Origin of the sequence: Achromobacter aloeverae (assembly GCF_004121055.1) — a bacterium.
GTDB classification, from domain to species: Bacteria; Pseudomonadota; Gammaproteobacteria; order Burkholderiales; family Burkholderiaceae_B; genus Bordetella_C; species Bordetella_C aloeverae.
On the sequence record NZ_PYAL01000001.1, the window covers coordinates 857,097 to 914,767 of the forward strand.

48 protein-coding genes, 1 tRNA gene and 3 pseudogenes (1 of these 52 only partly in view) are annotated in these 57,671 nt (G+C 66.7%); 18 read left to right on the forward strand and 34 right to left on the reverse strand.

What is annotated here, in order from left to right:
* A protein-coding gene (locus C7R54_RS03740) for a tripartite tricarboxylate transporter substrate binding protein (protein ID WP_129148817.1) crosses the window boundary here: on the reverse strand, positions 1-135 show its 5' end (the start). The gene continues 846 nt to the left of window position 1, outside the view; only the first 135 of its 981 coding nucleotides appear in the window; the start codon lies at positions 133-135; its stop codon lies beyond the left edge, outside the window.
* A gap of 102 nt (positions 136-237) precedes the next feature.
* Here C7R54_RS03740 and C7R54_RS03745 point away from each other — a divergent pair, with 102 nt between their 5' ends.
* Positions 238-1,152, forward strand: coding sequence for a LysR family transcriptional regulator (locus C7R54_RS03745; RefSeq protein WP_129148818.1), 915 nt, complete (start codon positions 238-240; stop codon positions 1,150-1,152).
* A 95-nt stretch (positions 1,153-1,247) separates the two neighbouring features.
* Positions 1,248-1,679 (forward strand): annotated as a pseudogene (locus C7R54_RS29465) (Ldh family oxidoreductase); the annotation flags it as partial.
* 34 nt (positions 1,680-1,713) lie between these two features.
* Here C7R54_RS29465 and C7R54_RS03755 read toward each other — a convergent pair.
* Genes C7R54_RS03755 through C7R54_RS03775 form a run of 5 tightly spaced genes read right to left on the reverse strand, consistent with a single transcriptional unit; the run spans position 1,714 to position 6,116 of the window.
* Positions 1,714-2,466 (reverse strand): ABC transporter ATP-binding protein, encoded by a 753-nt coding sequence (locus C7R54_RS03755; protein WP_129148819.1) that lies wholly within the window; start codon positions 2,464-2,466, stop codon positions 1,714-1,716.
* On the reverse strand, positions 2,463-3,296 hold the full coding sequence (locus C7R54_RS03760) for an ABC transporter permease (RefSeq protein ID WP_129148820.1): 834 nt from the start codon (positions 3,294-3,296) through the stop codon (positions 2,463-2,465). The genes C7R54_RS03755 and C7R54_RS03760 overlap by 4 nt, the downstream gene beginning before the upstream one ends.
* Positions 3,297-4,268, reverse strand: a complete 972-nt coding sequence (locus C7R54_RS03765; protein WP_192903578.1) for an ABC transporter substrate-binding protein — start codon at positions 4,266-4,268, stop codon at positions 3,297-3,299. It abuts the gene before it with no gap.
* A gap of 51 nt (positions 4,269-4,319) precedes the next feature.
* Entirely contained in the window at positions 4,320-5,234 is a 915-nt protein-coding gene (locus tag C7R54_RS03770; RefSeq protein ID WP_129148822.1) for a TauD/TfdA dioxygenase family protein, read from the reverse strand.
* A gap of 57 nt (positions 5,235-5,291) precedes the next feature.
* Entirely contained in the window at positions 5,292-6,116 is an 825-nt protein-coding gene (locus C7R54_RS03775) for a sulfurtransferase (RefSeq protein ID WP_129148823.1), read from the reverse strand.
* A gap of 161 nt (positions 6,117-6,277) precedes the next feature.
* On the opposite strand from C7R54_RS03775, the gene C7R54_RS03780 reads away from it, so the two are divergent.
* Both C7R54_RS03780 and C7R54_RS03785 read left to right on the forward strand, forming a co-directional pair.
* Entirely contained in the window at positions 6,278-7,777 is a 1,500-nt protein-coding gene (locus tag C7R54_RS03780) for an MFS transporter (protein WP_129148824.1), read from the forward strand.
* Between the two features lie 92 nt (positions 7,778-7,869).
* Positions 7,870-8,433: a MarR family winged helix-turn-helix transcriptional regulator gene (locus C7R54_RS03785; protein WP_158021143.1), complete on the forward strand. Its 564-nt coding sequence runs from the start codon at positions 7,870-7,872 to the stop codon at positions 8,431-8,433.
* A gap of 1 nt (position 8,434) precedes the next feature.
* On the opposite strand, the gene C7R54_RS03790 is transcribed toward C7R54_RS03785, so the two are convergent.
* Both C7R54_RS03790 and C7R54_RS03795 read right to left on the reverse strand, forming a co-directional pair.
* The gene (locus tag C7R54_RS03790; RefSeq protein WP_129148826.1) at positions 8,435-9,613 is read right to left on the reverse strand and encodes an alpha-hydroxy acid oxidase; all 1,179 of its coding nucleotides are present in this window, start codon (positions 9,611-9,613) and stop codon (positions 8,435-8,437) included.
* 107 nt (positions 9,614-9,720) lie between these two features.
* Positions 9,721-10,608 carry a LysR substrate-binding domain-containing protein gene (locus C7R54_RS03795; RefSeq protein ID WP_192903579.1) on the reverse strand — a complete coding sequence of 296 codons (888 nt, stop codon included), beginning with the start codon at positions 10,606-10,608 and terminating at the stop codon, positions 9,721-9,723.
* Between the two features lie 78 nt (positions 10,609-10,686).
* Between C7R54_RS03795 and C7R54_RS03800 the strand changes: the two genes are divergently transcribed.
* From C7R54_RS03800 to C7R54_RS03810, 3 genes are read left to right on the forward strand one after another with little or no spacing between them, the layout of a single operon-like run.
* The gene (locus tag C7R54_RS03800; protein ID WP_204524281.1) at positions 10,687-11,691 is read left to right on the forward strand and encodes a Bug family tripartite tricarboxylate transporter substrate binding protein; all 1,005 of its coding nucleotides are present in this window, start codon (positions 10,687-10,689) and stop codon (positions 11,689-11,691) included.
* Positions 11,692-11,704: 13 nt separating this feature from the next.
* Entirely contained in the window at positions 11,705-12,013 is a 309-nt protein-coding gene (locus C7R54_RS03805; RefSeq protein ID WP_129148829.1) for a YciI family protein, read from the forward strand.
* Complete coding sequence (locus C7R54_RS03810; protein WP_158021144.1) at positions 12,010-13,116, forward strand: muconate/chloromuconate family cycloisomerase; 1,107 nt, start codon at positions 12,010-12,012, stop codon at positions 13,114-13,116. Before C7R54_RS03805 ends, C7R54_RS03810 begins: the two co-directional genes overlap by 4 nt.
* A gap of 63 nt (positions 13,117-13,179) precedes the next feature.
* On the opposite strand, the gene proP is transcribed toward C7R54_RS03810, so the two are convergent.
* Positions 13,180-14,709 (reverse strand): glycine betaine/L-proline transporter ProP, encoded by a 1,530-nt coding sequence (gene proP / locus C7R54_RS03815; RefSeq protein WP_129148831.1) that lies wholly within the window; start codon positions 14,707-14,709, stop codon positions 13,180-13,182.
* 161 nt (positions 14,710-14,870) lie between these two features.
* On the opposite strand from proP, the gene aceE reads away from it, so the two are divergent.
* Positions 14,871-17,516 (forward strand): pyruvate dehydrogenase (acetyl-transferring), homodimeric type, encoded by a 2,646-nt coding sequence (gene aceE, locus C7R54_RS03820; RefSeq protein WP_129148832.1) that lies wholly within the window; start codon positions 14,871-14,873, stop codon positions 17,514-17,516.
* 59 nt (positions 17,517-17,575) lie between these two features.
* On the opposite strand, the gene C7R54_RS03825 is transcribed toward aceE, so the two are convergent.
* Complete coding sequence (locus tag C7R54_RS03825) at positions 17,576-19,318, reverse strand: ABC transporter ATP-binding protein (protein WP_129148833.1); 1,743 nt, start codon at positions 19,316-19,318, stop codon at positions 17,576-17,578.
* Positions 19,319-19,528: 210 nt separating this feature from the next.
* Positions 19,529-20,170 (reverse strand): PadR family transcriptional regulator, encoded by a 642-nt coding sequence (locus C7R54_RS03830; protein ID WP_129148834.1) that lies wholly within the window; start codon positions 20,168-20,170, stop codon positions 19,529-19,531.
* A gap of 119 nt (positions 20,171-20,289) precedes the next feature.
* Here C7R54_RS03830 and C7R54_RS03835 point away from each other — a divergent pair, with 119 nt between their 5' ends.
* The 3 genes from C7R54_RS03835 (at position 20,290) to C7R54_RS03845 (ending at position 23,161) form a co-directional block, all read left to right on the forward strand.
* On the forward strand, positions 20,290-22,092 hold the full coding sequence (locus C7R54_RS03835) for an ABC transporter ATP-binding protein (RefSeq protein ID WP_129148835.1): 1,803 nt from the start codon (positions 20,290-20,292) through the stop codon (positions 22,090-22,092).
* 169 nt (positions 22,093-22,261) lie between these two features.
* A complete protein-coding gene (locus tag C7R54_RS03840) occupies positions 22,262-22,987 on the forward strand; it encodes a phosphoribosylanthranilate isomerase (protein ID WP_129148836.1) in 726 nt (241 codons plus the stop codon).
* Positions 22,988-23,084: 97 nt separating this feature from the next.
* Positions 23,085-23,161: transfer RNA gene (locus tag C7R54_RS03845), tRNA-Val, on the forward strand.
* A gap of 124 nt (positions 23,162-23,285) precedes the next feature.
* Here the strand turns inward: C7R54_RS03845 and C7R54_RS03850 are convergent.
* From C7R54_RS03850 to aroC, 8 genes are all read right to left on the reverse strand, one after another.
* Entirely contained in the window at positions 23,286-23,789 is a 504-nt protein-coding gene (locus C7R54_RS03850) for a hypothetical protein (RefSeq protein WP_129148837.1), read from the reverse strand.
* Positions 23,790-23,916: 127 nt separating this feature from the next.
* Entirely contained in the window at positions 23,917-24,705 is a 789-nt protein-coding gene (gene truA / locus C7R54_RS03855; RefSeq protein ID WP_129148838.1) for a tRNA pseudouridine(38-40) synthase TruA, read from the reverse strand.
* A 3-nt stretch (positions 24,706-24,708) separates the two neighbouring features.
* Positions 24,709-26,853 (reverse strand): type IV pilus assembly protein FimV, encoded by a 2,145-nt coding sequence (locus tag C7R54_RS03860; protein ID WP_129148839.1) that lies wholly within the window; start codon positions 26,851-26,853, stop codon positions 24,709-24,711.
* A gap of 154 nt (positions 26,854-27,007) precedes the next feature.
* Complete coding sequence (gene asd / locus C7R54_RS03865; RefSeq protein WP_129148840.1) at positions 27,008-28,138, reverse strand: aspartate-semialdehyde dehydrogenase; 1,131 nt, start codon at positions 28,136-28,138, stop codon at positions 27,008-27,010.
* 297 nt (positions 28,139-28,435) lie between these two features.
* On the reverse strand, positions 28,436-29,515 hold the full coding sequence (gene leuB / locus C7R54_RS03870) for a 3-isopropylmalate dehydrogenase (RefSeq protein WP_129148841.1): 1,080 nt from the start codon (positions 29,513-29,515) through the stop codon (positions 28,436-28,438).
* A gap of 78 nt (positions 29,516-29,593) precedes the next feature.
* Complete coding sequence (gene leuD, locus C7R54_RS03875) at positions 29,594-30,247, reverse strand: 3-isopropylmalate dehydratase small subunit (protein ID WP_129148842.1); 654 nt, start codon at positions 30,245-30,247, stop codon at positions 29,594-29,596.
* Between the two features lie 14 nt (positions 30,248-30,261).
* A complete protein-coding gene (gene leuC, locus C7R54_RS03880) occupies positions 30,262-31,665 on the reverse strand; it encodes a 3-isopropylmalate dehydratase large subunit (protein WP_129148843.1) in 1,404 nt (467 codons plus the stop codon).
* A 170-nt stretch (positions 31,666-31,835) separates the two neighbouring features.
* Entirely contained in the window at positions 31,836-32,897 is a 1,062-nt protein-coding gene (gene aroC, locus C7R54_RS03885) for a chorismate synthase (protein ID WP_129148844.1), read from the reverse strand.
* Between the two features lie 551 nt (positions 32,898-33,448).
* On the opposite strand from aroC, the gene C7R54_RS03890 reads away from it, so the two are divergent.
* The 3 genes from C7R54_RS03890 to C7R54_RS03900 all read left to right on the forward strand — a co-directional run bounded on the left by C7R54_RS03890 (position 33,449) and on the right by C7R54_RS03900 (position 37,744).
* Entirely contained in the window at positions 33,449-34,741 is a 1,293-nt protein-coding gene (locus tag C7R54_RS03890) for a GGDEF domain-containing protein (RefSeq protein ID WP_129148845.1), read from the forward strand.
* Between the two features lie 153 nt (positions 34,742-34,894).
* Positions 34,895-36,496 carry an EAL domain-containing protein gene (locus tag C7R54_RS03895; protein ID WP_192903580.1) on the forward strand — a complete coding sequence of 534 codons (1,602 nt, stop codon included), beginning with the start codon at positions 34,895-34,897 and terminating at the stop codon, positions 36,494-36,496.
* 129 nt (positions 36,497-36,625) lie between these two features.
* Positions 36,626-37,744, forward strand: a complete 1,119-nt coding sequence (locus tag C7R54_RS03900; RefSeq protein WP_129148847.1) for a sensor histidine kinase — start codon at positions 36,626-36,628, stop codon at positions 37,742-37,744.
* Between the two features lie 57 nt (positions 37,745-37,801).
* Here the strand turns inward: C7R54_RS03900 and C7R54_RS03905 are convergent, their stop codons facing one another.
* The 3 genes from C7R54_RS03905 to C7R54_RS03915 form a co-directional block, all read right to left on the reverse strand.
* Positions 37,802-38,527, reverse strand: coding sequence for a response regulator transcription factor (locus C7R54_RS03905; RefSeq protein ID WP_129148848.1), 726 nt, complete (start codon positions 38,525-38,527; stop codon positions 37,802-37,804).
* Between the two features lie 266 nt (positions 38,528-38,793).
* Positions 38,794-40,269, reverse strand: a complete 1,476-nt coding sequence (locus C7R54_RS03910) for a protein adenylyltransferase SelO (RefSeq protein ID WP_129148849.1) — start codon at positions 40,267-40,269, stop codon at positions 38,794-38,796.
* Between the two features lie 66 nt (positions 40,270-40,335).
* The gene (locus C7R54_RS03915) at positions 40,336-40,719 is read right to left on the reverse strand and encodes a DUF2069 domain-containing protein (protein ID WP_129148850.1); all 384 of its coding nucleotides are present in this window, start codon (positions 40,717-40,719) and stop codon (positions 40,336-40,338) included.
* A gap of 17 nt (positions 40,720-40,736) precedes the next feature.
* Between C7R54_RS03915 and C7R54_RS03920 the strand changes: the two genes are divergently transcribed.
* Positions 40,737-42,050 carry a YihY family inner membrane protein gene (locus C7R54_RS03920; RefSeq protein WP_129148851.1) on the forward strand — a complete coding sequence of 438 codons (1,314 nt, stop codon included), beginning with the start codon at positions 40,737-40,739 and terminating at the stop codon, positions 42,048-42,050.
* A 27-nt stretch (positions 42,051-42,077) separates the two neighbouring features.
* A complete protein-coding gene (locus C7R54_RS03925) occupies positions 42,078-42,545 on the forward strand; it encodes a CBS domain-containing protein (RefSeq protein ID WP_129148852.1) in 468 nt (155 codons plus the stop codon).
* A 10-nt stretch (positions 42,546-42,555) separates the two neighbouring features.
* Here the strand turns inward: C7R54_RS03925 and dusA are convergent, their stop codons facing one another.
* Positions 42,556-43,632 (reverse strand): tRNA dihydrouridine(20/20a) synthase DusA, encoded by a 1,077-nt coding sequence (gene dusA / locus C7R54_RS03930; RefSeq protein ID WP_129148853.1) that lies wholly within the window; start codon positions 43,630-43,632, stop codon positions 42,556-42,558.
* 125 nt (positions 43,633-43,757) lie between these two features.
* Here dusA and C7R54_RS03935 point away from each other — a divergent pair, with 125 nt between their 5' ends.
* Together C7R54_RS03935 and C7R54_RS29135 are read left to right on the forward strand one after the other, a co-directional pair.
* Positions 43,758-44,744, forward strand: a complete 987-nt coding sequence (locus C7R54_RS03935; protein WP_129148854.1) for a homoserine kinase — start codon at positions 43,758-43,760, stop codon at positions 44,742-44,744.
* A gap of 42 nt (positions 44,745-44,786) precedes the next feature.
* Complete coding sequence (locus C7R54_RS29135) at positions 44,787-45,590, forward strand: BPSS1780 family membrane protein (RefSeq protein ID WP_240039360.1); 804 nt, start codon at positions 44,787-44,789, stop codon at positions 45,588-45,590.
* 9 nt (positions 45,591-45,599) lie between these two features.
* Here C7R54_RS29135 and C7R54_RS29470 read toward each other — a convergent pair.
* From C7R54_RS29470 to C7R54_RS03990, 11 genes and pseudogenes are all read right to left on the reverse strand, one after another.
* A pseudogene (locus tag C7R54_RS29470) lies at positions 45,600-45,806 on the reverse strand (DUF192 domain-containing protein); the annotation flags it as partial.
* Positions 45,807-45,844: 38 nt separating this feature from the next.
* Entirely contained in the window at positions 45,845-46,747 is a 903-nt protein-coding gene (locus tag C7R54_RS29030) for a type II secretion system F family protein (protein ID WP_129148855.1), read from the reverse strand.
* Positions 46,748-46,799: 52 nt separating this feature from the next.
* The gene (locus C7R54_RS03950) at positions 46,800-47,648 is read right to left on the reverse strand and encodes a type II secretion system F family protein (RefSeq protein WP_240039361.1); all 849 of its coding nucleotides are present in this window, start codon (positions 47,646-47,648) and stop codon (positions 46,800-46,802) included.
* Positions 47,645-49,395 (reverse strand): annotated as a pseudogene (locus tag C7R54_RS03955) (ATPase, T2SS/T4P/T4SS family). Before C7R54_RS03955 ends, C7R54_RS03950 begins: the two are co-directional and overlap by 4 nt.
* 7 nt (positions 49,396-49,402) lie before the next feature.
* Positions 49,403-50,905: a type II and III secretion system protein family protein gene (locus C7R54_RS03960; protein ID WP_240039362.1), complete on the reverse strand. Its 1,503-nt coding sequence runs from the start codon at positions 50,903-50,905 to the stop codon at positions 49,403-49,405.
* Entirely contained in the window at positions 50,902-51,831 is a 930-nt protein-coding gene (gene cpaB, locus C7R54_RS03965; RefSeq protein ID WP_129148857.1) for a Flp pilus assembly protein CpaB, read from the reverse strand. The genes C7R54_RS03960 and cpaB overlap by 4 nt, the downstream gene beginning before the upstream one ends.
* A 6-nt stretch (positions 51,832-51,837) precedes the next feature.
* On the reverse strand, positions 51,838-52,563 hold the full coding sequence (locus tag C7R54_RS03970) for a hypothetical protein (protein ID WP_129148858.1): 726 nt from the start codon (positions 52,561-52,563) through the stop codon (positions 51,838-51,840).
* A 14-nt stretch (positions 52,564-52,577) separates the two neighbouring features.
* Positions 52,578-53,249, reverse strand: a complete 672-nt coding sequence (locus C7R54_RS03975; protein WP_129148859.1) for a hypothetical protein — start codon at positions 53,247-53,249, stop codon at positions 52,578-52,580.
* Positions 53,239-54,660: a hypothetical protein gene (locus C7R54_RS03980; protein ID WP_240039363.1), complete on the reverse strand. Its 1,422-nt coding sequence runs from the start codon at positions 54,658-54,660 to the stop codon at positions 53,239-53,241. The genes C7R54_RS03975 and C7R54_RS03980 overlap by 11 nt, the downstream gene beginning before the upstream one ends.
* Positions 54,657-54,893, reverse strand: coding sequence for a hypothetical protein (locus C7R54_RS03985; protein ID WP_192903581.1), 237 nt, complete (start codon positions 54,891-54,893; stop codon positions 54,657-54,659). The genes C7R54_RS03980 and C7R54_RS03985 overlap by 4 nt, the downstream gene beginning before the upstream one ends.
* A gap of 343 nt (positions 54,894-55,236) precedes the next feature.
* Positions 55,237-57,561 (reverse strand): FdhF/YdeP family oxidoreductase, encoded by a 2,325-nt coding sequence (locus C7R54_RS03990; protein ID WP_129148860.1) that lies wholly within the window; start codon positions 57,559-57,561, stop codon positions 55,237-55,239.
* Positions 57,562-57,671 lie beyond the last annotated feature (110 nt).

Sequence of the window (57,671 nt, forward strand, 5' to 3'; positions counted from 1 at the left end):
GCCTCCCGGGGCATACGGCACGATGAGCTTGATGGGGCGCTCCGGGTAGTCGGCCGCCGCCGTAGCGGCCCAGGCAGAGGCCGAGATACACCCGGCGAAAGTGGCGAGGATGGCAAGAAGCCCGCGACGCAGCATGAATGTCTCCTTTTAATAGTCTTTGTGTGGTCGAATATTAATAGTGAATTGCTGATCGATAATGTCATCTGAATTTAGTTCTTTATTTCTTTAAAGTTCACAATGAGCCCCATTTCCGACCTGGAGTTCTTCGCCATCCTCGCGAAGCATCCGAGCCTGCGCGTCGCGGCGCGGCAACTGGGCATTACGCCGCCCGCCGTCAGCAAGCGCCTGAACGCCGTCGAGCGGCGCCTGGGGGTGCGTTTGCTGAACCGGACGACGCGGCGGGCCAGCCTGACCCCGGAGGGCGAAACGTATCTGCTCGAAGGCGCCCGCGTGCTGGAGGAACTGGAAGCGCTGGAGCGCAAGGTGGCGGGTGCGCGAGCAATGCCCCGGGGCACCTTGCGCGTGGTGGCGACGCTGGGATTTGGACGGCGCTACATTTCTCCCGCACTGTCCGCGTTCGCGCGGCAATATCCGGAAGTCGAAGTCCAGCTCACGCTCACCGACCGCCCGGTCAACCTGATAGAACAGGGATTCGATCTGCAGATACGGCTGGGCGAAATGCCGGACTCAACGCTGACCGCGCGCCTGCTCGCGCGCAACCGCCGCGTCCTGGGCGCGGCCAGGTCCTATCTGGCCAGGCACGGCCACCCGGCGGCACCGCGCGAGCTCGCCCAGCATGCCTGCCTGTTCATTCAGGAAAACGACGAAACCTTCGGCACGTGGCACCTGAAGTCCGGCGGCCATGCGGAGACCGTCAAGGTGCGCGGTCCATTGGCGTCCAACGACGGCGAATGCGTGGTGAACTGGGCGCTGGACGGGCACGGCATCCTGATGCGGTCGCTATGGGAAATCGCGCCGCTGTTCCGGAGCGGGCGGCTGGCGCCCGTCCTGCCGAAATGGGACCTGCCGCCGGCGGACATTTACGCGGTGTTTCCCACCAGGAGCTATCTATCGGCGAAGACGCGCGCGCTGGTGGATTTCCTGCTGGATACTTTCGAGCCACACAGGCACGAAAGGGATGGGCAGTGGTAGCCGCGACGCGGCTCAATCCGCGTCGCCGATCTTGGTGATCCGCGCGGTATTGGGGCGGCGCGAAGCAAAAGATCATCGGCCCCCACCCCTGGTCTATCGCGGCGCCGCCGGAGACCGCGCGCCAGCGGCGCGAGCAGATCCCCCTGGGCTGGGCGCTGGACGCCGACGGCGCGCCCACCACCGACCCCGAGGCGGCGATCAACGGCATCATCCTGCCCATGGCCCATCACAAAGGCTATGCCATCGCCACGCTGGTGGACGTCCTGTCCGGCGTGCTGTCCGGGTCGCAATTCCTCAGCGGCGTGAGCGGCCCCTACCACTACGACAAGCGCAGCGGAGCCGGCCATTTCCTGACGGTCTACGATGTCGACGCCTTCATGGACCGCACGGAATTCGACCAGCGCATGGAACGGTTCATCACCGAGATAAAGTCCCAACCCCTGGCACAGGGCTTCGACGAGATTTTCTACCGCGGGGAGATGGAGGCCAGGGCGGCCGAACGCCATCTGCGTGACGGCCTGCCAATACGCGACCGGATGATGATCTCATCCGGCCGCGCGCTCATTCCTGCAACGCGTGCATCACCTGCCTGTGTACTTCGAACAAGGCGGGATCATCGGGATCGCGCGGCCGGGGCACATCCACCTCGACGATACGTACGATGCCGGCCGGAGACCCGCCCATGACGGCGATACGGTCGGCCAGGAAGGCAGCCTCCAGCATGTTGTGCGTCACCAGCACGCCCGTCGGGCGCGGTCCGTCGCCGGACATCCACATGGCCTGCAGAAGCTGGCGCAAGCGCCGCGCGGTCAGTTCGTCCAGCGCGCTGAAGGGTTCGTCCAGCAGCAGCACATCGGGCTGCACGGCAAAGGCGCGCGCGATGGAAACGCGCTGGCGCTGCCCGCCGGACAGGAATTGCGGATAAGCGTGGGCATGTTCGGGCAACTCGACGCGCTGGAGCAACTGCTGCACGGTACGCGCCACATCGTCCTTTCCTTTTCTCCGGCCGGCAAGGACGATGCCGATATTCTCCGCGACGCTCAGCCAGTCCAGCAGGCGAGGCTGCTGGAACACGACACCCAGGTTGATGCTCGGGAAAGGACGGTCGAACCGAAGATCGCCCTGCGTGGGCAGGTCCAGTCCGGCAATGAGATTGAGCAGCGTCGATTTTCCGCAGCCCGAAGGCCCCACCAGCGCAAGCAGCTCGCCCGCGCGGATGTCCAGGTCCAGCTGGGCGAGGACGGTACGGGCGGCGGTATTCCCGGACGGCGGATAGTGCTTGGAGATGCCGCGGAGCTGTATGTTGCTGCTCATCGCGCGACGCCCCTTTTCCAACGATTGGCGTGGACTTCCAACGGTCGGAAGATGCCATGCTCGATGACCAGCATCGCGACCCAGAAAGCGAGCGTCCATGCGATGACGCCCTCGACATCCTGGGTGCTGAACTTCGAATTCAGCTGATAGCCCACGCCATCCGACATGCCGAAGATCTCCACCAGCACGATGACCTTCCAGGCGATGGAAAAGCCGATGCGGCAACCAGAAACGATGAAACTGTAAAGCAGCGGCAGCCACACCTTGCGCAGCACCAAGGCGGGCGGCAGCCGGAAGACCCGCAGCATCTCCACGCGCTCGTGCTCCAGGGAACGGACGCCTTGATGCACCGAGATGACCATGGCGGGCAGCACGCCCAGGGCCACCGCCACCACGGGCGACGCCAGGGACACGCCGAACCAGATCACGCAAAGCAGGGCCCAGACCAGGCCCGGCACGGTCAGGCCGAGGATGACGCCAGGTTCGAAGAAGCGTTCGGCACTGCGCGATACGGCGGTGAGAATACCGACAGGCAGGGCGAAAAGCAGCGCCAGCAGGAAGCCCAGCGACATGCGCAGGAAGGTGACGCCGATTTCGGTAAAGGCAAACCCGCTGGCCACGATCTCCACCAGCTCGCGCAGTATGGCGCCGCAGCCTGGTACCAAGGGGGAATGCAGCCAGACCGCCATGGCTTCCCAGCAGGCGATCAACAGCGCGAAGAAAGCCGCCGGAGGCCAGGCACGGGCCACGAAGGCCCGCAAGCGCCACGACAAGGCGGGGCGCGGGGGCGACGCATCGCCGCCGCGCAGGATTGCATTGTCGGAGCGCATTCAGGCCTTCACATAGAGTTTTCGGGCCGGCACCGCATCCAGCAGGCCCAGCTTCACCGCCACTTCGACCTGCTTGTCCATGGTGGCGAAAACGCTGGCGTCCCACTTCGTTGCGTAGGTGGGTGCCAGGCGCCGCGGCAGCAGATCGATGGCCTGGGTCTCGTCAGCCTTCAGCCCCAGCTCAGCGGCGATGGGCTTCAGGCTGTCGGGATGCTGGGCGACCGTCGTCCCGATCCGTTCGAACAGCGTTGCCAGCTTGGCCGCCGTCGCCCGGTTCTGCTCGAACCAGCTCTTGCTTGCCGCCAGGCCGACCAGGAAGGGATCGTCGGCCTGGCCTGTCGCCTCCTTCCAGATATCGGCCACGCGGGCGATCTCACGCGCACCGCGCCCCACCAGGCGCGTGGCCGTCGGCTCCAGCGTAATGATGCCGTCCACGTCGCCGCGCTCGAACAGCGCCAGGTTGGCGGTGGGCGATCCGAAGATCACCTTGACGTCCTTTTTCAGGTCCAGCCCGGTCAAGGACGCGGCGATGCGTGCCTGCTGGTATGTTTCGCTGGTCTCGGCCGTCGTGGCGATCCGCTTGCCGACCAGGTCCTTGGGCGACTTGTAGGGGCTGTCGCCCCGCACGATCCACCGGCCATGATTGTTCAGCGCGGGGCCGAACAGGACGATGTCGCTGCCCCGGTTGGCCAGCGTCGCCAATCCCACCGACCCGAACACCCCCACGTCCAGGGAGCCGGCGCTCAACTGCACTTGCATCTTGCCCGGATCCGCTGTCAGCCAATCCAGCGTAATGCCCAGATCGCTGTCCAGCTTGTACTGGCCGACCAGCGGCCGCCAGGCCGAGCCCGCGCTGCCGGCCGAGGGCAGCGTAATGCGCACCGTCTTGTTGTCCTGCGCCCAGGCGCCGCCGGGCAGCATGCCGGCGGCCGTCGCGCCCGCCGCCAGTTGTAGAAAGTCTCTGCGATTCATGTCTTGTTCACGTCGAGGAAGGGACAGGCGGACGCCGTCCGCCATGATGATTCAAAGCACCAGCGCGCGGTGCATGACGCGCTGCTGCGGTCCGAAATCCGGAACGCCCCGATGCTGCACGGTACGGTTATCCCAGATCAGGGCGGTCCCGCTCTCCCAGCGATGGCGAGCCTGCACTTCCGGCGCACTGAGCGCGTCGAACAGGATATCCAGCAGGGCCTGGCTGGTGCGCCGGCTGACGCCGAGGATCCGGTGCGTATAAAGCTCGTTGACGAAGATCTGCTTGCGTCCTGTCTCCGGGTGCGTACGTATGAGCGGCACTTCGATGGGCGGATACTTGCGCCGCTGCTCCGCGCGCGCCTCGAAGTCGTGATACGCCAGCGTCAGGTAGCCCATCGTGTCGGCATCGTGGACGGCGGTCAGCGTCTCCAGGTAAGCCACCAGCAGGGGATCGAGCAGGTCGTAGGCGGCCGTCGCATTGGCGAACAGCGTATCGCCGCCCAGCGCGGGCATCGTTTCTCCCAGCAGGGCCGTGTACGGCGGCGACGTCGGCTGGAACACCTGGTCCATATGCCAGATGTAGTTCATGCGCGTTTTCTTGGTGGACGCATCGATGGTATTGAGCTGGCCGCTCTTGCCCGTCTCCGGCGTATAGGGCGTATTCATCAGCTTGGCCTTGCCGAACAAGGACACCAGCCGCTCGAAGTGCTCGACCCCTACCGTGCCCGGCTCGAAGCTGAGGAAGCCGTAGCGCAGCAGCGTCCCGCGCAGCAGCTTCCGTATCTCGGGAGCGACCTCGCCGTTTCCATCGATGCGCAAGCCGCTGACGCGCGCGCCCACGGTGGGGGAATAAGGCGTAACTGTCACACCGCCGGTTTCGACGGGACTGCCGAGATAGCGGGTCATATCCAGGATCTTCGGCTGGATCCGGTCGAGCTTATCGTTGTCGACGACTATGCCGTACATGTTTTTCTTGCATCCTTGCTGTTGTCTGATGACGGATACCAAACGTCCACATCGCGGCTAGATGACGGCCGCGTCCACCGGATAGCGTTCCGAAGTGCCCCACTCGTTCCAGGACGCCGGATAGACCGCCGCGCCGGTATGTCCCGCGAGCTGCAGGGCGATGAAGGTCCGGGCCGCACGGCCGCCACCGCCGCAATAGACGACAGCGCGCTCCTCGGCGGCGACGATGTCCTTGGCCGCGGCCGCCAGTTGGCCGGCGGCGGCAAAGCGCCCGTCGGCGCCAAGCTCGACGGCCGCATCCCAGAAACGCGCACCCGGCACGCGGCCGGTGCGGCCGGCATTGCTGCGTCGACCCGCGTACTCCTCCCTGGAGCGGGCGTCGATGATGCGAACGCCGGCCTGAGCGGACGGCGCCTCGGCTTGCTTTTCCACGGCGGCCAGCACCTCGTCGGCCGTAGCCAGATAGCCGGCCTGCGGAACCACGGTGTAGGCGGTCGCGGTCACGGCGGGCGCGACGGTCGTGCGCTCGCCCGTCCATGCTTCGATGCCGCCATCCAGCAGCGCGATGCGTTCGACGCCGGCATAGGCCAAGGCCCACGCCACCCTGGACGCGTTCACCTCATTCTGCGCGCCGCCGACGACGACGCGGGAATCGCGGGAAATTCCCAGCGCGCTCAGGCTCCATCCCAGGATGGCATGCAGACGCGCCAGCGAGGAGGCGTCGGTCGAGGCGATCGCGAACAGCGATGGCTCAATATGCCGCGCGCCGGGGATATGACCGGCCCAGTAATCGGCCGCCGGACGCGTGTCGATGAGGATGAGGTCACGCTGCCCGGCATGCTGCGCCAGCCACTCCGGCGTCGCCAGTTCAAAAATTGCCATTGCCCTGCTCCATTGCGATCGATATGCCTGGCATCGTATCGTCAGCGGGCTAACTATCAAACGCACATTAATTTGTTAGCTTATTTACTATTGTCATTTTTGACTGCGCGCCCGAACGCGCAGAATGATGGGCGCTTTCCTTCCTACGGATACGGAGATACATGCCTTCCTCCCCTCGCGACGAATCTTCCATCGCGCCTCCGGCCGGTGCAGCCGCCGGGACCGGTACCGCCGGCGCCGCCGCCCCGCTTCCCGCGGCCACCAGCTTCCGGCCCCTGTCCATCCTGGTCGGCTCCGCCTACTTCATGGAGCAGCTGGACGCCACCATCATCAGTCCCGTCATCCCGGACATCGCCCGCGACTTCGGCGTCGATCCGTTGAGCCTGAACCTGACGATGACCATCTACCTGCTCTGCTCGCTGGTTTTCGTGCCCTTGAGCGGCCTGGTGGCGGCGCGGCATGGCACGCGCACGGTGTTCTGCTGGGCAGTGGCCTTGTTCACGGCCAGCTCCGTATTGTGCGCCATGGCGCCCAGCCTGGCCATGTTGGCGGTATGCCGCGCCTTGCAGGGAATGGCCGCGGCCATGATGGTGCCGGTGGGCCGCACCGCCATCGTGCATACGACCAGCAAGGCACAGTTGGTCGAGGCATTGGCCTGGTTCATCACACCGGCCATGGCGGGTCCGATGCTCGGGCCGCCCCTGGGAGGATTGTTTTCAACCTACCTGTCCTGGCATTGGGTATTCCTGATCAATGTGCCGGTGGGCCTGGCCGGCCTATGGGCCGCCCGCAACATCATGCCGCAGCTGCATCACCGCGCCGACCTGGCTTTCGACGCAAAGGAATGGTTGCTGGCAGGCGCCGCGCTGGCCTTGCTGATCCTGCTGATCGAACAGGCGCGCCACGGCGGCGCGCTGCCGCTGCTGGGCGGCCTGGCCTTGGCCCTGGCGTTGTGCGTCTGGCTGTATGTGCGCCGCTTCCGTGGCCTGACGGCGCCCATGCTGGATTTTCGCCTGCTGCGCCTGCCCACCTTCGCGGCCGGCTTCTGGGGAGGATCCCTGGTCCGCGTGGGTTATGGCGCCCTGCCTTTCCTGCTGCCGCTCATGTTGCAGCTGGGCCTGGGCTACACCGCCCTGCAAAGCGGCATCGTGCTGCTGGTCAGCGGCTCGATTGCGTTCTTCACCAAGACGCAGACCACCCGCGTGCTGCGCCGCTGGGGTTTTCGGCGCGTGCTTTGCTACAACGGCGTGGCGTGCGCCGCGGCGCTGGCCGGCTGCGCCCTCTTCTCCCTGCCGCATTGGGGCCTGGCCGGCATTACGGCGTTCGTCTCGATGGCCAGCTTCTTCAGGGCGGTCCAGTTCAATGCGCTGACCGCCGTGTCCTATTCCGACCTTCCCCCCGGCAAGGTGGCATCGGCGACCACATTGAACACCATGGCCTGGCAACTGGCGATCATGCTGGGAATCTCCCTGTCGGCGCTGGCCGTCCAGTGGTCTGCTAACCTAGGCGCCCGCGGTACGCCGGCCGGCATGGATTTTTCGGTGGCGTTCGTCATCCTCGCGCTGTTCGCCTGCGCCGCGATGCCCTGCTACCGGGCCCTGTCCACGCAAGCCGGCGCCGAGCTCAGCGGCCATCGCGCCGACCGGCAGCCGGCGTCATGAGCGCGGCGACGGTCCACGCGGGGGGAGAACCCGACACCGGGCATCCGCACCATCCGCTGTTTCGCGCCATGGCGCCTCAACCATCCATATACATGTCCGCTCAGCACGTCGAACGACTCTCCCAGCTTTACTCGCGACCAGGTTTCCTGCTGCGGCGCGCCCACCAGATCTACGTCGCCATCTTCGAAGCGAACTTCGAGCGGCTGTCGCTATCGCCCGCCCAATATTCCGTCATGGTCGCGCTGCACGATCTGCACGGCGTGAACCAGGGCGACCTGGCAAAGGCGATCGGCATGAACAAGGTGACCGTGTCGCAGATCGTCCAGGCGCTGGAAACCCGCGGCTGGATCACACGCAAGAAAGCCGACGACGATCGCCGGCAGCGTCAACTCACGCTAACGGCCGACGGACTGCGCGCCGTGAACCAGACAGCCGCGATGGCCGAGGCCACGTATGCCGAACAGATGGCGCCGTTGTCCGAACCGGAGCGCCAACGCCTGTTCAAGCTGCTGCAGCGGATCGTCGATGAGCTGGAGCCCAGGGCGCGCACGCCGTTCGAACCTGTCGCGACCGGCCAGCCCGCGCCGAGGGGCCGCGCGAGCGGTACACGAAGCGACCGCGTCCTGAGAAAGCGAACGTCCCGCACCGAAGCCTGAGCTACGCGGTGCCGGCCCTCAGGCCACTATCCGCAAGATCACGCATCAAGGCCATCGACATCTCGTAGGGGTGGTTGATGCCCAGCAGCGCCATATTGCGGTGCACCTCGTCGCGCAACAGGCCGAGGGCGTGCACCACCCCCGCTTGCCCGGCGGCGGCGACGGCGTAGTTGTAGGGGCGGCCCGCGAAAACGCAGCGCGCGCCCAGCGCGATCGCCTTCAGGACATCGGATCCGCGTCGGATGCCGCTGTCCATCATGACGACCAGCTCCGGCACGGCGTCCACGATATCGCGCAGCACATGCAGGGGCGAGACCGCGCCGTCGATCTGCCGGCCGCCGTGGTTGGACACGATGATCCCGTCGACGCCGATTCCCCGGCAGATGCCAGCGTCCTGCGCCGACAGGATGCCCTTGACGACCAGGTTCCCGCGCCAGAACGACCGCGCGGCCTCCACATGTTTCCAGCTCAGGCTGTCCCGCGCCTTGATATCCTTCTGCACATTCTTCGACAAAACCGGGCTACCGCGATCGGCCCTCCAGTTCTCCAGGTGCGGCATGCCGTGCGCCAGCAGCGTGCGCAGGAACGTGCCGACCAACCAGCGCGGCCGCGTGATTCCCTGGAGCGCCAGATCGACGCTGGGGCGCAGGGGCGAGGAGAAGCCATTCCTCACATACCGGTCCGGGCTCACCGATACCGGCAGGTCCACCGTCAGCACCAACGTCCGGTAGCCGGCCGCGCCGGCGCGGTCCAGCAAACGCCTGATCTCGTCATCGGAGCCTGGCAGATAGGCCTGGAACCAGGCATGGGGCGCGGCGGCCGCAACCGTCTCCAGGCGGGTCAGCGACGCGCCGCTAAGCACATACGGCACATTGCACCGGGCGGCGGCCGTGGCGAGCGCGACATCGCCGCCGAAGGAATACATCGCGCCCAGTCCGACGGGGGAAATGCCGAAGGGACTGGCGTACTTGTGCCCGAACAGCTCGATGCCTTGGGCGCGGCCCGATACGTCGTTGAGCATGCGCGGGATGAAGCCATAGCGATCGAAGACACTCCGGTTGCGCCGCAACGTCGCCTCGTCTTCCGCGCCGTTTTGGATGTAGCTGAACATGGCGCGCGGCAGCACCTTGCGCGCCAGCGGTTCGAAGTCCAGGAGGTTGTGAACGCAGGATAGATCCATGGGTAGTACCGTAGTTGTCCGTATGCCGATAGGGGAGCGCCGATTATTGCCGGCTGGATCGTAAGGCCCATGCCGGGGCGCATCAAGCGAATCTTCACACCCCGGACTCAGCGCGCGATCGCGAGCGGCATATTGGCCTTTATGGCGGTCACGAATTCCCTGGCCGCCTCCGATCGATAGCGGTCGCGCGGCCACAACAGCGCCGCGGTGCGGGTGACATGCGGCGTGATGGGAATCGCCCGCATCGCGGGCGACGCGATAACCGCGCCCTCGAAAAGCATGCAGGCCAGGTGACTGTTGGCGACGATGTTCTGCATCGCGGGAATCGAGTCCAGTTCGATCCGGATGCGACCTCGAATATGCCGGGACAAGTGACGTTCGATCAGTTCACGCGAAAAGTACAATCGGGATTGCAGCGCGATATCCAGGACGGAGAGGTCTTTCTTCCGAACGGCCTTGCGCCCCGCCAGGGGATGGTCATTCCTCACCAGCAACATCAGCCGTTCCGAGAACAGGGGCTCATTGACCAGCTCCTCGCAATTGTCGGACGTCGTAAAACCTAGCCCCAGGTCCAGCAGCCCGTCCTGCAGCTTCCCTTCGATCTGCCTCATCGGCAAATCCTCGACGTGCAGGTGTATGCCCGGATAGCGCCTTGCGAAAGAGGCGATGGCTCCCGACAACAGCGAATTGGTGTAGGTCGTGATCACGCCCACCCGCAACTCACCACTTTGCAACGCATTCAGCGACTGCAGGGCGAGCTGACCGTCTTCCAGATCACGCAGCGCCTTCAGCGCGAAACGCGAAAAGAGCCGGCCGGCATCGGTCAGCCGCACCTGCCTGCCGACCCGGTCGAACAAGGGCGTGCCTAATTCCGCCTCGAGTTGGCGCAATTGATGCGAAAGCGTGGACTGTGTGATATGCAGCGCACGCGCGGCCTGGGTGACGTGCTCGCGGCTGGCCGCTTCAAGAAAATACCTGAGCTGGCGAATTTCCATTGCGTGTGCAATTGATCGATGAAAACGAACGTTCCTGGCGCCAGATCTCATTATACGGATCGCATTGCGGTTACTAGAATGCCGGCCGACAACGACCGAAAACAGGAGACATTCATGAAGCGATTCCTCCCCGGCGCATTGCTGACGAGCGCTGCACTGACTTTCGCGCCCGCGGCGATCGCAGCCTTCCCGGAGAAACCGATCACATTGATCGTGCATTTCCCGGCCGGATCGTCCACCGACGTCATCGCCCGCACGCTCGCCGCCGAAGCGGGTCAGACACTGGGACAATCCATCATCATCCAGAACAAGCCAGGCGCTGACGGCTCCATCGCCGCCAGCGAAGTGGCCCGCGCAAAGCCCGACGGCTATACGCTGCTGATCGCCACCAACAGCCCCATGTCGGGGGTGCCCGTCATGCGCAAGCGTCCTCCCTACGATCCGCTCAAGGATTTCACGCCCATTACCGATATCGGTCGGTACTCCTTCTTTCTCTACGCCCGCGCCGACGAGCCGGGCGACACGCTGCAGGATTTCATCCAGCACATCAGGAAGCACCCCGGAAAGCTGAGCTATGGCTACGGTAACGTGACGGGCTTGCTCTCTTTCGCCTATGTGGCCAACGCCAGCAAGGTGGATATCCTCGGCGTTCCTTACAAGGGCGAACCGCCGATGATCAACGACATGCTTGGCGGCCAGGTGGATGCGGCAGTCGCGACCTCCGGAACAGGAATGCCGCAAGTCAGGGCCGGCAAGCTCAAGGCATTGGCCACGATATTGCCCGTTCGCAGCCCGAATGCCCCGGGCGTGCCGACCATGGCGGAGGCCGGCCTCGACGGTTTCCCTATCGCACCATGGCTAGGGCTGTTCGGCCCGGCCGGCATGTCTGCGGACGTTGTCGACCGCGTCGACGCGGCTTTCAAGACGGCCATGGAGAAACCTGCCGTCAAGCAGGCCATGCTGGTGCAGGACTTCATATTCACACCGTCGACGCCGGGAGCGCTGCGCAAGCTCGTCACGGACCAGCTCGACAGCCACCGGATGCTGCTGCGCGCCACTGGGCTGGAAGGCAGCCAGGACTGAAGAGAGAAACCTCATGACCTACTTCATTGAAACGTTCGATAAACCGGGGCACCAAGGCACTCGCCAGGCGCTGCGGCCTGCTCACCTCGCCTTTCTCGAATCCAACGCGCGGCGCCTGCTGGCCTGCGGAGCGAAGCTGCATGAGGACGGCAGCGACGTCGGAGGCGGCATTTATGTCATCACCGCCGCGACGCGGGAGGAAGCCCGGGACTTCATCGAGGCCGACCCGTTCTTCCAGGGCGACCTGTTTGCCGAAATCCGTATCACCCGCTGGCGCAAAGCCTATGTCGATGGGGTGTGCCATCTGCAGGAGGCCGCGTGAAGCTGCACAGCATAGAAACCGCGATCATCGACCTGCCGGTTGCCCGGCCGCACAAGCTCGCCATGGCGGTGATCGACCGGCATAGCCAGGTAATTGTGCGCATCCGTAGCGAGTGCGGCGTCGAGGGCCTGGGCGAGATAGCCATCATCCCCCACTACGGCGAAGAGGCCCCCGGGGCGATCAAATCCATGATCGACGACTGCATCGCCCCCTACCTGATTGGGCATGACATCCGCCGGCTTGAATCTCTCGTGATGCTGATGGACCAGGTTATCAAGAACAACGCCTATGCCAAGGGCGGCATCGAGATGGCCTGTGTCGACGCGCTGGCCCGGTCCGTCGGCGTGCCCGCCTATCAATTGTTTGGCGGAAAAGTCCACGTCACTATCCCCTTGCTGTGGGTCCTTGGCAATGGCGTGATCGACAAGGATGTCGCCGAAGCCGAAGCCAAGCTGGCGGAGGGCCGCTACAAACTCTTCCTGGTCAAGATCGGCAAGGGCGACCCGCGCGAGAATGTCGAACGCGCCCTGGCCATCCGGGAGGCGCTGGGCGACAAGGCGCGGGTCAGGGTCGACATCAACCAGGGATGGGACGAGCCAACGGCAAAATGGGGCATCGCCGAGCTCGAAGCCGGCGGCATAGAGATCATCGAGCAACCGCTGCCGGCCCATGATATCGATGGAATGAAGCGTCTGACCGAGCGATTTTCGATACCCATCATGGCCGACGAAGGCGTGATGACCGCGCAGGACGCGATGCGCATCGCGCACCATCATGCCGCCGACGCCTTCTCCGTGAAGGTGACCAAGCATGGAGGCTTGCTGCGTACGAAGCAGGTCGCCAACATTGCCCACGCCGCCGGCATACGCCTGTTCGGAGGCACGATGATAGAAGGACAGATCGGGACCTCCGCCTATGCGCACATTTTCTCGACCATGCCCAACCTGACGCTCGGCGCCCAACTGTTCGGGCCGCATCTTCTGACCGACGACATCGCCCCGGCAACGATTGAGTTCAAGGACCACGCCTTGGTCGTGCCTGATGGCCCAGGCTTCGGCGTGACGCTGGACACCGACAAGCTGGCGTTCTATCGACGACGTTGAGCGATGGTGGCAGGCCGTCGCCGCGCCGTTTCCTCGGCACGACGAACGGCACGGGACGCTGGTCTATTCCAGGTGCGGATGGCGATCCGCCAGCCGCTGGCGGCGCTGCCGCAAGGACGCCAGCCGCTCTTCCAGCTCCGCGATCTCCGCGTCGACTTCCTGCACGGTTTCCTCGATATGGTCGTAGGCCTGCTGCAACAGGACCTTGGCCTCGCGCCGGTTGGCGGCATTCGGGGTGTCGCCGCGCAGCGGGCGATTGGCGGTTTCGGGCAGGAAGAAAGAGGTCGCCAGCCCGATCACGGCCGCCACGAGCAGGTAATACGCGGGCATCATCACGTTGTTGGTGCCTTCCACCAGCCAGGCCGCGACGGTCGGGGTCAGCCCCGCGACGATGATGGCGACGTTGAACGCGCTGGCCAGCGCGCTATAGCGAATGCGGGTGGGGAACAGCGCGGGCAGGGTCGACGCCATCACGCCCGTCATGCAGTTCAGCAGGATGGCGATGACCAGCAAGCCCAGGAAGATCAGGCCCAGGTTGTCGCTGCCGATGAAGTGGAAGGCGGGAATGGAGAAGATCAGCAGGCCGATGCTGCCTATCAGCAGGAAAGGCTTGCGTCCCACCTTGTCGCTGAGAAAACCCACCATGGGCTGTACGAACAACATGCCTATCATCACCACGACGATGATGAGGACGCCATGCTCCTCGGAATATCCCAGGCTGCTCGATAAATAGGTGGGCATGTAGGTCAGCAGCATGTAGTAGGTGATGTTGGTCACCAGTACCACGCCGATGCAGACCAGCAAGGCCTTGCGATACTTGGAGAAGATATCCTTGAACGACACCGTGGGCCGCTCCTGCACGGCAGCGCGGTCTTCCTTTTCCATTTTTTCCAATTGCTGGGTAAAGGCCGGCGTTTCCTCGGCGGCGTGCCGCAGATACAGGCCCAGCAGGCCCAATGGCCCCGCCACGAAGAACGGCAGGCGCCAGCCCCAGTCGAGAAAGCGCTGCTCCGCCAGCGTGGTGTGCAGCAGCACTACCAGGCCCGCGCCCAGGACGAAGCCCGCGATGGAGCCGAAGTCCAGCCAGCTGCCCAGGAAACCGCGTTGGCGATCAGGGGCATATTCCGCCACGAAAATGGCCGCGCCCGTATATTCGCCGCCGACCGAGAACCCCTGGGCCAGCTTGCACAACAGCAGCAACAGGGGCGCCCACAGGCCGATGGCCTCGTAGGACGGAATCAGCCCGATGCAGAATGTGCTGATCGCCATGATGATGATGGTAAGCGACAGTACTTTCTGCCGGCCGAAGCGGTCTCCCATCACCCCGAAGAAGACGCCGCCCAACGGCCGCACGAGAAAAGGCACGGAGAAGGTGCCCAAGGCGGCAATGGTCTGCACGGCGGGCGACGCCTCGGGGAAGAACACCTTGCCCAGGGCCGTGGCGACGAAACCGTAGACGCCGAAATCGAACCACTCCATGGCGTTGCCCAACGCGGCGGCCGTGACGGCCTTCTTGAGCTTGGCGTTGTCGATAACGGTGATGTCGTCGATCTGCAAGGGCTGGACCTGCGTTGAACTACCCGAGGCATTCATGGGATGCTCCTTGTTCTAGGCCGTCTCGACATCCTAGATCCCTGGCGGGAATGCGGCAAGGGACCATGTCGCCGGGCAGGCGGTCATGTTATTTCTAGAGCCTGCCGCCTCTTCCCCCCCCACGCCGCGACGTCGGCGGATGCCATCGGACGGAGACACGAATGGACGCTTCATATATCGACCCGGACCCACAGGAAACGGAAGAATGGCAGGAAGCCTTCGCCGCCATGGTCCGCATCCACGGCGGCGACCGCGGCGCCCGCATGCTCGCGCGCCTGCGCGCGCAACTCGCGGATGTGGCCGATGCCGGCCCGCGGGCGGTCTCCCCTGAATGCGACTACGGCAAGCACAGCGACCATGGCGGCTACGTGAACTCCATCCCGCTCGCCGGGGAGCCGCCCTTCCCCGGCGACCTGGAGATCGAGGAAAGGCTGGCATCCCTCATGCGCTGGAACGCGCTTGCCATGGTGGTGAAGGCCAACCAGGCCTACGGAGAACTGGGCGGCCACATCGCCAGCTACGCCAGCGCGGCCGATCTCTTCGAAGTGGGCTTCAACCACTTCTTCCACGCCCGCCGCGACATGGCCCCGCAAAACCGGGGCGACCTGGTGTTCTTCCAACCCCATAGCGCCCCGGGCATCTATGCGCGTGCCTACCTGGAAAACCGGCTGACGGAGCGCGACCTTGCCTACTTCCGCCGCGAAATCGCCGCGCGCAAAGCCGGCGCGCAAGGACTGTCCAGCTATCCCCATCCCTACCTGATGCCGGCCTTCTGGCAGTTCCCCACGGGGTCCATGGGCATCGGTCCCATCAATTCCATATACCAGGCCCGGTTCATGCACTACCTGACCGACCGGGGCATACTCGATTGCCGCGGCCGGCGCGTCTGGGGCGTGTTCGGCGATGGCGAGATGGACGAACCGGAGAGCATGGCCGCGCTCACGCTCGCGGCCCGCGAGAATCTCGACAACCTCACCTGGGTGGTGAACTGCAACCTGCAACGCCTGGACGGGCCCGTGCGCGGCAACGGCAAGATCATCGACGAACTGGAAAAGCTGTTCTCCGGCGCCGGTTGGCATGTGATCAAGGTGCTCTGGGGCAGCGATTGGGATCCGCTCTTCGCGCAGGACGCCACCGGCCGCCTGCGCGCCGCGCTGGCGGCGACGGTCGACGGCCAGATGCAGACGCTTGCCGCCAAGGATGCCGCCTATAACCGGCAGAACTTCTTCGGCCAGTCCCCGGAGATCGCCGCCCTCATCGCCGCGCTTTCCGACCAGCAGATCGATATGCTGACGCGCGGCGGCCACGACATCCGCAAGATATACGCGGCGTACCACGCCGCGGTGCGCAAGACGGGCGCCCCCACCGTGATCCTGGCGCACACCAAGAAGGGCTTCGGCATGGGGCCGGCGGCCCAGGGCAAGATGACCACCCATTCCAACAAGAAGCTGGAGCCCGAAGACCTGCTGTCCTTCCGCGACCGCTTCAAGCTGCCGCTGTCGGACGACATGGTCAGGAACGTCGACTTCTACAAGCCCGCCGAGTCGTCGCCGGAAATGCAATACCTGCGCGAGCGCCGCCAGGCCCTCGGCGGCGCCCTGCCCGCCCGGCATACCGCCTGCGCGCCCGTCCAGGCACCGGACCGCGCGTCCTGGAGCGGCTTCGCGACGCAGCCCGGCGGCAAGGAAATGAGCACGACGATGGCGTTCGTGCGCATGCTCGGCAATCTGCTCAAGGACCCGGTCCTGGGCCCGCGCATCGTGCCCATCGTGGCCGACGAGGCGCGCACTTTCGGCATGGCCAACCTGTTCAAGCAGGTGGGCATCTATTCCTGCCAGGGCCAGCGCTACGAGCCGGAAGATATCGGCTCCATCCTGTCCTATCGCGAAGCCACCGACGGGCAGATCCTGGAGGAAGGCATCAGCGAAGCCGGCGCCATCTCAAGCTGGACGGCCGCGGCCACCAGCTACAGCACGCACGGCGTGGCCATGCTGCCTTTCTATATCTACTACTCGATGTTCGGTTTCCAGCGCATCGGCGATCTCATCTGGGCGGCGGCCGACCAGCGGCCACGCGGCTTCCTGATCGGCGCCACGTCCGGACGCACCACCCTGGGCGGGGAAGGCCTGCAACACCAGGACGGCACCAGCCACCTCTGGGCGTCCACGATCCCCAATTGCCGGGCCTACGACCCCGCCCACGCCGGCGAGCTGGCCGTCATCATCGATGCGGGAATGCGGGAAATGATGATGGCGCAGCGCGACGTTTTCTACTACGTCACCGTGATGAACGAAAACTACGCGCAGCCCGATGTGGCCGACGCGCATGGCGACGACATCATGAAGGGCGGCTATCTGCATCGGACGCTGGAGGGCGCCGCCGGCAAACCCGCCGTCACCTTGCTGGGGTCGGGCGCCATCTTCCGCGAAGTGCTGCGCGCCGGCGAGGAACTGAACCGCGCCGGCCACACCGTCCATCTCTACAGCATTACCAGCTGGAGCGAACTGGATAGGGATGCCCGGACATACGAGGACCAGGACGACGGAGCGGGACAGGGCCGCCCCGACACCGGCGCAATGCCGCACCTGCACCGCATCCTGTCCGCCAGCGGCGGGCCCATCGTCGCGGCATCGGACTACGTACGCCTGGTGCCAGAATCGATCCGCGCGCATATTCCCGCCGGGCGGGCATACCGCACGCTGGGCACCGACGGCTTTGGGCGCAGCGACACCCGCAGCGCGCTGCGCCGCCATTTCAAGGTGGACGCGGGCAGTATCGCCGACGCCGCTCGCCGCCTCCTCGCTTGAACCCCGGCGGAACAGACGCAGACCAGTCCAGGCCACGCGCCGCGCGGCTGTCGTCCCGCTCAGGCCGCGCGGCGCGCCAACACGTCTTCGCGCGGCCCGGCGTCGACCACGCGGCCGGCCTCCAGCACGATGACCGTGTCGAAGCGGGCGAGCAGGCTGGGACGATGCACCGACGCAATAATGCAAGCCGTGGGAAACGCGGCATCCATGCGGTCGAATACCAGGCCCTCGGCCGCCGGGTCCAGCGCGCTGGTGGGTTCGTCGAGCAGCAGCAGCGAGCTGCCATGCGCGGCCAGGACGCCGCGCGACAGGGCCAGGCGTTGGCGCTGCCCTCCCGAAAGATTGCCGCCCCGCTCGTTCAACGCGCTGGCCAGCCCTTCCGGCATGCGTTGCAGCACCTCGTCGAACACGCCCGTATGCACGGCTGACTGGAGCACCGCGCTATCGGCCGGTTCGCCGAAGGTCAGGTTCTCCTCGACGCTCGCCTCGAAGACCTCGGCCTCTTGCGGGATGAGCGTGGCCAAGGTGCGCAACTGGGCCCAATCGACCGCCTTGCCGTCGCGCAGCAACTGACCCGCCTGCGGCGGGTACAGGCCGGCCAGGGTGCGCAGCAGCGTACTCTTGCCGCCCCCGCTGGGGCCGATCAGCGCGATCCGGGCGCCGCGCCGCAAGCGCAGGTCCACGCCATGCAGTCCGCCGCGCGCATCGTCGGCATAACGCCACGTGGCGCCGCGCAGTTCCAGCGTTTGCCAGGGCGCGTCGGGAACGACCGCGGGGACCGCCGCGTCGGGATCGCCGGGCGCCCGCCAGATCGGCTCGGCGCTGCCGTAGTCGGTGTGCATGCGCGCGAAGCTCTGGAAATTCGCGGCCATCGCGCCCACCACCTGGGCGGCCTGCTGCGCGTACTGGTAGATCATGAAGACGGTACCCAGCAGAATCGCCTGCCCGGGCTGGCGATTCTGCAGGACGTATTCCACCACCAGGATCCAGGTCAGGCCCATGCCCAGGATATCCACGGCGAACCATTTGCCTTCGGTGACCGTGACCGAGCGGCGCAGCGGCACCATGATGGCGTCCATGCGGCGGCCCAGCAGCTTGCGCGACGCGGCTTGCAGCCGCAGCCCGATGACCGTGCCGGCATTGCCCACGAAGTCGAGCAGCGCGGCGGCATAGCGGCGCTCCTCGTCGTTCTCGGCGCGGGCCAGCTGCATCAGCGTGCGGTCGAAGCGCAGGATGATGATGGCGATGACGATGTAGCCGCCGATCGCGATCGCGCCGCTGACATAGGACAGCAGCGCCAGCGCGACCAGCGGGCCGACGAAGCTGAAAATGCTTTGCAGATAGCCGAACTGGTTCTGCGCGAAGTCGGACAGCGCGCGGCTGGACTGCACCACGCGGTGCTGCAGCTCCCCGGAGTGCCGGCCGTCGCGCCACGCCAGGGGCGCCGACGCGATGCGCGCATACAGCTGGTCGGCCAGCCGCGTGCGCACCCGCACGCCCACGTTGCGCTCCAGGATGCGTCCCGGGCCGTGCAGGAACCACGACAGCAGGTAGATGAGGACCAGGTAGACGATCCAGCGTCCCGCGGTGGCCATGTCGCCCTGCTGCAAGGCATTGATGGCATGGGAGGCCAGCCAGGGCATCGTCAGCCGCAGCAGTTGCGCCGCCGACAGCAGGCCGGCGGCGCCCAGCAGCTGCGGACGCGCGCCCTTGGCGTGGCGCCAGAGAGCGGCATAGAGTTCGCGGGCGGCGCTGCCCAGGCCGATGGAAGGAGTATGGGGAGAGGAGGCGGACTTTGACACGTGGCGGCGGTGACTGGCGTTGATACCCTGGGGAACGGTCGGCTTACACGGTCGACTTACACTGTCGACTCACACGGTCGGCTCACGCGCGACCGTTCAAGCAAGGCCCTAGGCTACTACACCGCGCCACGCCGCGCGCTTGCCGGCCGTATCGTAGCGGTCGGCATGGGTCGGCGGCCATGCCGCTGGCCGCCGCCCACGCGCCCGCCATCAAACCGCCGGACCGCCCCGCGTGCCGGCGGCGGGCGGCACTGCCTCGATTTCCGCGGCCGCGCGCGCGAGGATGGCGGCCACGCGCCGCTGCTCCTCTTGCGGGGCATCGTTCTTCTGCAACAGGGCGCGCTTCAGGTTCCTGCGCGCCTCGATGAACTCCGGCACCCAGAGGCCACCGGCATGCTCGCCGTCCTCGGCCATGGCCCCGCGCAGGGCCTTCATTTTCCGCGCCAGCAGCGCCAGCTCGACGAACATCTCGTCCAGCCGTTGCTGGCGTTCCCGCACGTAGCGCGCGCCCTCTTCCGACAGGCGGTACGACTTCTTGTTGCCGACGACGTCGGCCTCGACCAGGCCCAGCTCGTGCACATAGGTCAGCGCCGGATAGACCACGCCGGGACTGGGCACGTAGGCGCCTTCGCTGCGCGTCTCCAGCGCCTTGATCAATTCATAGCCATGGCTGTCGCCGCCGGCCAGCAGGCCCAGCAGCATCAGTTGCAGGTCTTCCGAAGAGAACCGGCGGCCGCGCATCAACTCACCGCGCCCGCCGAAATCCCCATGGCGGCCGTGGCCGCCGCGCCCATGCTCGTCGCGCCGGGGCGAGTGCTGGGCTGAACAATGTCTGGTGTGATGATGTCCCATGATCGCTTCCTATAACGGTATATATGGCCCTCGGACATGTCTTAAGATATGTCGTATGATATGTTTTTAGATATATCTTATGATATGTCTTACGATATAAACAGTCAACAGCGAGCACCATGAAACGCATCGCCTTCTTCTATACCCAAGCCTTGCAGGCGGTCAGCCTGGTCTGGAATACCTCGCGCGGCTTGTTCCTGGGCCTGATCGTCGCCACCATCGCCGCGGGCGCCCTGCCCGCGTGGGCAGCGTGGGTCGGACAGCACATCGTCGACGCCGTGGTCGCGGCCATCCAGGCGCGGTCCCAGACCGGCAGCGCGCCGCTGTGGCCGGTGCTGCGCTATGTCCTGTTGGAGGCGGGCGTGCTTACCCTGCTGGCCGCGATGCAACGCGCGCTGTCCGTGCAGCAATCCTTGCTGCGCGTGCAATTGGGCCAGAAAGTGAACATGCTGATCCTGGAGAAAGCGCAGCAGCTCTCGCTGGTCCAGTTCGAGGATTCCGAGTTCTACGATCGCCTGGTGCGCATCCGGCGCGATGCGTCCACCCGTCCGCTGTCCTTGATCATGAAATCGCTGGGTCTGGTGCAGAACCTGATCCAGTTGGCCAGCTTCGCCGTGCTGCTGGTGCATTTCTCGCCCTGGGTATTGTTGCTGCTGGTCGCCGGCGCCTTGCCCGTGTTCGTGTCCGAAGCGCATTTTTCCGGCAATGCATTTCGCCTGTTCAGCCGGCGCGCGCCGGAAAGCCGCCAGCAGAACTACATCGAAAGCCTGCTTTCCCAGGAAGGCAACATCAAGGAAGTGAAGATATTCGGCTTCGCGCCCCTGTTGTTGCAGCGCTACCGGGACACCTACACGCGCCTGTACGCGGAAGATCGGCGTCTTACGCTGCGTCGCGACGGCTGGGGCTTCGTGCTCGGACTCTTCGGCACCGCCGCGTTCTATGGCGCGTATGCCTGGGTGGCCATCGACACCGTGCGGGGCCTGGCGTCGCTGGGCCAGATGACGATGTACCTGGCGCTGTTCCGGCAGGGTCAGTCCGCGATCAGTTCGGGACTGACGGCCATCAGCGGGCTGTACGAGGACGGGCTGTATCTCTCCAACCTGCACGACTATCTTGCCCACCCCGTCGCGCCGCGAACCGGCACCTTGACGCAGGGCGCACGGCCGGGCGACGGCTTGCGCTGCGAGAACGTGGGCTTCACGTATCCGGGCTCGACCGAACCGGCGTTGCGCAATATCGATCTGCACCTGGCGCCGGGAGCCAGCCTGGCGCTGGTGGGCGAGAACGGTTCAGGCAAGACCACCATGATCAAGCTGCTGACCCGCTTGTATCTTCCCGACCAGGGCCGCATCCTGCTGGATGGCACCGACCTGAACGATTGGGATGAAGACGCCCTGCGCCGGCGCATCGGCGTCATCTTCCAGGACTTCATCCGCTATCAGCTGCCCGTCGGCGAAAACCTGGGCGTGGGCGACGTGCAAGCCTTCAACGACGAAACCCGCTGGCGTGCAGCGGCCAGCCAGGGCGCGGCGGCGGAGTTCATCGAGCGCCTGGAACATGGCTATGCGACGCAATTGGGACGCTGGTTCGCGGGCGGCCAGGAACTGTCGGGCGGCCAGTGGCAGAAGATCGCCCTGTCGCGCGCCTATATGCGCCGCGACGCGGACATCCTGGTGCTGGACGAACCGACCGCCGCGCTGGACGCGGCGGCCGAGGCCGAGGTGTTCGAGCATTTCCGCAAGCACGCGCGGGGGCGCATGACGCTGCTGATATCGCATCGATTCTCCAGCGTGAGGAACGCGGACGAGATCCTGGTGCTCGATCATGGCCGCATCCTGGAACGCGGCAACCACCAGGCCTTGATGGACCTGGGAGGACGGTACGCACACCTGTTCGATTTGCAGGCGCGGGGATATCGGTAGGGAAATGGCGTCCTTGGCACCACCCGTCAGGCCGCTCTTTTCGCTTGTAGAGGATGACCGGGGCGCCAGGCGTGCGTCCCACGGAAACCGATAAAATGACATCGGGTGCTGCCCGGCGATACGCCGGGATATCCAGCCGCCGTCTTACCCATTTCCGATTTCCGACGCCATGCGTACCCGCATCAAATTCTGCGGCATGACCCGCACCGAAGACATCGCCGCCGCGGTAGCCGCCGGCGCCGATGCGATCGGCATGATTTTCTATCCCAAGAGCAAGCGCTATATCGATGTCGAACGGGCTGCCCGCCTGCGGCGCGCGGTGCCGGCTTTCGTCGACGTGGTGGCGCTGGTGGTCAATGCCACGGAAGAGGAAGTCCGCCGCATCATCGGCGAGGTCGGTCCGGACCTGCTGCAATTCCACGGCGACGAAACGCCCGCCGATTGCCGACGGTACGGACATCGCTACATGCGGGCCCTGCGCGTCGGCGGCCCCGGCATGGACACCGCCGCCACGCTGGCCGCGACATGCGCAACGTATGGCGATGCCGCGGGCTGGCTCTTCGACAGCTACACCGCCGGATTCGGCGGCAGCGGCCTGGCCTTCGACCATCACCTGCTCGACGACGTGCGCAAGGCCTCCGTCGCAGCCGCCTGCGGCGCAATGGGCGCTGCGCAGGCTGCGCACGCCGATGCGCCGGCGAGCGATACGATGCGCGTGTCCGTACCCTTGATCCTTTCCGGCGGACTGACGCCTGACAACGTCGAAGCCTCGGTGCGCACCATACGGCCTTATGCCGTCGACATCAGCAGCGGCGTGGAAAGCGCCCCGGGAATCAAAGTCCATGATAAGATGCGCGCCTTCGTCGATGCGGTACGCCGCGCCGACGGTGCTTGAAGAGAAAACGGTGAGTCGGTCGAAGCAAAATCTTGATCTGAAATCTGGATCCAATTTGACAGACTAAAAAAACACCCATATAATTCTTCTTCTTTGCAGGCGGTTAGCTCAGCTGGTTAGAGCGCTACGTTGACATCGTAGAGGTCGTTGGTTCGATTCCAATACCGCCTACCAAACGAATTCCAGGCAGCGCCCAGCGTTGCCAAGAAGGCCCGGTTAAGTCTCTGACTTGCCGGGCTTTTTTATTGTCGGGCGAATCCGGGAGCGCGCGGGGTGGCGTGGCACGCCACCCCGCACATCACCCGCCACTCAGGAACAACTTGTCGCAGTAGCCGCCCAGCAGCTCGGAGGACACGATGGTCTTCTTGGCGTCGGTAACGAACGACATGTAGCAGGATTCGCCTTCCTGGGTGTAATAACCCGTCGGCGCGGAATTTTCCTGGTAGATCGGGATGGCGCCCTGCCCGCCGCCGGCCGGAAGCACGGTGACCAGCGTACTGCCCGTCGATGCCGTCCCGGTCTGGACGAAGCGCTGGTGCTGGGTGGAGCCGTAGCGGCTCCAGGTGTGCACGTAGCGGGGATTCTGCGCAGTACCGATGTTGGGATACGTGGCCGAGCCGCCTTGGTGGTCTTCAGGACCGAACTGTGCCGTAACCTCGGCAAGGTTGTGACCGACCATGCTGTTCGCGTATCGGTACATCTGGTTGGCCGGCGGGTGGTAGACGCAACCGCTTAACAGGACGGAAACCGACAGGGCGAAACCCAAGGCGGCGGAACAGGCGGACAGACGGCGACGGATCATGAGATTCTTTTTCTTGAAGTCCGAAAGAGCGAATTCTATTTCCTGCCCTGCCGAGACAGGAAACTGTCAGCGTGAACAAATGTAATCCCCGCCCTTGGGAATCCGCTTCACAATCACCCAGCGCGCCTCAACCCGGCAGGATCAACCGGGTCCCGTCAAGCTCGCCCAGCGTGAAATGCGCCGGATATTCGATGGCAGCCAGATAGAGCCCATCGGGCATGAAGGTGGGCGCGCCTTGCGTGCGATCGCGCGCGGCAAGCAATTGCGCCATCCATGCCACCGGCTTGCGTCCCTGGCCCACCTGCAACAGCGCGCCCATCAGGTTGCGCACCATGTGATGCAGGAAAGCATTGGCCCGCAAGGTGACGACGATGAGGTCGCCCCGCGTGGCGATGTCGAGGCGATGCATGACGCGCACGGGATGCTTCGCCTGGCACTGCGACGACCGGAAGCTGCTGAAGTCGTGCTCGCCCAGCAGGCACGCGGCGGCCTGGCGCATCGCATCGAGATCCAGCGGCTGGAAACACCAGCCCGCGCGGCCGGCCCACATGGGCGAGCGCACGCGGTCGTTGATCAGCAGATAGACATAGGTGCGGCTGGCCGCCGAGAAGCGCGCATGAAAATCGTCCTGCGTCACGCGCGCCCAACGCACCGCGATGCTGGGCGGCAGCAAGGCATTGACGCCTCGCACCCAGGACTCCTCGCGCCGTTGCGCGTCCGTATCCAGGTGCACGACCTGCATCGCCGCATGCACGCCTGTATCCGTGCGGCCCGCGCATATCGTGGCGACCGGACGGTCGGCGAATTGCGCGAGCGCCGCCTCCAACGTGTCCTGCACGGTCTGCCCATGCGGCTGGGTCTGCCAGCCATTCCAGGCGGACCCGTCGTACGCCACGCCTAAAGCAATGCGAGGCATGTATCAGGAGCGCAGCGTGCCAGGGCGAGTCACGCCAGGCTCGCGGCGGGCAGGCGTGTCGCCGGGCTTGGAATCGAGATCGAGGTCGATGCCGTCCAGGCGACGGTCGATCGCCGCGGGGTCGATCTCGGTGGCGTAGAGGTCCTCGTCCATGTCATCGTCCTCGTCTTCACGGCGAGCGCCCGCACGGCGCAGCAGCCACGCGATGACGAAGGCAATGAGGGTCAGGACCACCGTCAGGAAGATGAGCAGATTGTCGGATAGCCAACGTGGCAGCGCCGAGGTCGGCCTCGCGGCCTTGCCGCCGGCGCTCAGGCTGTCGCCGCCGTTCGTGGCCGCCGCACGGTCGGCGCCAGCACGGGCGTTGGCCGAATCCGACGCGGACGGCGAGCCCGCCCCGACCGGCGCGTTGACGCCGGAGCTCGCCGCGCCCGCGCCGTTCACCGAACCGGCGCCAGCGCCGGCGGTACTGGCCGCGCCGCTACTGCTTGCGCCAGCGGCGCCGGAACCCGCGGCGCCATTAGCGCCAGCCGTGCCGTTGACGCCACTTGTCCCATTCGCGCCAGCCGCCCCATTCGCGCCAGCCGTCCCATTCGCGCCAGTTGCCCCACCCGCGCCACTGGAGCCGGCTGCGCCACTGGTCCCATCACCGCCCGCCGTGGCCGCGTTGCCGGCAGACGGATTCGTGCCGCCCGCGGCCCCCGTGTTGGCTCCGTCCGCACCCTGCGGCGCGCCGCTGCCAGATTGCCCCGCCGCTCCGGCTTGGCCCGCGCCCGTGGCGCCAGACTGTCCGACCGCCGCGCCAGCGGAATCCCCAGCAACAGGCTGACCCGAGCCTCCGGCTTGGCCAGCAGCGGGCGAGCCAGCCGCACCCGGCTGAGTACCCGCGCCAGCCTGGCCACCCGCGCCCGCGCCTGCTTGACCGTTCACACCCGCGCCGCCCACACCGGCCTGCGCATTCGCGCCAGCCTGCCCGGTAGCGGATTGCCCGGATGCGCCGCTTTGCCCGCTCGAACCACCCTGCACCGCCACACCCGGACCACCCGCCAAGGCCAGGCCGGGCACCGTCAACCCCGGACCGGCGGCGCCCTGGCCGCCCTGCCCCTGCTGCCGCGCCAACGCGGCGTTCAAATCCTTGACGTTGCGTTCCAGCTCGTCGACGCGCGACTTCGCATCCTGCGTGGCCTTGGCCGTCGACGTCTCCGCATCGGCCCGCGCCTGGGCCGCGGCCTCGCCGCCCTGCCCCGGCTGCCCGGGAACGCCGCTCGACAACCTAAGACGGTCCTCGGCCCCGGCTTCCGGCTGCGTGGCGGGCGCGCCCGAGCCGACCTGCCCCGACGTCGCCGGCGCCTGGGTCGCGGGCGCGCCGCGGCCGGCAGCGCCCGCCAGCCCGGCGCGATAACGCGCATAGGCTTGCGCCTGCTCCAGGAAAATGCGCCGCGCCTCGCCCGGATCGATGGCCCGGACCGTGGAAGCATCCGGCACGATCAGCCTGGCACCCGCCTTGACCCGGTTCATGTTGTTCTGGATGAACGCCTGCGGATTGGCGCGCCACAAGGCCACCAGCATCTGGTAGATGGTGGCGTCGGCCAACGCATGGCTTTGCGCGATGCCGTAGAGCGTATCGCCCTGCCGCACCGCCACGCTACCGCCACCGCCGGCGCGCGTAGCCGACCCCACGGTCGCCTGCGAATTGAGCCCCGGAAAGCCTTGCGCGGACTGCATCACCGTCAGTTGCACCAGCCGCTGCCCCGTACCGCTGCCGATATTGAGAAGCACATCCACCGCCGGGTCCGAAGCGACGTTCGGCGACGTCAGCCGCACATTGCGCTGCGAGGGGTCGGCGCCGGCCTCCACCTTCAGCGTCATGCTGTCCAGCGGCACCGGTGGCTTGAGACCCGCGCGCGCCCAGGCGTCGGCGGACGCAACCGTCACCTGCAGGCTTGCACGCTCGTCGGGCGTCAGGTCCGTCAACGGAATCAACACCTGCAAGGGCGCATTCTGCGCCGACACCACGCGGCTATGCCCCAGGCGCGCCGCCCAGGCCGGCTGCGCGGCCACGGCCGAGGCCGTCAGCAACACCGCCATGGCGCAGCGGGTAGCAGTGTGGGAAGGACGGGGAGAGGGGCGCGGTGTGCGTGACGTCATAAGCCGATGGGATCCACGGTCGGTGGGCATGTAGCCGCGATGGAAAAGTGTAACGTACCTGCCGTAATGCTGAAATGACAAGGGCACCTCGGGTGCCCTTGATCCTGCTCTTTCCTGCTTGAAGGACGGCTGGGAAACCGGCCATCACGCCGAATCAAGCCTCGGCCAGCGCGATGCGCAGCATGCGGCGCAGCGGCTCGGCCGCGCCCCACAGCAACTGGTCTCCGACAGTGAAGGCGCCCAGGTATTGCGAGCCCATCGACAGCTTGCGCAGGCGACCCACCGGAATGTCCAGCGTGCCGGTCACGGCCACGGGGGTCAAGTCGCGGATGGTCGCTTCCTTGGTGTTGGGAACGACCTTCGCCCACTGCGTGCCGCTGGCGATGATGTCCTGGATCTCGTCCAGCGGGACGTCGCGCTTGAGCTTGATGGTCAGCGCCTGGCTATGGCAGCGCATGGCGCCGATGCGCACGCACAGGCCGTCGATCGGGGTGACCGGCGTGCCGAAGGCCTCGCCGCGGCCGAGGATCTTGTTGGTCTCGGCCTCGCCCTTCCACTCTTCCTTGGACATGCCGTTGCCCAGGTCCTTGTCGATCCAGGGAATCAGGTTGCCCGCCAGCGGCACCAGGAAGTTGTCGGTCGGCAGGTTCTCGTCCTTCTGCTTCGACAGCACGCCGCGATCGATGTCCAGGATGGCCGAAGCCGGGTCGTCCAGCAGGGGCTTGACGGCATCGTTCAACAGGCCGAACTGCGTGAGCAACTCGCGCATGTGCTGCGCGCCGCCGCCGGAAGCCGCCTGGTAGGTCATGGAGGTCATCCATTCGACCAGGTCGTTGTTGAACAGGCCGGCCAGGCCCATCAGCATGCAGCTGACGGTGCAATTGCCGCCGATGAAATTGCGCACGCCGCGCTTGAGGGCGGCATCGATCACCGGACGATTGACCGGGTCCAGCACGATGATGGCGTCGTCGGCCATGCGCAGCGTGCTGGCGGCGTCGATCCACAGGCCTTGCCAGCCGGCGCCGCGCAGCTTGGGATAGACCTCCGACGTGTAGTCCCCGCCCTGGCAGGTCACGATAATCGGCAGTTTTTTAAGAGCGTCAATGTCATAGGCGTCTTTCAGCGCGCCAGCGCCGTCAGCCCATGCGGGCGCAGCGGCGCCCGCGTTGCTAGTGGAGAAAAACACCGGTTCGATCAGCGCGAAATCCTTCTCGTCGCGCATGCGTTGCATCAAAACCGATCCGACCATGCCACGCCAACCGACGAGGCCCACTGCATTGCTCATTTCTCTACGCTCTTAAAGATTCATGGTTGTTTGGAAAAAAACGGAAATCCGTCGGAATGGACGGGTTTTTTGCCGCGGCGCCGTCGTGCGGCGGCGTCATGCCCTCGCAAGAGAGGGGCGGCGAACGGGATGCCCAACAAGGGAATACCGCGCGCGATCCGGCCTTTTTTGGGCCGATCACCCGACAATTTAGCAGAAAGTGCCCTGATCGCCCGAACCGCCGGCGAGGCGGGCTGCCCCGCCGGCCGGTTTGACGGTTTTTTACGACGCCGTCAGCCGGGCATCAGGCGCGCCGGTTCAGGCCGCCAACGCCTTGATGACGGCATCGCCCATCTGGGCGGTGCCCACCTTGGTCGTGCCCGGCTCGTAGATGTCGGCCGTGCGCAGGCCTTCGGACAGCACGCGACGCACGGCGGCTTCGATACGATCGGCCTGGCCGGCCAGGTCCAGCGAATAGCGCAGCATCATCGCCGCCGACAGGATGGTGGCCAGCGGATTGGCCACGCCCTTGCCCGCGATGTCCGGCGCCGAGCCGTGGCTGGGCTCGTACAGGCCCTGGTTGGACGAATTCAGCGAGGCCGAGGGCAGCATGCCGATAGAGCCCGTCAGCATGGCGGCTTCGTCCGACAGGATGTCGCCGAAGATATTGCCGGTGACGATCACGTCGAACTCGCGCGGTGCGCGCACCAGCTGCATGGCGGCGTTATCGACATACATGTGCGACAGCGTCACGTCGGGGAATTCACGGCTGACGTCGATGACGATGTCGCGCCAGAACTGCGAGGTTTCCAGCACGTTGGCCTTGTCCACGCTGCACAGGCGCTTGTTGCGCTTGCGGGCCGCCTCGAAGCCCACGCGGGCGATGCGACGCACTTCCGATTCCGCGTAGCGCATGGTGTCGTAGCCTTCGCGCTCGCCGGCGAACGCGCCGTCGGGCGCGCTGCGCTGGCCCCGCGGCTGGCCGAAATAGATATCGCCGGTCAGTTCGCGGATGATCAGGATGTCCAGGCCGGACACCACTTCCGGCTTCAACGACGACGCATTGGCCAGTTCGGGATAGAGGATGGCCGGACGCAGGTTGGCGAACAGGCCCAGCGAACGGCGCAGGCCCAGGATGGCCTGCTCGGGGCGGAATTCACGCGGCAGGCTGTCGTATTTCCAGTCGCCCACGGCGCCGAACAGCGTCGCCTGCGATTCCTGCGCCAGCTTCAGCGTGGCGGGCGGCAGCGGGTGCTCGTAGCGGTCGAAGGCGGCGCCGCCCACGGGTTCTTCCTTCACATCGAAGGACACGTCCAGCGCCTTGAGCACGCGCACGGCCTGCTCGATGATTTCGGGACCGATACCGTCGCCAGGGAGAACAGCAATCTTATGGGTCATTGCAAGATCCAGATCGAAGATAAAAGCATTGAAACGGCGGGAGGCGAGGCAGGCGGCCAGGCCCGCCCCGGCTCCGCCTCAGGCCAGCGGGCGGCCGCTGTGCAGCCAGGGATGACGAGCCAGGCGCTCGGCTTCGAACGCGCGGATCTTGTCGGACTGGCGCAGCGTCAGGCCGATATCATCGAAGCCGTTGACCAGGCAGTACTTGCGGAAAGGTTCGATGTCGAAGCCGATCTCGCGCCCGTCCGCGGCGACGACGACCTGGCGCTCCAGGTCAATGCGCAGCTTGTAGCCGGCGAAGGCCTTGACCTCGTCGAACAGGCGCGCCACCTCGAATTCGGACAGGATCACCGGCAACAGGCCATTCTTGAAGCTGTTGTTGAAGAAGATGTCGGCATACGACGGCGCGATGATGGCGCGAAAGCCGTATTGCGACAACGCCCACGGCGCGTGCTCGCGGCTGGAGCCGCAACCGAAATTCTTGCGGGCCAGCAGGATGCTGGCGCCCTGGTAGCGCGGCTGGTTCAGCACGAAGTCCGGGTTCAGCGGACGCTTGCTGTTGTCCATGCCGGGTTCGCCATGGTCCAGGTAGCGCAACTCGTCGAACAGGTTGGGGCCGAAGCCGCTGCGCTTGATCGACTTGAGGAACTGCTTCGGGATGATCAGGTCGGTGTCGACGTTCTCGCGGTCGAGCGGGGCCACCAGGCCTTCATGAGTGGTGAATGCTTGCATGATCTGTATGCGCCTTAGCGAAGGGTGCGGACATCGACGAAGTGGCCGGCGACGGCCGCCGCGGCCGCCATGGCGGGGCTGACCAGGTGGGTGCGGCCACCCTGGCCCTGCCGGCCTTCGAAGTTGCGGTTGGACGTGGACGCGCAGCGCTCGCCCGGTTCCAGACGGTCGGCGTTCATGGCCAGGCACATGGAGCAGCCCGGCTCGCGCCACTCGAAGCCGGCGGCGATGAAGATCTTGTCCAGGCCTTCACGCTCGGCCTGCTGCTTGACCAGGCCCGAGCCCGGCACGACCATGGCCTGCTTCACGTTCGCCGCCACGCGGCGGCCACGCGCCACGGCCGCGGCCGCGCGCAGGTCCTCGATACGCGAATTGGTGCAGGACCCGATGAACACGCGATCGATGCGGATGTCGGACATGGGGGTGTTCGGCTTCAGGCCCATGTATTCCAGGGCGCGCTCCATGCCGCTGCGGCGCACGTCGTCCTTTTCCCGGTCGGGATCCGGCACGCGGTCCTCGATCGACAGCACCATTTCGGGCGAGGTGCCCCAGGTCACTTGCGGACGGATGTCCTTGGCGTTGATCTCGACCACGCGATCGAACTTGGCGCCTTCGTCGGTATGCAGGGTGCGCCAGTACTGGACCGCCTGGTCCCACAGGACGCCGGTGGGCGAGAAGGGACGGCCGCGGAAGTATTCGATGGTCTTGTCGTCGACCGCCACCATGCCCGAGCGGGCGCCCGCTTCGATCGCCATGTTGCACACCGTCATGCGCCCCTCGACCGACAGCGCACGCACGGTGCTGCCGCCGAATTCGATGGCGTAGCCGGTGCCGCCGGCGGTGCCGATGATGCCGATCACATGCAGCACCAGGTCCTTGGCCGTACAGCCGAAGGGCATTTCACCCTCGACCCTGATCAGCATGCTCTTGTTCTTCTTCATCAGCAGCGTCTGGGTGGCGAGCACGTGCTCGACTTCCGACGTGCCGATACCGAAGGCCAGCGTGCCGACGGCGCCATGGGTACTGGTGTGCGAATCGCCGCAGACCACCGTCATGCCCGGCAGGGTGGCGCCCTGCTCCGGCCCGATGACGTGCACGATGCCCTGGCGCAGGTCATTCATCTTGAATTCGGTGATGCCGTAGGTGTCGCAGTTCTTGTCCAGCGTATCGACCTGCAGGCGCGACACGGGGTCGCTGATGCCCTGGGCGCGATGGAGGGTCGGCACATTGTGATCGGCGACCGCCAGGTTGGCGTCGACGCGCCAGGGCTTGCGGCCGGCGCTTTCCAGCCCCTCGAACGCCTGCGGGCTGGTCACTTCGTGGACCAGGTGGCGATCGATATAGAGCAAACAGGTGCCATCGGACTCTTGGTTGACGACGTGCGCGTCCCAGAGTTTGTCGTAGAGGGTTTGGGCCATGAGCTTCACCGGAATCGGGGGAAAACCAATTAGGGAGACCGATTATGCCCGGGCCTCTAAGCTAGTACAACGGCAGCAGTCATACTAGTACAACCAGTACCATGCAGGACCTCCCGGATGCTGCGCCGCACCCTGCGCGACAGGGTGCCCGATGACGATTCCGGCGCTGCCTAGCCGCCCCGCTGCCCGCGCTGGCGCAGGGCGTGATCGGCCAGCACCAGGGCCAGCAAGGCTTCCGCGATCGGCGTCGCCCGGATCCCGACGCAGGGATCGTGGCGGCCCAGCGTCTGCACGGACGTGGGATTGCCGGCGCGGTCGACGGACCGGCGCTCGATACGGATGCTGGACGTCGGCTTGATCGCCAGCGACACCGTCACCGGCTGGCCCGACGAAATGCCGCCCAGCACGCCGCCGGCGTTATTGCCGACGAAACCGTCCGGGGTGATTTCGTCGCCGTGCTCGGAGCCCCGCTGGGTGATGCTTTCGAAGCCGGCGCCGATGGAAACGCCCTTGACGGCGTTCAGGCCCATCATGGCGTGCGCGATATCGGCGTCCAGGCGGTCGTACAGCGGCTCGCCCCAACCGGCGGGCACGTTCTCGGCGACGACCTCGATGCGCGCGCCTATCGAATCGCCATCGCGGCGCAGCTCGTCCATGAAGGCTTCCAGCTGCGGCACGATGCCGGCATTGGGCGCATAGAAGGCATTGCGCCCCACTTCGTCCCAGCTTTCGAAAGGAATCGCGATGGGGCCCAACTGGCTCATGTAGCCGCGAATGCGCACGCCATGGCTGGCCGCCAGCCATTTCTTGGCAATGGCGCCGGCCGCCACGGTAGGCGCCGTCAGCCGGGCCGACGAACGGCCGCCACCGCGCGGATCGCGCACGCCGTACTTCTTGAAGTAGCTGTAGTCGGCGTGACCGGGCCGGAAGGTATCGACCAGGTTCGCGTAGTCCTTGCTGCGGGCATCCGTGTTACGAATCAGCAGACCGATGGGGGTGCCCGTGGTGACGCCCTCGAACACCCCGGAGAGGATCTCCACCTGGTCGGCTTCCTGGCGCTGCGTCACGTGACGCGACGTGCCGGGACGGCGGCGATCCAGCTCGGCCTGGATATCGGCGGCTTCCAGCGGCAGCCCGGGCGGACAGCCGTCCACTACGCAGCCGATCGCCGGACCGTGCGACTCGCCGAAGTTCGTAACGCAAAAAAGAGTGCCTAAGGTATTGCCGGACATGGTCTGGAGTTGGAGAATGCGTGACCCGCGCTAGCGGGACTTGCGGGATGGATGGGAATAGGACGGATTATGACACCCCCGGCGCCGCCCCGGCGACGCCCGGAATCGGCCGTTCCGCCCACGGGACGTGCGGGAAAATTGCGCGCAACGAAAAAGAAGGCAATAAATTCACACAATGTGGAGATTCGCGGATAATTTTCGTTGTTGATTGATAAGTGGCTCCCGCCCACAATGCTAACCCACTGAAAACACTGGATGCTTTCTGTAATCACGGTCCTGGCGCGTCCGCCCGTGCCTTCCGAGCAGCCTGGATTTTTCATTCGCGTAGCCTCGCGCCGGGATGTCTGGTAACGCCTGGGCTGGTTTGTCGTTTGCGCTGCGCTCCCCATCCTTGTTTATAGGGACAGAGACTGCATGTACGATCGCTTCCCCCAGCTGCCCAGCTCATGCCTGGCAGCCCATGACCTCGCGTTTCGGCCACGCCACCCCGGCAAGGCCCGCCAGCTCGACGCCGTGAGGCGTTGAGCGCCCTGCCGCGAGTTCCAGCGCCCATGACACCACCGCCCTCACCGCCGCCCGCACAGACCCCAGGTCTGCCGCAGGACGACGCCTGGCACCCGCCGGCCGACGTGCCGCGCCGGCGCGGCCTGGCGATCGCCCTGGCCGCGCTGTTGGCTGCCATGGTGCTGCTGATCATCATGGCCGGCGCCACGCTGTACGACCAGGCGCGCACGGCATCGCAGCCCAACGGCGACGACGCGGCCTTCTATAGCTATCGCCTGGTGTCCCAGGTCAACGGGCTGGTCAGCGCGGCCAACCGGGCGGCCGGCGGCGCCGATACCCGCGATTTCACCCAACGCCTGCAAGCCCTGTCCACTTTCGTCAATCCCGGCACCGCCGAAAGCGCGGCCGGGCTTGCCCTGCTGCGCGCCATCCCCGCCGCCGACCATGACCTGATCGGCCTGGACGATCAACTGCGTACCTGGCACGACACCGCTGAAATGCGGGATCCGGTGCACATACGCCAGGCCGCCGTCGAGGTTTCGGACCGCGCGGAAGAACTGCGCGCGGTCGCGGACCGCATCGCCAATACGGTGCAACTGGAACAAAGCACGATCACCCACGGCAACCGGGCCCAGCTGGCCCAAGGTTTCCGCAATCTCGAATGGACCCTGGCGGGCCTGATCGCCGGCACGGTCATCCTGGCGATCTGGCTGCTGGTGCTGAACCGCCACGCACGCCATTTCAACCAGCGCATGGCGCAGGCCAACGCCCGCCTGGAGTCGGCGGTCGCGCACCGCACGCGGCAATTGGTCTGGCTGGCCAACACCGACCCTCTGACGGGACTGAAGAACCGGCGCGCCTTCATGGAGACCGCCGAAGCGCAGATCCTGCAATGCCGCCGCTATCCGCATCCGCTGGCCGCGCTATTGATCGACATCGACCATTTCAAGTCCATCAACGACCGCTACGGCCATCACGTGGGCGACCAGGCCATCCGCCGGGTCACGGACACCATCACCAATACGCTGCGCGATAGCGACATCATCGGCCGTTTCGGCGGCGAGGAATTCGCCGCCCTGATGCCGCATACGGACCTGCCGGCCGCCCTGGTCGCGGCCGAGCGCCTGCGCCAGGCCGTGGCCGGCATGAAGATCGGCCTGCTCGAAGGCGGGCCCCTGAGCATGACCATCTCGATCGGCCTGGCCCTGCACGAGCCCGGCCTTTCCCTGGACACCCTGCTGATGCGCGCCGACATGGCCTTGTATCGCGCCAAGAGCGGCAGCCGCAATCGCGTCGAGATCTACGGCCGCGAACGCGAGGAAGTCGCGCAGCAGCAATAGCGGCGCGCCTGCGGGGATGCGCCCCGGCCTCCCCGGCCTCCTGGCGCCGCTGTCTTTATGCCGCGCGCTTTTATCCCGCCCGCTTGCCTCCTGAAGGCGTTTAGCCCGTACACTACGCCACGGCATACGCCGTTCAGCGCCCACCCCGAATCCATGTCCCTACTGCGCACCACCCTGCTTGGCATCGCGGCGATCACCGCCCTGCTGCTGATTGGTTCCCAGGCGCTCGGCATCTATACGGAGGCCAGTAACGCCGACCGGCTGGTTCTCGCGCTCACCGTCGCGGTCGCCGGACTGTGCTGGGCCGGCAGCGCCATCATCCTGCTGCGCTGGCTGGATCGCCGGCTCCTGGCCGAATTAAGCCGGGACCTGCGCGTCCTGGACGGCAAGACCGACGCGCCGGCCGTACTGCCCGCGGTGCGCGAATTCACCGAGGTCAAGGAGGCGCTGGCGCAGGCGCGCGACCGCTTCCGCGCCACGGCCGAGGAAAACAGCGCCCGCATCGAATCGATGCAATTGGAACTGAACCTGGACGCCGTCACGCGCCTGCCCAATCGCCGCTACTTCCATAACGAGTTGCGGCGCGCGCTGGCCCAGGCCCGCGGCGGCGTTGCGGGCCATGTCCTGATGTTCCGCCAGCGCGACCTGATCGAAATCAATCGCCACATGCCGCGCGAGCACGCGGACCAGTGGCTGCGCTCGCTGGCGCACCGGCTGGACCAGCTGCTGGGGCGTCGCCACAATCCACCCTATATCCTCGCACGCCTGAACGGCTCGGACTTCGCGCTGCTGCTGCCGGCGACGTCGCCGGCGCAAGCCGGCCAGGCCGGCGAGAAGCTGCGCCTGGAATTGCGCGCGCTGCGCCTGGCGCTGGGCGGCCAGCGCTGGTGCCGCTGGGCATTGGCGCTGGCCCGTTATGGTCCCGAGGACCAGGCCAGCGATCTGCTGGCGCGCCTGGACCATGCCCTGATGCGCGCGGAGAGCAGCGATAGCGACGCGATAGAACACGCCGACGATGAGAACCGCGGCGACAGCGCCGGCGAGCTCCAATGGCGCGATATCCTCATCGCCGCGCTGGACCAGCACCGATTCTCGCTGGACGTGCGGGGCCTGCGCGGCCCCGACGAAACCCTGCTGCGCAACGAGGCGACGCTGGTCCTGCACGATGCGGAAGCGCCCGCGCCCATCCCGGCTTCGCGTTTCATGCCCGCGGCGATCCGCCTGGGCATGAGCGCGGAATGCGATATCCAGGCGGCCAGGCTGGCGCTGGACTGGCTGGTCTCGCACCCGGGACAGCTGGCCATCCGCCTGGCGCTGGCGTCGCTGGCGCAATCGAACTTCCTGCCGCGCCTGGGACAGCTGCTGCGCGACCGCCCCGCCCAGACCGCCCGGCTGATCCTGGAAATAGATGCCCATGGCCTGGCCGACAACTATGCCGCCGTGCGCACGCTGTGCGAGGTGGCCACCGACGCCGGCGCGCGGGTCGGCGTGCGTCGCCTCTCGCGGGATTTCACGGCGATGACCCGCCTGCACCAGTTGCCGATTTCCTACGTCAAGCTAAGCGGGGATTTCGTCGGCGGACTGGCGCACAGCCCGGGCAGCCGCCACCTCGCGGCGTCGGTCGTGGACACCGCGCGGCAACTGAAAATCGACGCCTACGCCGAAGATATTCCCGACGCGGCCACCAACGCGCTACTGCGCGAGATGGGCATCATCCCGGCCTGGACCGAGGCCCCGGCTGGCGTGGCGGCCTGAAGCGCGCAAGCGCCGCGTCCCCACCCCGCCGAGGGATATACTTCCTGCCGGTTGCCCTGTTTCCGGCAGCGCAGTCTTCTCGGGATGGCCCCGCTACCGTCGGCGCCATCCGGGATACCGCGCCGTCGGTTGTTCCGACCCAAGGTCGTTCCATACTTCAGGCCCTATCCCACCGTGCACAACATCCTGGATGTGTTTTCATTCGCCACGACCGGCGCCTATTGCGCGCTGGGCGCGGCCGTCCTCATCCTGCTGGTCAGCGCCGCCGCCTGGCGGCGCCGGTATACGCCCGGCAGGGCCGGAAGCACCGTCCTGGCGCTGATTGCCATCGGCCTGCTGTTGAGCGGATACATCATCGCGGCCTATGCGGGCGCCCTGCTGACCCTGGTACTGGCCTTGGCCTTCATCCTGATCGCGTCAGGCCAGCATGCGGGCGGCCGCGAAACACGGGAGGCGGCCGAGGCCGCGGGTGCCACGGGCTCCGCCGCGGAGCCGGCCGCGCCGCCAGCGCCGGACGGCGACGGTCACGCGCGGATCGAACAGCGCCTGTCGGCCCTGGCCGATGCGCTGGAACGGCAACGCCAGATGCATTCGCTGATGTCGCACGAAATGCGCGCGCCGGTCTCCACCATCAGCATGGCGGCGCAATCCCTGGAAATGGAGCTGGCCGGCAGCGGCGAGGATATCGACCGCCGGCTCGACCGCATCAACCGCGCCGTGGCCCGCATCAACGAGCTGATGGACCAGTTGCTGGGCCAGACGGCGCTGGACGACGATGCCATGGCGCCGCAACGCAGCCAGGTCGAGCTGGGCGCGCTGGCGCGCGAGATCGCCGCCAGCCTGCGGGGCGAGGCCGCGCACAAGCTGCACGTGCGCGCACCGGCGCCGGTCCAGGCATGGTGCGACGGCCCCTTGAGCGGCGTCGTGCTACGTAACCTGATTCACAACGCCGTCAAGTACTCGCCCGCCAACCAGCCGATAGAAATCGACGTGCGCGCCGCCGACGACGGCGCCATGGCCACGATCACCGTGACCGACCATGGCCCCGGCATCGAGAAGGACGTGCAGGAAAAGATTTTCGACCCGCATTTCCGCCGTGCCGCGCACCGCGAAACCAAGGGGCTGGGCCTGGGCCTGCATCTGGTGCGCAAGATCTGCGAGCGCCAGGGCGGCAGCTTGACGGTGGAAAGCGAACCGGGCCAGGGCGCCCGTTTCACGATGGCGCTGCCGATGCGGCCGGAAAACTGAGGAAGAGCCGACGCGAGGATCGCCCGGCCCGGGCGGATCGCGTGGCGTGCCGCCGCTTCAGGCGGCGAAGACGTAGCCTTGGCCGCGCACCGATAGGACGGGCAGCTTCATGCCGCTGGATTGCGCCTTGGCGCGCAAGCGGCTTACAAGCACGTCGATACGCCGCAACTCGAAGTCACTGGGATTCGATGGATTGAACAATTCGGACAAGGCCTGGCGACTGACAACGTTGCCACTGGCGTCCATCAACGCGTTCAGGAACAACCTCTCCTGCGCGCTCAGATGCAGGGACGCACCTTCGGGCGACACCAGGATCCAGCCGCCATCCTGCAGCGACCAGGCTTGCGTGGCGTTACGATCGACGCCCGGCGCCTGGGCGGGGCCGCGCGACAGGCGCATGCGACGCGCCAGGCTGCGGATTACCGAGCTGAGCTCCAGCAGGTCGACCGGCTTGGTCATGTAGATATCCGCGCCGCCTTCCAGGCCGCGCACCCGGTCTTCCAGGGCGGCACGCCCCGTCAGCATGACAATGCCGACCGGATGCAGGGCACGCAAGCGCGTGGCCACGGAAAAGCCATCCTCGCCGCCCTGCACGTTCGCATCCAGGATGACGACATCGCAAGGCTGGTTTTCCATCTGTCGATAGAAATCCGCAGAATTCCCACAAGCGAAAGAGACGCGAAACCCGTAACCACCAAGTCCCAGCACTAACTCTTCACGAAAATCCGCATCATCCTCTAACAGACCGATACACAGGACCCCGTCTGCGGCTTGCGTTTGCACGATACATATTCCTTCGGGAAATACGCCACGTCACGCCGGAACCTCTTTCTCCCGGAAAAATCGCGTGACCTCTCAAAGCCAGCGCCCGGCATCGAGCCTGGCAACAATGCGAAAAGACGGTCCAAAGATCGAAAATATGAGTCTTTTTATCCCTTATTTACAAATCCTTCCCGCAGTGCGGAGGATGCACCAAAAGCGCACACATTGCAATAAAGGATACGTTTGCAATGATAAGAAGCACGTGTCTTGCGACAAATGCGTCTTTTTCACGACGAACAGCTGACTTCCAGGTCGCTTGCCCAATCAGGGGGCAAGCCGGCATAGGCCTCGGCGCCGGGCTGCACCGTAAACGGGTCTTTAAGTATCTGCAACAGTTCGACAATGACCGATGCGTCACCCTGCTTGGCGGCGCGTATGGCGTTCTCCGCCAGGTGGTTGCGCAACACGTAAAGCGGATTGACGCGGTCCATCGCCTGCGCCCTCGCCTCACGATCGCCCTCCGCCAAAGCCTGGCGCGCCGACCAGCGCTGTAACCACGCCGCGGCCGATTCCCGGTCCATGTACAAATCCAGGAAAGGCTGCGGCTGGCCCCGGGCGGCATCGCCAAGGCGCCGGAACGCAAGGGTGAAATCCGCGCGCTGTTCGTGCATCAGCTTGAGCAGGTCGTCGAGCAGCGATTCGTCCTCGGGACGCCATGGGCCGATGCCCAGCTTGGCGGCCATGCCATCGTGAAAGGCCGTCGTGAATTGGGGCTCGAAGGCCGCCAGCGCCGCCTTTACGGCCTCCACATCGTCGATCAGCAGGTTCAGGGCGCCGCCCAGGCGGTAAAGATTCCACAACGCCACCGATGGCTGCCGGTTCCATGCATAGCGCCCCTCGCTATCGGAGTGATTGCAAATATGGTCCAGGCGGAAGGCATCCATGAAACCATAGGGTCCGTAATCCAGGGTCAGGCCCAGGATGGACATGTTGTCGGTATTCATCACCCCATGACAGAAGCCGACGTTCTGCCATTGCGCCATCAGGCGCGCTGTACGGCCGATGACCTCACGCAACAGGGCGAGGTAGGCGGCGGCGCCCTCGCCTTGCGCCCGGCAGGCCGGGTAGAAGTGGTCGATCACATAATCGGCCAGTTGGCGCAGCTGTTCGGGCTGCCGCCGCGACGCCCAATGCTCGAACGAGCCGAAGCGGACGAAAGTCGGCGCCATGCGGGTGACGATGGCCGCGGTCTCCACGGTTTCGCGCACCACGGGATCGTCGGACACGACCAGGGCCAGGGCGCGCGTGGTCGGAATGCCCAGGCCGTGCATGGCCTCGCCGGCCAGGTATTCACGGACCGAGGACCGCAGCACCGCGCGCCCGTCGCCCATGCGGGAATAAGGCGTCAGCCCCGCCCCTTTCAGCTGCAGTTCCCAATTCCCCTCCGGGCCCTGCACTTCGCCCAGCAGGTGCGCGCGGCCATCGCCCAGTTGGCCGGCCCAGACGCCGAACTGGTGTCCGCTATAGACGGCAGCCAGGGTGTCCCCGCCCGGCAACGGATCCAGGCCGGCGAAGACGCGCAGGAACGCCTCGCTGCCGAGCACCTGGGGGTCCAGGCCCAGCAAGGCCGCGGCGTCCGCGTTGGCGTGCAGCAGCCGCGGCGCGTTCAGGCCCCGCGGCTTGAGGCGCGTGTAGAAATCCGGCGGCAAGGCCGCGAAGGAGTTGTTCAGGGACAGTTGGTCCAGGGAGGCAGCCAGGGACATGATCAGGACTCGCTAGGAATCAGGGGCCGGCGACGGAAACCGGCTGGGCCGGGACCGCGACCGGGGTCAGGCGCGGCCGGCCAGCTTGCGCTGGCGCGCCGCGCGTTTGGCCGGGCGGACATACATAATGGCGCCGACGAAAAATACCAGGGCCAGCGCAAGCTCCAGGCCCGCCAGGGCCGCCGAGACGGGCGACACGTCGGACATGGCCCGCACGGCCCCCTCCATGACATAAAGGAGCGATAGCATGCTGGCCCACTGGTAGGTATAAAGGTCGCCACGCACGATGCCCCGCAGCGGCAGCAGCAAGGGCAAGGCCTTGAGCACCATCCAGGAGCCACCGGGCCGTAGCGGCGACAGGCGGGTTTCCCAAAGCACGCACAGGACGAACAGGGCTACCAGCGCAACCGTCGCAACGCCGCGCAGCCGGGAGTTGAGTTGATCAGTCATACTGCTATTATCGCCTGATGAATCACCCAGTACAGTCGGCTGCCGCAACGCCGGCAGGGCCCGAGGCACCGCCCCAGCGAACCTCCTGGACAGGTCGCACGGTCAAGCTTTTGCGTTTTGCCGCCCGCAGGACGGCCGAAGAAGAGTTGCTGCAGGTCGCGTCCAGCCTGACATTCACCACCGTGCTCGCCATCGTGCCCATGCTGACGGTGGTGCTGTCGTTGTTCACCGCCTTCCCGGTGTTCCAGGAATTCCGCATCGCACTGGAGAACTTCCTCAGCACCAGCCTGATGCCGCCGGCGGTATCGGACAACATCATGAACTATCTCAACCAGTTCGCCCGCCAGGCTTCGCGCCTGACCGCGATTGGCGGGGCGTTCCTGCTGGTGGCGTCCATCCTGTTGATCATGACGATCGACAAGACGTTCAACGATATCTGGCATGTGACCCGCCAGCGCCCCCTGGCCCAGCGCGCGCTGATCTACTGGGCCGCCGTGACATTGGGTCCCGTGGTGGCGGGGGCCAGCCTCTGGGCCACCTCCTTCCTGGCGCGGGAATCCATGGGCCTGGTCAAGGACGTGCCCAACCTGATCGGGCTGACGGTGTCCGTGCTGCCCCTGGCCCTGACCGGCCTGGGCTTCGCCGCCCTGTTCTTCGTGGTGCCCAACCGCCGGGTGTATTGGCGCGACGCCCTGGCCGGCGGCGTGGGCACCGCCATCGTCCTGGAATTGATGAAGGCGGCCTTCGCCTATTACCTGACCCGCTTCCCTACCTATACGGTGATCTACGGGGCCTTCGCCACCCTGCCGATCTTCCTGCTGTGGATCTATCTCTCGTGGCTGGCCATCCTGTTCGGCGCCACGGTAGCGGCCAGTCTGCCCCTGCTGCGGCTGGGCCGCTGGGAGGTCAACCGGGAACCAGGCGCCACCCTCATCGACGCCATCGGCGTGCTGCGCTGCCTCTACGAGGCGCTGGGCCGCGTGCCGGCGGGCCGCAGCGCCGGCGACCTGGCCGCCACGCTGCATCTGCACCACGACGAACTCAACGCGGTCCTGGAGGCCCTGAGCGACCTCGGACTGGTCACACGCACCCACGACCTGCACTGGATACTGTCCTGCGACCCGCAACGCACCCGCCTGGACCCGGTAATCGATCGTTTCCTGCTCGATCGCAGCCAGCGGCGCCTGAAGGATTTCCCCGAAGTCATCGCCATCGCCCAGGTCGCCCTGCAAGGCCTGCCCGCCCCCACGCTGGAAGAACTCATGCAGGAGGCGCAAAATACAGGCTCGGGGTCGGCGGACATCCTCAGAATCGAAGCACTCAAGAAATAATCCCGGGTTCGCCCTAGGAGGAACATCATGTTGAAAGTCAGTGAAATCTTGCGGGTCAAGGGCGATACGCTCTTCACCGCCACCCCCGACACGCCGGTGGCGCGCGCGGTCGAAATCATGGCCGAGCAGGACATCGGCTCGGTGGTCATCATGGAATCCGGCATGCTGTCCGGCATGTTGACGTTCCGTGAAATCATCCGCCACGTCCATGCCAACGGCGGCAACGTCGGCAATGCCACCATACGAAGCATCATGGACGACGCGCCGGTCAGCGTCACGCCCAACACCAGCGCCGACGAAGTCCAGCGCCTGATGCTGGAGCGGCATGCGCGGTACATCCCCGTCATGGACGGCCCCATGCTGATGGGCGTAATTTCCTTCTATGACATGGCACAGGCCATCGTGGCGGCCCAGCAGTTCGAAAACAATATGCTGAAGGCCTATATCCGCGACTGGCCCATGGACGAGGAAAACACGGCGGCGCCGAAAGCCTGACGCCGGTGGATCACGCGGCGACGGCCGACAGGTCGCCGCCGTCGCGGTCCGGGTTGGCGTCCAGGTCTTCCGCCAGCCCATCATCCTCCGCCAGGTCCACCCTGCCGCCGCGCTGGCGCGGATCGTGCAGGCTGCGCCAGGCTTCGTAGATCAAGCCGGGATCCTCGTTGCGCAGGCGCGCAGCATCGGACAGGATGCGGCGCCAGCGGCGCGCGCCCGCCTGGCCATTGACCAGGCCCAGCAAGGGCCGCACGAGAATGCGCAGCGGCACGCCGCGGGCGACCTGGCCGGCGGCATAGCGCGTCATCGCATCCACCACCTGGGCATCGCCGGGCAGGCGCACCGAGGGCCACAGCTGGCGCGAAATTTCCGACAGCACGCGCGGGGTGTGCCAGGCCGCCCGGCCCAGCATCACGCCGTCGAAGCGCGCCAGCGCCTGCAAGGACGCGTCGGCCCGGTCCAGGCCTCCGTTGAGCACCACCTTGCAATCGGGAAAGTCCTGCTTCAGGCGCAGGGCGGCGTCGTAGCGCAAGGGGGGAATCTGGCGGTTGTCCTTGGGCGAGAGGCCCTTGAGCACGGCATTGCGGGCGTGGACGATGAAAACCCGGCAGCCCACGTCATACAGCTTGCCGACGAAGTCGCGCACGAAACCATAGGACTCGTCGTAATCCAGGCCCAGCCGGTGCTTGACCGTCACGGGCACGTCGACGACATCCTGCATGGCCTTGACGCAATCGGCGACCAGGTCGGGCTCGGCCATGAGACAGGCGCCGAACGCGCCGCGCTGCACACGCTCGGACGGGCAGCCGCAATTAAGGTTGATCTCGTCATAGCCCCATTGCTGCCCCAGGCGCGCGGCCGGGGCCAGCGCGTCCGGCTCGCTGCCGCCCAGTTGCAGGGCCACGGGGTGTTCCGCCGCGTCGAAATCCAGATGGCGCGCAACGTCCCCGTGCAGCAAGGCACCGGTGGTGATCATCTCGGTGTAGAGGCGCGCGTGGGGCGCCAGCAGGCGGTGGAAATAGCGGCAATGCCTATCCGTGACATCGATCATCGGAGCGACGCACAGCCGCCAGTCGGGAGCAGACACAGGAAATCGTCCAGGAAAAATATGGGCGTATTTTACGTCCTGGGCCCTGGAGCCGGCCGGCGGTAGTCTAAAATTGCGCCGCCAGCCCCGTCCGCCGGGGCATTACCTCACTCCGACACGCTCCGATGGCTGTATTCACGACCGTAACCGACGACGATGCCCGCGACCTTCTGCAGGGCTACCACCTTGGCGAATTGGTATCGCTGCGCGGCATTACGGCAGGCATCGAGAACACGAATTACTTCCTCACCACCACTGGCGGCGAGTACGTGTTGACGGTTTTCGAGGTGCTGACCTATGAGCAACTGCCGTTCTACATAGAACTGATGCACTTGCTGGCCGACCGCGGCGTACCGGTCCCGCAGCCGCAAACGCGGCGCGACGGCAGCCGCCTGACCCGCCTGCACGACAAGCCCTGCGCCATCGTCAGCCGGCTGGATGGCGGTTACGAGCCGGCCCCGGGGGCGGAGCACTGCCGCCTGACGGGCGCCACGCTGGCGCGGGCGCACCTGGCGGCGCGCGATTTCTCGATGCACCAGCCCAATTTGCGCGGCCTGGCTTGGCAACTGGAAACGGCGCCCACCGTGCGTCCGTTCCTGGACGCGGAACAGGATGCCCTGTTGTCCCGCACCCTGGACGAACTGCAGCGCCTGTCCACCACGCCGGCGTGGCAGGCCCTGCCCGCCGGCCCATCGCATTGCGACCTATTCCGCGACAACGTGCTATTCACCGGCACCTTCGAGGCGCCCCGCATGGGCGGCTTCATCGATTTCTATTTCGCCGGGTGCGACAACTGGCTGTTCGACGTGGCCGTCAGCGTCAACGACTGGTGCATAGACCGCGCGAGCGGCGAGATCGTGCCGGAACTGGCGCGCGCCTGGCTGCAAGCCTACGCGGAGGTTCGCCCCTTCAGCGCGGAGGAGCGCCAGTTCTGGCCGGTGATGCTGCGCGCGGCGGCCGTGCGCTTCTGGATCTCGCGCCTCTATGACTTCTACCTGCCGCGCCCGGCCCAGACGCTCAAGCCGCACGACCCCCGCCACTTCGAAAGAGTGTTGCAGTCGCGCCACCGCGTGGTCCCGGAGGCCTTGCCGGTCGTCAACCTGGCCCCATAATTAGGCTACATATCCATCACTCAGGCAGCGTAAGTCCGACACATGCAAGCAGCAGCCCTTCCCGCGACCGCCGGCTGGCAATGGGCCCGCGACGGCTTTCGCCTGTTCATCCGCCAGCCACTCCCCCTGTTCGCGTGGGCGCTGGCCATCAGCCTGATGGTCCTGTTCGCGACGTACACCCCGCCCATCGGCCCCCTGTTCTTCGTCGCCCTGATGCCGGTGGTGACCTTGATGACCCTGTCCGCCTGCAAGCACATCGAGGCCGACCGCACCATGCTGCCGTCGATGTGGCTCAAACCGCTGCAAAAGCCGGGCGTGTTCAAGAAGCTCATGATCATGGGCCTGTGCTATGCCGGCCTTTGCCTGCTGGCGGGCTTCGTGGCGTTCATGCCCTTCGCCGACGCCCTGACCGAAGGCGTACGGGCGGCTTCGGTCACGCAGGACGTGACGCCCTTCCTGATGGCCGTGCGCGGGCCGCTACTGGTCTTCGCGATCCTGTACATCATCATCGCCGCCCTGTTCTGGCACGCACCGGTGCTGGTCGCCTGGCATGGGGTGCGCCTGGGTCAGTCCCTGTTCTTCTCCGGCATCGCCTGCTGGCGCAACAAGTGGGCCTTCCTCGTCTACGGGCTCACCTGGGTCGCCGCCTTTCTCGCCATCAGCTATTGCGGCGACCTGCTGGTCGGCCTGGGCCTGCCCAAGCACCTGGTCGGCATCCTGCAGATTCCCGTCAATATCGCGGCGGGCGGCGTGCTCTACAGCAGCTTCTATCCGGCCTATACCTCCGTTTTCGATATCAACAACGCCAGCCTTCAGTTCGACAACGGACACGGCACGCAGGCATAGGGCCAGCCGGCGCGGTGGCAGACCCGCCACCACCTTGACGACCCGGTTGTCGCCGTCCAGGAAAAACAGGTCCAGCGGATACCGCATGCCCAGCGTATGCACCGCCCTGCACGGTTGCAGCCATACGCCCAGCGCGCCTCGCGGCGGCCGCCGCCCGGCCAGGCCGCGCCGGCGAGCGCACCAGCGCCGCAGGGGGTGCACGCGTAAGCGGGTCATTGCAGCGGGCTCATTGCCGCGGGCTCATTACGGCGGATTCACTGCAGCGCGCCGCGCAATTGCACGACGATAGGAAAGCCCAACACCACGAAGGTGCAGGGAAAGATACACACCAGCAGCGGCAGCAACATCTTCACCGGCGCCCGCATGGCCAGGCGCTCGGCATGCTGAATGCGTTCGGCGCGGCGCTGTTCCGCCTGTGCGCGCAGGATGGGCCCCAGGCTCATGCCCAGGCTGTCGGCCTGCGCCAGTGCGGTGACGAGCACGCGCACGCCGTACAGGTCCGTACGGACGGCCCAGGCGCGCAAGGCATCCAGCCGCGCCATGCCGGCCCGCATGTCTCCCAGCGCCCATTGCAGTTCGTCGCGCAGGGGACCGGGCGGCCCATGCTCGACCGCCCGCTGCAACGCCCCCTGCAAATTCAGGCCGGCCTCGACGCATAGCGTCGCCATGTCCAGCAGAAAGGGCAACTCCTTATCCATGCGCCTGGCGCGCGTGCGCGCCCGGGCACGCAGGGTATGCGTCGGCAGCAGAGCGCCCAGGACAGCGCCCCCCAGGCTGGCGCCGGCCAGTTGGGCGCGGCTGGCCGGTGCCAGCCAGCAGGCGGCCAGCAGCAACGCGACAACGGCCACGAAGGCCGCGCAAAGATAAGCGACCGCCGTCACGTGCGCAGGCGTCAGCAGCCGTTCCAGGCCCGTGCGTCCGAGCAGCCGGCGCAGCCGCCCCCGGCGGCGCCAGGACAGGTAAAGCCAGCCACTGCGCACGATGCCATCCAGCCAGGGCCAGGCCGCGCGCCACAGCGGCGGCAGGCCCGGCCTGCCCTCGCGCCCCTGCCCCAGGGGCGACCACAGCGGCCACAACAAAGGCCGCAGCCAGTCGCGCAGCAGCCACGCCAGGCAGCCGGCGCAGACCGCCGCCGCGAGCGCAGCGAGCGCGATCACCGCGCCCTCCTTTCCGTCCTGCCGTCGCGTTCCATCCCGCCTCTCCGTCTGTTCAGATGTCGATGTCCACGATGCGCCGTATCCACCAGACACCGACGACCTCCAGCGCCACCAGGAGCGCCAGGACCGACAGGCCTGGCGTCGTGCGCCACAGCGGCTGCATCGATACAGGGTCCAGGTAGGCGAGGATCGCCACCATGCCGGGCGCCAGCAGCCCGACCACCCACGCTTGCAGGCGCCCTTGCGCCGTCAGTGTCAGGACGCGATCGCGCAACTGTTGCCGGCTGCGCAGCAAGGCGGCGATACGGTCCAGGGTTTCGGCGAGGTTGCCGCCACTGTGCGCCGCGATGCGCAGCGCGGACGCGAGCAATCCCGTTGCCTCCGAGGGCAGGCGCGCCTGGAGGTTGCCCAGCGCCGCGTCGAAGGACAACCCCAGCCGCTGCTCGCGCAACATGAGCCCGAACTCCTGCGCGAGCGGCGGCGCCGAATGATCGACGACATGCCGCAGCGCGCCGGGCACGCTGGCGCCGGCCCGCAGGCCGGCGGCCAACGCAAGCAGCGTATCCGGCAACTGCGCATCGAAACGCGCATGGCGCCGGCGCCGCAGGTGGGCGATGAGCAGGTGCGTCGCCCGTATGGGCGCGACACCGCCCGCCGCGGCCAGCACCAGGCTGCCGGCGACGGCATAGAGCAGGCCGGCGCACGTCACGCACAGCAGCACATTGGCGGTCCAGAGCTGGCGGGCGTCAACGAAGAGGAAGACCTCGCTGAGCCGCATTCCCGCCTCATCGGTGTAGACCCGCCGATACCGCGCCAGCGCCGCGGCAAACCAGCCATAGCTGAGGCAGCACGCCAGCGCCACGCACAGGGCCGCGCCGGCGGCAATGGCCCACAACATCATGCCAGCCTCCCGATCGCGCCCGGCGCCGGCCGCGCGCTGCGGCGATCGAACAGGCAGGCCTGCGGCCCGCGCCCTTCCTCGCGCCAGCGCTCCACGAAGCGCGGCGCCAGCGCGCAGCCCTGGAAATAACCTGGTCCGCTGCGATCGAAACGAAATATCTCCTGGGTCTGGATACAGCCGCTTTCCATGCCGGTGATTTCCGTGATGGAGGTAATCACGCGGCGGCCATCGGCCAGGCGCGCCTGCTGCACGATGATATGGATGCTGGACGCGATGTGCTCGCGCACCGCGGCCAGCGGCAGGTCCATGCCCGCCATCAATATCATGGTTTCCAGGCGGCCCAGGGCGTCACGCGGGCTGTTGGCATGCAAGGTCGTCATCGAGCCTTCATGCCCGGTGTTCATCGCCGCCAGCATGTCGAAGGCTTCGGCGCCGCGGCACTCACCGACGACGATGCGGTCGGGACGCATGCGCAGCGCGTTGCGCACCAGGTCGCGGATGTCGACGCGGCCCCGTCCTTCCTGGTTGGCGGGTCGCGCCTCCAGGCTGACCAGGTGGGCATGATGCAGGCGCAGTTCGGCCGCATCCTCGATCGTGACGATGCGCTCGTCATCGGGAATGGCGTTCGACAGGATGTTCAGCAAGGTGGTCTTGCCCGAGCCGGTACCTCCGGCCACCACCAGGTTCACCTTCTCGCGCACGCACATCGTCAGGAACTGCATCATCGCCATGTCGAGCGAGCCTATGCGTTGCAGGTCCTCCATCGTCAGCGCATGACGGGGGAATTTGCGTATGGTCAGGCATGCGCCCTTCAAGGCGATAGGCGCCACCACCGCGTTCACCCGCGAGCCATCAGGCAGCCGCGCATCCACCATGGGTGCGCTTTCATCGATACGCCGGCCGATGGGCGCGACGATTCTTTCGATGACGCCCAACACCGCCTGTTCGCTGCTGAAGACAGCCCCATGGCGCGACAAACGGCCCTGGCTTTCGATATAGATCTCATCGTGGCGATTGACCATGATTTCACTGATGGCGGGATCCTCCAGCAGCGGGGACAGCGGCCCCAGGCCCACGGCCTCGTCCAGAACCTGGCGCAGCAAGGCTCGACGGTCCGCGCGCGGTGGCAGGCACGCATCCTCGCGTACGAGGTCCTCCAGCAGGCGCTGGGCTTCGCTGCGCAACATCGCATCGCTCATCCTTGCGACATCGCGCCGGCGCAGGTCGAGGGCATCCAGCAAGGCCGCATGCAGGCGCTGGCGATGCGGCAGCATGTCGTCCGGCGCATCGTTCCGCCTGTCTTCCTGCCCGCCGTCCTGGGCATGGTCACGCGCGAGGCCCCGGGCATCGTCGTGACCATCGACCTTGCCGTCGTCATCCTGCGCGCACCCCGTGGCGGCGGCCTGGCCGGTCGCGGCGGCCGTGCCGGGCGGCGGTACTTCCCCGGCCGTGGCGGGATGCCCGAGCAGGCGCACGCGTATCAGGCAAGGCCCGACCAGGACCTCGTCGGCGGGCCCCAATCGACCGTGCTGGGCGATGCGCTGGCCGTTGACCAGCGTGCCTGCGAGAGACCCCAGGTCGTCGATCACGACGCCCATGGCCACCACCGACAGGCGGGCGTGCTCCCGCCCCACCCTCCAATGACGTATCCGTACGTCGCAATGCGACGCCCGGCCCACCAGCACGGGGGATCGGCCCGCACCAGCCGGTTCGTGCCGTCGTCGAAATGCAAATCCAGTTCCAACATGGCTGCCTCAAGGTAGATCGATCGGATAAGACGCGGCGTAAGGGTCGCGAACCTGGGCGTGCGACGCCTCACCCTCGGCCCCCGCCCCCGTCCCGGCCTGGGCCCGCCTGGTATCCCACTGGGAGCCGTCGCCGCGAAACGGGTCCCACTGCCGCGACGGCGCCACGCCGGCATAAGGCGCCAGCAGGCGCGGCGCGGTGTCGAATGACTCCCGCAATACGGCCTGCCCGCGCCTGATGGTCTCGCGCATGCCCGGATCCAGCCCCGACACCACCGTCGGCGTCACGAAAATGGCCAACTCCGTCTCCTGGAGCTCATCGCGGCGGCTGCCGAACAACCCTCCGATCCACGGCAGTTCGCTCAGCATGGGCAAGCCCGCCGTGGCGCGTATCTTGTTCCTGGACAGGAAGCCGCCTATGACCAGCGTGTGGCCGGAGCGCACGTTGAACTCCGTCACGGCCCGCCGCGTCTTCAGCGCGGGACCGGCGGCCGACGGCAAGGTCGCATCCACCGAACTGGCCTCGACCTCGATGCGGGATCGGACCGCGCCGCTCGCGGCAATGGAAGGCGTGATGCGCAAGGAAACGCCATAAGGCTTGAACATGGTCTTCGCCTGACCATTGCGGTCCGTGGTCGCGTAGGGCACCTCTCCCCCCGCCAGGAATTCGGCGGTGGCGCCGCTGCGCGCCAGCAATTGGGGCTGCGCCAGGATCACCGCGTCGCCGGATTGCGCCAGCAGGTTCAGGCGTGCCCCCAGCACGGCATTCAAGCCCACGTAGCCGGTCAGGGGCGCCGAACGCAAGGGCACGGCCAAGGGGGCGGCACCGGGCCGGCCTTGCAGGCGGCCGCTGGAAACGGCGTCCAGGCCGGCGCCCACGTGCAAGCCGCCTTCGGTGGCGCCATCCCAACGCAGGCCCAGTTCCGACAGCCGCGTGCGCGGCAACTCGACCACCTGCACATCCAGTTGGACCATGCGGTCCCATCCGACCTTGCCGGTGAAGTCCAGGACCTGGGGATAGCGCTGCGCCAGCGCCGCGACCCGTTCCTGGTCCGCATCGCTCAGGTCGTTGCCTTCGATCACGACATGCTCGCCAACCGCGATGCCGCGCGCGCCCGGAATGCGCGCGAGCAAGGTGTCGATTTCCGCCCGGGCGCTGCGCGTGCCCGCCGGCAGGACGCGCAAGTGGTAGGCGCTGCGCCGGCCGGCGGCCCATACGTGCAGCGAAGACTCGCCCGCCGCGCGCGCGAACACGATGACCTCGCGCCCGTCCGCGGCCAGTGCCTGCAAGACCTTGCCATCGCCCACCGCCACCCGCGTGACGCCCCGGTGCGAGAGCACGCGGGTTTCGCCGGCCAGCATGTCGAGGATCCGCGGCGCCTCGACCGGTCCCTCGACATGAGCCACGCCGGCGCCGTCGGCATGAACCACCGGACAGGCCGCCAGGGTTGCGCACAGGATGCGGCCGGCGCCCGCCATGATGGCACCGCCAAGACGTCCGCTGGGGTTCATGGCCGGTCTCCTGCCTGGGTGCGCTGGCCGCGCCGCGCCCGGCTGACCAGCCCCTTGGGCAGGGGCGTGTCGAACAGCCCTCCTGGCGCCCCCCGCGCATCGTCCTCCCCGCCAGGCTCTTCGCTTCCCACCTGGTCCCCGTAGAGGATGGACACCACGGGCGTGGACCGTTCCGGCGGCAGGCCCAACAACCCGGCCAGGTCTCCCCGAGCGGCCACGGTGGCGGTCTGGTCATCCCGGTGGTGGCGCAAGATGGCGGTGATGGTGCCGTCCAGGCGCGCGGCCACGAGCTTTACGGCGTCCTCCGGCCCCGCATCCAGGGTAATGGTCGAATACGATGCCCCATCCCCCTCCTGGGCGCCCGCGGGACCCGCATCCCCGTCCGGACCGGCCTGTCGTCCCGTCGCCAGCACCCGCACGCCTTGCAGCAAAGGCGCGGTGATGCGCCGGCGCTGATGCTCGAACGATACGTACAGGTCCAGCAGGTCCCCGGCCTGCAGCATGCCGGATAGGGAATTTATGTCATCCACCGGTATCGTGATGGCGCGCCGGCCGGTGGCCACGCGTCGCGAGAGCGCCTGCGGGCCGGCGCTGGTCAGGTGCACCGCGAGCAAGGGCTCGCCGGCGCGCAAGCCATGCGTCAACACGCTGCCGCTGACGTCGGCTATGCCTTCCGGCGGTACGCTGCCGCTGGCCGCCCACGTCCGCGGAACATCCCGCACGGCAAGATGATCCGCGTCGATGGGCGTGCCCGCTTCCAGGTCGTGGGCGGCGACCAGGCGCGGCACGGTGGGCAGGCGCAGGTCGGCTTCGATCTGTGCGATACGGCCCTGGATATGATGGCGCGCGGCCCATGCCGACAGCAGGCCGGCGGCAAGGGCGATGACCGCCATGAGCCAGCGTTGACGGAAGACAAAATGCGCCATGGCTGCCTACTCCTGGCTATCCAGCACGGTGACGATGCCGCTGCCGGCCTGGTGCTCGACCACGACGATGAACAGCTGGGCCTTCCCCTTGGCCCAGCTGACCGGCCACGCCGCTACCGGCTCGCTGGCTTGCCAGCCATCGCGCAGCAGTGCCGCGCGCAGGCGCGGCCGCAAATCGGCGGGCAAGGCGCCATGCGTCCATACCTGCTGCACGCCGACATGTCGCACTTCCCGCCACCGGACGTCGAAATGCAGCCGCGCGCCTTCCGGCCGCCATGGCGTCGTGGAGACGTCGCCGGCGGGCTGCTCCAGGGGCAACCGGGACAAGGTGCCCTGGGTCCAACCATGCCCGCTGTCCGTCAGCCGCGCCGACCAATGGAACGCGGCGTCCATGCCCGACAACACCACGAGCCCGGGTGCCACCAACAAATCGCGCAGCGCCGGCACCTGGGTCGAAAGCCATTGAGCGATCTCCTGGATGTCGCCTGGCGCCTCGAATATCCATCCCGTCATCGCCTGCCCCTGCACCTGGAGCTGCGCCCCCATCGACAGATAGCGCCCCCCGGGCGGCAATGTCGGCGGCGCAACCGCCGACGCGGCCGCCAATGACCGCGATGGGGGCGCCACCGCGGGCGCCACCGCAGGCGCCACCGCGTGCGCCTGCGCGACTTGCGCCACCGACGCGTCGCCGGACAGGGCCACGTCGCAGATAAGCGCTGCCCGCAGGAACATGAGCCATCCCCTTTTCATCGCGCTCGTCCGCTTGCGCGCAACACACCGAGCCCGGCAGGCGCCTTGCGCCGTACGCCAAGACGTTCCGCCGGCAGCAGATCCGCCCAGCGCGACAACCAATCGAAATCGGGCGCCGCCCGCCCCCATCCCGCATCGATGCGGCCCAATGCAAGAGCGACCCGGCGTCCGGCCCGGCGGGTACGATCCGCGACGCGACGCCACGCGACCCGGTTGTCCGCGATCCGGGCCTGCGTTTCGCGGTCCCCGGCCGCATGCCCCGCCCCGCCGATGAGGGCCGTATGCCGTCGCAACAGCCCCGCGCTTGCCGCCGCGCTTGTCCCCGATGCGTGCCTGGCGGCCCGGGCGCTTGCTTCCACGATAAGCAGGCCATCCCCCGCCATGCCCCAATCCCGCCTCAGCGCGGCCGTGGCGGCGCCACCAGGCATGGAGAAGCCCGTGGACGCGCGCGCCACGGCGCCGCCGCCCGGGATTGCGGAACGCACACCGGATTCCTCGCCCCGCGCGGCCAGGAAGGCCAACAGGCGGCTGGCATGCGCGGCGCGCAATCCGTGCCCATGCCATTCCCCCAGCAGCGCCACGCTCGCCAGCAAGGACAGCAGCAGCGCCATGACCAATCCCGTTTCCACCAAGGCGAAACCGCCTTGCCGCCGCGCATCACCGTTCATCGGTGGCCTCCGCCGAGCGGACTGCCTTGTGCCCCTGTCTGCGCGCGCCACGCGCGGCGACCAGATGGGCCTGCCAATACGGACGGAACAAGGTGGCGATTTCCTCGCGTCCATCATCGCGCGGCCGCGGCCGCGCGAAATAGGCCTCCGCGGCGCTGGTCACGGTCACATGCTCGCCTGGCGCCAGCCCGGCATAGGCATAGCGCCCTCCGGCGTGGGAAGCACCGCTTCCCGCCAGCGCGGGCAGGAGTTCCGCCGGCTGGCGCACGACGATTTCGAAACCCGCGGGCTGGCCAGCCCGGCCCAAGGGCACTTCCGCATAGGCGGCCATGCCACGTCCGTGCCAACGCTGGCGTTGTTGGCTGGCATAGGCATAGGCCAGCGGATTGCCGCGGCCGTTCAGCAAATCCCAGCCGGCATTCTCCTGAACCCAGCGCCAGAAGCTCTGCCGGGAAAAATCTGCCGGCGCGTGTGGCAAGGAGACTTCCCGGTCGGTCTGGCCAGGGTTGCGCACCTTGCCCCAGCCCATCGCGTACTCGCGGTAGTAGCAGCCTATGTACTTGTTGGACCGCAAGGCATGATGCGACTGCGTATCGACCGACTCCCACGTGCCCTCGCGGGTCAAGGACGTGCCGCCCAGGCGCCGCAACTGATGACGCAGCGTCGGACAGCGGAGGCTGACCGGCCAGGGGTTGAGCGCCAGGCCCCGGCGCGGCCCAAGGAAGGCATAGCGATCGGTGGCGCGCAAGACCATGGCGCGGAAGGTTCCGCCGCGCCGACCTGAATAACGCTGCACGAATCCAGGCCAGCGGTCCTGGACGAAGGCCAGCGCCAGGCGGTCGCGCCGGCTCGGCGGGCCCAATGCGGGCAGCGGCCATTCGGGATAGTTGGCGCTCAGCACCGTGCGCATGGCCTGTTGCCGCGTCTCGGGCAAGTCGCGCAGGACGGCCCGCGCGGCACTGGACAACACGTCGTGCACCAGCGCATCGTGACGCGCATGGGCATCGGCGAAGTGAGCCAATGCGCCGGATACGCTCTCGATGCGGGCCGCGCTGGCATAAGCCATGGCATGGGTGGGGCCGTAGAACATCGCGATCAGCATGCCGGGAGGATTGCCCCGACGTAAGCGCGCCGCCTCGTTCTGGCCGAACTGCGCCCAGCTGGCCAAGGTGGCGATATGCGCCAGAGCGATCTGGTGAGCGGCCTGCGTACGGTTGATATAGGCCAGCAGGTTCAGCGCCCGCGCCTGAACCAGCGCGCCGCTGTACGCGGCGGCGTCGGCCGCATGGGTCAGTCGCACGCGGGCGGCGGCGGTATTGCCGTGATCGTGCAAGACCACCAGCGCCAGGACGCCGGCCGACACCAGGCCCAGCGCCAGCGGCAAGGCATGACCGCGCGCCCGCTTGTTCACTGCCCGCCTCCGGCGGCGGCGTTGCCGGTAAAGGACTTGAGCGTTTTCTCCTTGGCCTGGCTGTTGGCCTTGACCGCGGCCTTCTGTGCCTTGCCGCTGGCCTCCTTGCCGCTTTCGCCGGCCAGTTCGCGCGCCATCGCCGCGGTCTGCGCGCGCAGCACCTGCCCAAACAACTGATAGACCGCGATGGCTGCCACCGCCACCAAGGCGACGACCACCACATACTCCGTCATTCCCTGCCCGAGCTGCGCCAACCGGCGGCGTACGATCGAACGCGCCCGCGCGGCCGGCGTGCCCTCAGGCAAATGCCGGATCGCGTGCGCTTGCGACGGCGTAGCGCAATGCCCCCGAACGTAATCGGTGATTGGAATAGGTCCCCACATGAGAGTCCCCTGAAGAAATGGAAGGGACTTCAGTGTGGGCGCGTCGGCAGCCGCCCGCTATCCGCAAATACCGACGTGGCCAAAAGAATCCGGGCAGCGAACGCTTATCGTGCGGCCTCCCCGTTGCAACGCCCGCGACCGCCGTTTCAAGCCGCTATCGCTGGCCGCATCGCCGGCATCAGCGCTGGTAGCATCAAGCGGCGCCCGTCGCGGCGACCCGCGACCGCCGCAAGATCACCGGAATGGATTTCGAGGTCGGCGTGTTCGACACGTCCCCCACGCTGTCCAGCGGCACCAGCGGATTGGTCTCGGGGTAATAAGCCCCCAGGCAACCAGGCGGAATGTCGTATTCCACGAGCAGGAAGCCATCCGCGCGCCGCTCCACCTCATCGTCCCATACGGTGAAGATGTCGACGCGCTCGCCGGCCCGCAAGCCCATGCGCGCCAGGTCGGCCGGATTGATGAACAGCACGCGCCGCTGGCCGAAGACGCCGCGATAGCGATCGTCCAGCGCATAGATCGTGGTGTTGTACTGATCATGCGAGCGCGTCGTCATCAGCACCATGACGTCGTCGCCATGGCGCTGCCGAGCCCAATTTATGGGCGTATCCGTCTCGATCCGCGCCACGATGAAATTGGCCTTGCCGCTCGTCGTCTTCCACTCGCGCTCGCGCGACGCCACGCGCAGGTGGAAGCCGCCCGGCTGCGCGATGCGCCGGTTGTAGTTTTCGAAGCCTTCGCACACGGCCTCGATGGCATCCCGGATGCTGGCATAGTCGTCCGCGTAGTACAGCCAGTCGACCTTGGCGCTGCCCAGCGTGGCGTGCGCCATGCGCGCGACGATGGCCGTTTCCGACATCAGGTTGGGCGAAGCGGGCTTGTTCATGCCGTAGGACACATGCACCATGCTCATCGAATCCTCGACCGTGACCCCTTGCGCCACGCCCCCGCGGATATCGATCTCGGTGCGCCCCAGCGTGGGCAGGATCAGCGCCTCCCTGCCATGCACCAGATGGCTGCGATTCAGCTTGGTGGTGATGTGGACCGACAGCGCGCACCGGCGCAAGGCCTCCCACGTCCGTGGCGTATCCGGGGTGGCCATGGCGAAATTTCCGCCCAGTCCGATCAACACCTTGACGCGCCCGTCCTCCATCGCCTCGATGGTTTCGACCACGTCATATCCGTGCGCGCGGGGCGGATCGAAATCGAAGACGCGGCCCAGGCGATCCAGGAAGGCCGGGGTCGGCTTGTCCTCGATGCCCACCGTGCGATTACCCTGGACGTTGGAATGCCCGCGCACCGGACACAGGCCGGCGCCTTCGCGCCCGATATTGCCGCGCATCATCATCAGGTTGGACAGCATCTGGATGGCGGCCACCGAATTCTTGTGCTGGGTGAGCCCCATCCCCCAGGTGGCGATGACGCGCTTGCCGGCCACGTAGATCGCCGCGAGGTTCTCGATCGCCTCGCGCGACAATCCCGATTCGCGCTCCAGCGGCGCCCACGCCTGCGCGCGCAGATCCGCCGCGAACGCCTCGAAGCCCGCGGTATGCGCCAGGATGAAATCCATGTCCAGCACCCGTTCCGCCCCAGCCGCCCGCGCGGCATCATCCAGTTCGAGCACCCGCTTGGCCACGCCCTTGATCAGGGCGAAGTCGCCGCCCACGCGCGGCTGCACGAAGGTCGTGGCGATGCGCGTGCCGGACATCGTCAGCATTTCCAGCGGACTCTGGGGATCGGCGAAGCGCTCCAATCCTCGCTCGCGCAAGGGATTGATGGACACGATGGCCGCGCCCCGGCGGGCGCATTCGCGCAACTCGCCCATCATGCGGGGATGGTTGGTGGCCGGATTCTGGCCAAAGATCAGCAAGGTATCCGCGTGTTCGAAATCGTCCAGCGTGACCGTGCCCTTGCCTATGCCCACCGTGCCCGGCAAACCGCGGCTGGTGGCCTCGTGGCACATGTTCGAGCAGTCGGGGAAGTTGTTGGTCCCGTACATGCGGACCATCAATTGATAGAGAAACGCGGCTTCGTTGCCGGTGCGGCCAGACGTATAGAAAGCGGCCTGGCCGGGATCCTCCAGGCCCTTGAGATGGCGTGCTATCAGCTCGAAAGCCCCTTCCCAGGCGATGGGCACATAACGGTCGCTCGCGGCATCGTAGACCATGGGATCGGTCAACCGGCCATGCTGTTCCAGTTCGTAGTCGCTTTGCGCCATCAGTTCGGCGACCGTATGCCGCGCGAAGAATTCGGGCGTTACGCGCTTGGTGGTAGCCTCCGCCGCCACCGCCTTGACGCCGTTCTCGCAGAACTCGAATGTCGACGCATGTTGTCGATCCGGCCACGCGCAGCCGGGGCAGTCGAAACCGTCCGGCTGGTTCTGGCGCAGCAAGGTGCGGTAGTTGCCGCCAGCCACCTTTTCCTTGATCAGGTTGACGGCGACCGCCTTCAGCGCTCCCCAGCCGGCGGCCGGATGGTGGTAGGGAACGATGCGCGCCTTCTTGTTCAGAGTATCCATGCCGGGGAGTCTATGCCTGGGGTCCATGTTTGAATTCCTGGTGACGCCGCCCCACGGCCTCGCGTGCGACGTCGTCGGACGCAAGCGTAAGCGCGCGCAACGGCATGCTG

What these genes read in the sequence shown, in the direction of transcription:
- C7R54_RS03860 (WP_129148839.1), bottom strand. Translation starts at nt 26,853, where the DNA reads ATGACGTCACGCACACCGCGCCCCTCTCCCCGTCCTTCCCACACTGCT.
- C7R54_RS03975 (WP_129148859.1), bottom strand. Translation starts at nt 53,249, where the DNA reads ATGAACGGTGATGCGCGGCGGCAAGGCGGTTTCGCCTTGGTGGAAACG.
- C7R54_RS03890 (WP_129148845.1), top strand. Translation starts at nt 33,449, where the DNA reads ATGACACCACCGCCCTCACCGCCGCCCGCACAGACCCCAGGTCTGCCG.
- leuC (WP_129148843.1), bottom strand. Translation starts at nt 31,665, where the DNA reads ATGGCCCAAACCCTCTACGACAAACTCTGGGACGCGCACGTCGTCAAC.
- aceE (WP_129148832.1), top strand. Translation starts at nt 14,871, where the DNA reads ATGGACGCTTCATATATCGACCCGGACCCACAGGAAACGGAAGAATGG.
- C7R54_RS03830 (WP_129148834.1), bottom strand. Translation starts at nt 20,170, where the DNA reads ATGGGACATCATCACACCAGACATTGTTCAGCCCAGCACTCGCCCCGG.
- C7R54_RS03785 (WP_158021143.1), top strand. Translation starts at nt 7,870, where the DNA reads ATGTCCGCTCAGCACGTCGAACGACTCTCCCAGCTTTACTCGCGACCA.
- aroC (WP_129148844.1), bottom strand. Translation starts at nt 32,897, where the DNA reads ATGTCCGGCAATACCTTAGGCACTCTTTTTTGCGTTACGAACTTCGGC.
- C7R54_RS03950 (WP_240039361.1), bottom strand. Translation starts at nt 47,648, where the DNA reads ATGATGTTGTGGGCCATTGCCGCCGGCGCGGCCCTGTGCGTGGCGCTG.
- C7R54_RS03840 (WP_129148836.1), top strand. Translation starts at nt 22,262, where the DNA reads ATGCGTACCCGCATCAAATTCTGCGGCATGACCCGCACCGAAGACATC.
- C7R54_RS03910 (WP_129148849.1), bottom strand. Translation starts at nt 40,269, where the DNA reads ATGTCCCTGGCTGCCTCCCTGGACCAACTGTCCCTGAACAACTCCTTC.
- C7R54_RS03935 (WP_129148854.1), top strand. Translation starts at nt 43,758, where the DNA reads ATGGCTGTATTCACGACCGTAACCGACGACGATGCCCGCGACCTTCTG.
- C7R54_RS03835 (WP_129148835.1), top strand. Translation starts at nt 20,290, where the DNA reads ATGAAACGCATCGCCTTCTTCTATACCCAAGCCTTGCAGGCGGTCAGC.
- C7R54_RS03920 (WP_129148851.1), top strand. Translation starts at nt 40,737, where the DNA reads ATGAATCACCCAGTACAGTCGGCTGCCGCAACGCCGGCAGGGCCCGAG.
- C7R54_RS03780 (WP_129148824.1), top strand. Translation starts at nt 6,278, where the DNA reads ATGCCTTCCTCCCCTCGCGACGAATCTTCCATCGCGCCTCCGGCCGGT.
- leuB (WP_129148841.1), bottom strand. Translation starts at nt 29,515, where the DNA reads ATGACCCATAAGATTGCTGTTCTCCCTGGCGACGGTATCGGTCCCGAA.
- C7R54_RS03960 (WP_240039362.1), bottom strand. Translation starts at nt 50,905, where the DNA reads ATGAACCCCAGCGGACGTCTTGGCGGTGCCATCATGGCGGGCGCCGGC.
- C7R54_RS29135 (WP_240039360.1), top strand. Translation starts at nt 44,787, where the DNA reads ATGCAAGCAGCAGCCCTTCCCGCGACCGCCGGCTGGCAATGGGCCCGC.
- C7R54_RS03985 (WP_192903581.1), bottom strand. Translation starts at nt 54,893, where the DNA reads ATGACGGAGTATGTGGTGGTCGTCGCCTTGGTGGCGGTGGCAGCCATC.
- truA (WP_129148838.1), bottom strand. Translation starts at nt 24,705, where the DNA reads ATGCCTCGCATTGCTTTAGGCGTGGCGTACGACGGGTCCGCCTGGAAT.
- C7R54_RS03765 (WP_192903578.1), bottom strand. Translation starts at nt 4,268, where the DNA reads ATGAATCGCAGAGACTTTCTACAACTGGCGGCGGGCGCGACGGCCGCC.
- C7R54_RS03755 (WP_129148819.1), bottom strand. Translation starts at nt 2,466, where the DNA reads ATGAGCAGCAACATACAGCTCCGCGGCATCTCCAAGCACTATCCGCCG.
- C7R54_RS03805 (WP_129148829.1), top strand. Translation starts at nt 11,705, where the DNA reads ATGACCTACTTCATTGAAACGTTCGATAAACCGGGGCACCAAGGCACT.
- C7R54_RS03800 (WP_204524281.1), top strand. Translation starts at nt 10,687, where the DNA reads ATGCCGGCCGACAACGACCGAAAACAGGAGACATTCATGAAGCGATTC.
- asd (WP_129148840.1), bottom strand. Translation starts at nt 28,138, where the DNA reads ATGAGCAATGCAGTGGGCCTCGTCGGTTGGCGTGGCATGGTCGGATCG.
- C7R54_RS03760 (WP_129148820.1), bottom strand. Translation starts at nt 3,296, where the DNA reads ATGCGCTCCGACAATGCAATCCTGCGCGGCGGCGATGCGTCGCCCCCG.
- C7R54_RS03925 (WP_129148852.1), top strand. Translation starts at nt 42,078, where the DNA reads ATGTTGAAAGTCAGTGAAATCTTGCGGGTCAAGGGCGATACGCTCTTC.
- C7R54_RS03790 (WP_129148826.1), bottom strand. Translation starts at nt 9,613, where the DNA reads ATGGATCTATCCTGCGTTCACAACCTCCTGGACTTCGAACCGCTGGCG.
- C7R54_RS03770 (WP_129148822.1), bottom strand. Translation starts at nt 5,234, where the DNA reads ATGTACGGCATAGTCGTCGACAACGATAAGCTCGACCGGATCCAGCCG.
- C7R54_RS03745 (WP_129148818.1), top strand. Translation starts at nt 238, where the DNA reads ATGAGCCCCATTTCCGACCTGGAGTTCTTCGCCATCCTCGCGAAGCAT.
- cpaB (WP_129148857.1), bottom strand. Translation starts at nt 51,831, where the DNA reads ATGGCGCATTTTGTCTTCCGTCAACGCTGGCTCATGGCGGTCATCGCC.
- leuD (WP_129148842.1), bottom strand. Translation starts at nt 30,247, where the DNA reads ATGCAAGCATTCACCACTCATGAAGGCCTGGTGGCCCCGCTCGACCGC.
- C7R54_RS03775 (WP_129148823.1), bottom strand. Translation starts at nt 6,116, where the DNA reads ATGGCAATTTTTGAACTGGCGACGCCGGAGTGGCTGGCGCAGCATGCC.
- C7R54_RS03915 (WP_129148850.1), bottom strand. Translation starts at nt 40,719, where the DNA reads ATGACTGATCAACTCAACTCCCGGCTGCGCGGCGTTGCGACGGTTGCG.
- C7R54_RS03795 (WP_192903579.1), bottom strand. Translation starts at nt 10,608, where the DNA reads ATGGAAATTCGCCAGCTCAGGTATTTTCTTGAAGCGGCCAGCCGCGAG.
- C7R54_RS03990 (WP_129148860.1), bottom strand. Translation starts at nt 57,561, where the DNA reads ATGGATACTCTGAACAAGAAGGCGCGCATCGTTCCCTACCACCATCCG.
- proP (WP_129148831.1), bottom strand. Translation starts at nt 14,709, where the DNA reads ATGAATGCCTCGGGTAGTTCAACGCAGGTCCAGCCCTTGCAGATCGAC.
- C7R54_RS03895 (WP_192903580.1), top strand. Translation starts at nt 34,895, where the DNA reads ATGTCCCTACTGCGCACCACCCTGCTTGGCATCGCGGCGATCACCGCC.
- C7R54_RS03850 (WP_129148837.1), bottom strand. Translation starts at nt 23,789, where the DNA reads ATGATCCGTCGCCGTCTGTCCGCCTGTTCCGCCGCCTTGGGTTTCGCC.
- C7R54_RS03970 (WP_129148858.1), bottom strand. Translation starts at nt 52,563, where the DNA reads ATGTTCCTGCGGGCAGCGCTTATCTGCGACGTGGCCCTGTCCGGCGAC.